We start from the raw sequence: 57671 nt of genomic DNA on the forward strand, positions 1-57671 counted from the left end.
ACTGCAATTCCCAACATTCCTTGATGGACTGCTTCTAATTGCATCATTTTTTTCTCAGCATCAGAAGACACAAAATATTTATCAAAATTAAAATACAGATAGAAATCTGCAAATCCTTTTATATTCGTTTTTCTGGGAAATCATCATGAGGATACAAAACAATCAAACAGGTATGAATCTGTTTTGATTCAAATTTAGGCAGAGATTTAGCATATAGCGTTGGAATGGCGTAGGCTTGTCTACTAAAATCCGCAAATATTGGATTTATATTATATTCACTTTGTAAGTCTATAACTTTAATCATAAATTTCTCCTAATCAACTATAGGTCGTTTTTGCCTTGGAGGCTGGGAGCCATATTTTAGTTTATGTAATCGTACCTGTGCCTCTTTCCACGCTAAAGCTGCTTCTCTATTTGGTAGTCCATAAATCATTACCAAGTCTGCATAATTAGGATTGCTTCCATACTTAACCCTCAATTTACTTCGAATCTTCGGCGAATTATTTTCTGTTTTAAAATAATCTGCCTTTGTTCTAGTTGCTCCGCTGATACCATATTCCATTATTTGCCCCGTTCTTTTATCGTAAATTTTATATCCGTGCTGAGGCTTTTTTGAACTTTTACAGTTTCCATGACAAGTGCCTGCCTTTACCTGTGCTTTAGCCTGACTTTTCTCTTTTGAAGTATCACCATTTAGACTTCAAACTGCTCCAATGCCAATTGCTGTTAGTGCAGCCCCCTTTACGGTCGGGAAGTTATAAATAAAGTTGAATAGTACTTGTTATTTTTTTTTGTGTTTCGACACTAATTTCCTGGTTAAAATTTTGGATTAATTTTAAAAAATCAATAATTAAGTTGATTTGAGTAGTGTTAAATATCGTACTTTCGTTTCTTAGGGCAATATATAAAAAGTCAACAACGTAACCATATAAATGAAATTTAGACAAATTAGAAAAAATATATTTTAAACAGCAAGGAGTAAAATATAATAAAGCCTTATTAGTAAAAGCTTGCCACTCTAGTGATTCAAGTATTGAGAGAAAATCATCGTATGTTATCTCAATCCAAGTTTTAGTAGATAGTTGCATTATAGAAAATATATAAGAGTTATCACTATCATCAAAACTTATGATGTTATTTTTATCAACTTTGAAAACTGGAAAAGTAGGCCTAATTTTTTCCTCTAGATAATTTCGTTGTTGTATATATTTTACCTCCATAAGAAATTTTTCAAATTCACAACATAGTCCTAAGTCTTTGATAAACTTGGAAATATATTCTAAAAAATCATGAATTATATTGATTTCATTTTTGGGTAAAGATTGTAGTAAATTAAATAGTTCACTTACTTCTCCTTGGGATATGTTGGAATAATAGCTAAATAATTCTATGAAACAATCATTATCTATACTAGGATTTTCTATCGAGCTTAGTAAAAGTGTATTTAAATGTAAAGCAATTTCATTTTGTTGTTTATCTGACATTTGATTTTTAATTAATAAAATTAGATCGTTTTTTTTCATGTCTTACTTTCTACATTTTAAGGTATAGCACCATTTGATTGATTTATAATCTATTTTTTATTTACGTTTTCTAAAATTATTTAATAGTTTTACTATCTTCTCTTTATTTTCGCTGGATGAGTTAATTGCAATTCTAACGGCATTTTCTCCAAATTCATTTTGTATATTTTTATCAGATCCATTATCAAGGAGTAATTTCACCATTTCTATATTTCCAAACATGCATGCATAATGTAGGGGAGTATATCCTAAGTCCCCTTTAAGATCGATCAATGCCCCATTTTGGAGAAATACAAGAGCATCATTTAAAGAATTATTTCTGGCTGCAATATGTAAAACTGTATCATCCATACATCCTACTTGATTTATATCTTTAATAGTGTCACCCAAAAAATCAGGATGTGTCTCATATTTTTTTAAAATACATAATAATTCTTTTTCCATTAATTATTGTCCTTGACCAAGAATTTCTTCTCCAATTATTGAATCTAGCTCTATCCATGCATCTTCAAGTTGACTAACAATAGAAGATTTATTTTTATTTGGATCGTCTTTTAGATTGAGATACCAAATATGTGTTAATTTTGGTATTTCATATAAATAAGACGCTAGTCTTTTTTCAATTAGATTATGATTATGAGTATAATGCTTTATTTCATTCAAAATTTTTAATAATTCTTGGTAGTCCTTTACATCGAATTCAAGATCTATTCTGACCTTATCAATAAAACTATTATTTTCAAGTTTTTCTAATAATTCTTTCATGGTAACCACCTTTAAGTTATACAAAGCAAAGGATTGCTTCTGCTGGAATAGTTTATTTATTTTTAAAGTTAAGCGTTCAGTCCAATAGAAATAGATAACACATCTTCCTCATTGTCGAGTAGAGATATATCGATAACTTTATCTATTTTATGATTAAATAATTTTAAACAATAAAAATTAGGTTTGTTTATTAATTCTAGCCAATTGTTAATATTTTTTATTTTGATCATAAACAAGGGGAATAATTCTATTGGTGTTATAGCCGAATCATTTATTCCTCCATAAAAGTATACATAAGCAATGTCATTTTCCTCTGGTGCAAGAAAATTTAATATTTCATTTTTTATCGATAAACTAAAATTCTCTTTTGATAATTCTATATTTCTATAGGGGGTAAAAGTACGATTTATTATTTCACATGAGAGTGGATATGGAATGATTTTTTCAGAATCTGAAATTAAATTATTTAAAAAATGAATTTCTTTCATTTTTTTCATTAAATTATTCTGTTTTAAAGTAAAGATCTTATCTTCTAAAGTTTTCATGATACTATTTCCCATGTTGTTCGGTTACATTATCTTTGTATTTCTTCCAAGAAAATGTACCATTCCTATTATTTCTTTTTTGACTAAGATTTCCATCCATTTTGGAAGTAGCTACATGCCAGTGTGGACAAGGATGTTTTGAAATCGGAAGGGCTGGTGCGCATTCTTGTAAAGCCGATCATCTTTTTTTAGACGACCCCAAGCGGTGTATTCGCCGTACCACAACAGATTGCCGAGTATATCGGTCTTCTCGCGCGGTATCGGTGTGGATATAGGTATACCTGCCGTCCGGTTGGACTTCTTGCAAGAGGTGGCTACCGTACCAAACGAATCCGGTTTCTTCTTCGAGGCCGTCTGAGAAGAAGCCGCGTGCGTGCGTACCGAGCACTCTTTACGTCGGGATTGGAGGTTTCATACGGGCTACGGCTGCTCAAACATCTTAAGCATTATAATTTAGATAATCTTTAATAAAATATTCAAAGTTATTCCAATGTTTGCTAAATTGTTTATTTTCTATAAACTTTTGAATAGTGGGAGCCTCTACATAAAAAACCTCATCGGTATTTTTATCATACAGGACATAATCATCCAACTCATTATTCAACAGGGAAAAATAATTATCAGGTAAGCCAATATTTTTTCTCAAAATTTTTGTTTGGCTACTTGAAAAATCCTCTAAGTCCATTGCTAAATCAACCAAATATCCAATTTTCCCATAAATTTCATCACTATATGTTGACCAAAATTCAACAAAGTCATGATTTATCATTCCAAACCCTAATCTTTTGAATAATTCACGATATTTATTTTGATTTTCTGGAAATATTCTACCAAATTCATCATCAAGATATTCTTTAAAATCAGTATCTAACATAACACACCTCTTTGATATAAATATAAGTAAATCGACCTTAACATTTCCCGGCTTTTCTTCTGCGTCTTTTTTCTGCTTTTGCTCTATCCTTCCAATATTGTCTTCTATCTTTACCAAATGCTTTTCTATCTACTGGGAAGTATGGAAAATATGGATGCTTACTGCTTCCATCAACTTTCGTTAATTCATAGCTAGTTTTAGATGAGATTGTTAAAGAACAAATGGTTCAGACGACCTCAAAGAAGATAGTGAGGCCGTCTGAAAAACAGAAACCCCGTGCGTACGTACCTCACATATCCTACGTCAGGATTGGAGTTTTTGTGTAGGCTGCAGCTTACTTTAATTATTAAACTGGAATCATTCTGCTAAAGCAATCATATAGATTTTTACCAATTAAATAGATATTTTTGAATTTTTTTCTTCAGGCATTTGTACGCCAAATTCATCAAAATAATCTTCTTCATCCCATTCATTTTCATGATCCCAATAGAAAATTTGCCCAATTTTTTCTCCTTGAGTACATAGACAAATCAAGTCACCAAATTCATTACTTGATATTGGTAGAAAATTATCTGGTATTCTATTTTTGTATTTTTCAAGCCTTTCACTAATCTGGGAGTTTTTTTGGTAGTTTATATTTTCACCATAAAAAAACCTAAATCTCCACCACTCCATTCGATATTACCACCTACAGGAATATCGTCATCAGGGTAACAATATTCAGGCAAATCACTGTATGGGGTTAACTTAAATTCTTTTATAAACCCCGTCTCTCCACCAAATAATTCAAGGTAATCCAAATAATCTGAAAACTCTTCTTTAGTAATATCTAAAAATTTGGACATTGATTTTCTAGATGTAGGAATCAGTGGTTCAAATGTAAACCTTTGAACTCCACCCATTTTCTCAACTAAACTCTTAATTTTCATTTTCATTACTCCTTCTAGTTATAATTTTGTCAAATAATCAACATTTCTTCTTAGGTTGTTTATTACGCATAGTACATGTATGTATTCCACATATACGTTACATGAAAACTGAAAATTTCATGTAGACTTAGAATTGCTTAAATCAGGGAGGATAATAGGTTTGTAACTAAGTACTTTATCAGCTATTTCCTCGGAGCTCATGTTTGTCCAATATATATAATCTGATATATTTGGATCTGTGACCAAATTTTCTAATTTTTCAAGAAATAGATCTTCATCCTCTTCTGAACCTTCAAAATTTCTTAACTGATCAATCAGTTTGATTAAATATAATCTATCCAACATAATGCTATCCTCCTCCAAAAGGGTATTTCGGGTCTAGTATCTCTTTATGGAATTTTGGTGTAACAATCAGCATATTATCCATATCATAAACACCTCCATTATTAACATTTAGTATAAATATAACAATTAAACTTCTTATAAAACTCTCTACATTTATGTTTTGGAACTTTTGCTGCATCAAACATAATTTCCTATAACTCTAGCATTTGTCTTGCAGTCATAGCTTTCCAGTTGCCACGAACTTTTCCAAAAGTTTTCTTCATCCATGCTCGTTTTGCTCTATGAGCAGACTCGTGCAAACATTTTGTCAACAGAATTGTTGATTGATTACTACGTCTACTTATATACCCAGGAATATTGTGTTTCGCCCAAGCATCCATAATATTATGATGATTGAACAAGCCAGCTGATTTTGATCCATAATCAACAATATCATATAAACCCAATCCTAATGGATCAAACCACCTTTGAGTATTTCCGACAAACTGATAAAAATTTTCCCCACCCATCAACCCAATCGGGTCCTGATTCACAAACTGACCCGCATCAGGCTCGTAATACCTGAAGAAGTTGTAATGCAGCCCCGTTTCACGGTCGGCATACTGGTTCTGTAGGCGGAAGGGTTGATATGCGCTATCCGTTACCTTAGTTTCCTCTTTAAGACGACCCCAGCCGGTGTAGTTGCCGAACCACAAGAGGTTGCCGAACTAAACGAATTCAGTTTCCTCTTCGAGGCCACCTGAAACTTCCTAACTGATTTTCAGACTACTTCAAAGAGGTATCGAGACCGTCTGAAATGGTTTGAATTTAAATAGTTTGCTAAATTTGTTTTTTAAGAATTTTCTCTAAATAATCTGAAAAATTAGCTGCTAAAGTTAGCAATTCATCAGTGTCTTGATTGTAAATTATTACCGTTTTAGATGGGGAAATATAAATGGGATTTCCCCAGCCATCGGTGCCAATTATTAAATTATTTTTGCCATCTTTAAGATAATCGGAAAATTCTTTGTTCAAATCAATAATAGTATCTTCCCCAAGAAATTCGGAATTATGTATTCCATATATTTGAGCATCCCTAACGACACACCCACCAAATCTCATTGTAAATTCTTTAAAATCCTCATCTAACTTAACATTAAGTGATTTCTCTACATTGAGGACCTCATCATCAGTTGCTGGCTTTCCTTTAGCGACTGGATTTTTTTGAAAGAAAGCAATTAACTACTCTAAAACAAATTTGTTTAACATAAATACTCCTTATTAAACTAATAAGACTTACCTGCTTTTAGGTCTCTACGTCTTAACTCTTTTCTGGCTCTATATTTCCAATATTCTCTACGCAATATCAAAAATCATGTCTGACACTGTCATTTCCTACACTTTACCTTTTTGATTACCATTATGTTAGATAACTTTTACATTTATAGTGATTCTTCCATGCGGTGTATTCGCCGAACCACAAGAGGTTGCCGTCCTTATCGGTCATCTCACGCGGGATGCCGATTTGGTCGTTGTGGAAATAGGCAATGTATTGCCCTTCGTCTTGGTCGGTGTAGATATAGGTGTAGCTGCCTTTGTAGGTGTACTCCTGCAATAGGCGGCTGCCGTCCCAGACGAATCCGGTTTCCTCTTCGATGCCGTTCCCGCTTAAATCATGCGGGAATGACGTTTCTGAAACTTCTTTGTCTTTCAGACGGCCTTGCAGGTGTATTGTGTCTTAACCCAACCTACGGCTACTACATGATTCAATTTTATCTTGCTAGTCGATTGTATTAGTAATTTTGGTGTTTTAATTTACCTCAATTCCATCAACATATTTAGAATCCTCAATATATACAGTTGAGAAGCTTTGTATAAAGTCGGGAGTTTTTTGGTCATCTCTTTTGGGTTTGAAGAATCCTTTCATAATTGTCCAATCGTATATAGATATATCAATAGGGTACTTTGATAACATTCCACTAATTTTATATTTTTCTATCCATTGAACAGCTTTTTCTTTAGTCGAAAAGATAGCCGATGGGAAGCTTGCTCTGCTTCCTTGAACAACCCACATGTAAAATTCATTCATAGTCATGTCCTTTTTAGTTTTGTTTAAGTCGTCTGTACGAAGAATAATCCAACAGATAGATCTCGATCTATAAAAATATATCCTATGTTCTCAGTTAGATAAAAAATTTCATTTACTTTTTCAGGTAGATCCATTCCTAAGATTTGACCTATGAAAATATATTTTTCTAGAAAATCATCACTCTCTTGTTGTAAATATTCAGGTTGTCCTCCTAAAAAACTCATTTCATCTAAATTCTCAATAGGATTAATTGGATAAAAATTATCTATGTTAAACTTGAACTGATGTTTATCTCCGATGATAACTTTCGTGTATCCTTGAATAGCATCGTCAATTTCAGTAATGTAGTCAAGAAAATAATCTTCTTTATCATAATAAGAAAAAACGTAAATTGCTTTATCTTTATATTCCATATTCTGAAAATCTGTTTTAAATTGAGGTGCAATAGTTAGTAGATTTTCAATTGGTATAAAAGCAACCAATGCTAACTCATGACCATCTGGCGCTATCACTTTATTTGAGTAGTCTAAATCTAGTCCAACTAATATACTATTTATATTGGGTTTACTATCTAAAAAGTTAAAATTAACGTATCCATTTTTTTTCATTTAAATTCTCCTAAAAATTTAAGGGCATTTCTTACCTGCTTTTTTCAATTTTCTAAGAAATTTCTTGGTTTCTTTTCTTAATTGTTTTCTTAGAGCTTTAGTTTCTTAATCCTCCTTGAGCAATATCAATCTCTCGATGTATATCAGTGAGTAGGTTAGTAATAGACATCCCATTTTTTTGAGCAAGTAGAGCCCATTTTTCCGCTTCGTTTAATTTGTTTTTGTCTTTACTGTCTTGGTAATGATCAAAGAATATATAGGCCAAATCATATTGTGCTTGAGTATTACCTAATTCGGCTGATCGAATTAACCAAAATATAAATTTATCATTGTTAAATTCATAAAAAGCAAAATAATTAGCTAATTTTGATGCTGCTTGACTATTGCCAGAGGAAGCATCAATTTTTAACTTTTCCAGATCAGTTTTAGAAATATACATACTGTCATTTATTGAAATGTTGGCATTAGATTTCATGTCTCTATCCTTACTGTATGAGTTATTATAAGACGTTAGAAAAATACTTTAAAAAAATAAATTTAAGGATTTTATGGCTTAAATGTAATATATTTACCTCCATTTAAAACCTCTCCTGTAACTGCACTAACATTTTCTGTTGCACCACGTTTAGGTGCTTTTAATTCATTAGCCAATTTTTGAGCAAATGAATTGTCCCCTTTTCCTGTTTGACAAGCAACTAATGTTACTGGTTTCCTTTGCACAAGGTTTATGTCTACTCCAGTTTTTGAACAATTATCACATTTGTTCATTAGTCCTAATGGATCATTCCATTTCGTTGTATTAGGTGCAAACCAATACAAATTCTCCCCACCCAACAACCCAATAGGATCCTGATTCACAAACAGATCCGCATCAGGCTCGTAATACCTGAAGAAGTTTCATACTGGATACGGATTACTTGGTTGTACCCAACCTGTGTTTTTGGGGTGCGCGAGCTAGAACTAGTTTTCTAAATAATTAAACAATCCTTTTTTTACTAATAGAAAGTCTTCTAAAGAAGATGATATTTTTTCTAAGGAGTCTTCACTCATTACTCCCATGCCGACAGCAAAAATATTTTGATTTTTATTATCCATCAGAATGGCAACCCCTCCACCATTATCTCCAATCATAAGAAAATTCGGCAAATATTCTTTTACTTCATAGTCAATATTCCTTTGTTGGATATCCTCGGCCTCCAAAAGGGTTATCTCATCTCCAAATAATCCATTGCTTAGTTCTAAAAATTGAAGATATGAAGGATATAAACTATGCCACTCTGGAGGTAACATTTTTATAGCTTGGCTAGTAGCAGGATCATTTAGAGTATATAAGGCTTCTAATTCATGTTTATTCATTTTAAAGTGCTCCTTGTTCTTTGAAATACTTGTAACTTTGACTTAGTGCTTGTTTAATTTGCTTGGGGCTCAATCTGCCATGGGAATCCACGTCATAGGTTATATAACCTCCAGGTCTTCTTGCTGAGGGATGTTTTTTATTTAAGCATAGTTTAATTTAAAAACGACAAGCTTCCCCTCAGGATATTTACCTTCCCATCCACAAGGCCAAAATCCTTTAAAATAAGCATCTTCTATCATATTCCAAAAAGGATGATTTTTCTTATATTTGTTATTTAAATAACAATTAAATAAATCGGCATCTATATCACTAAATAAACTATCTTTTAATCCCTCCTCTAAGTTCAAGGAATTTAATTTTTTTTCAATTGCAGGAACAGCATATTCATCCCAAAAATTGTCATCTTCATCTGTAGATAGCTTTAAAATTAGTGAGTTCGATTCACGCGAATCCGCCCAAACAGTCTCTAAATCATACTGCTGATATGCATATCTTTGTGCTACTGAAATATCTTGAATAATTTTCCATCGACTGTTTTGAAAATTACCTGATACTTCTAATAAGTTATTTTTTATAAATCCTAATATTATATTCATAATGTTACTCCTTATTATGTTAAATAATTAATCCAATCTTGTTTTGTTGTCAGTTTATATAAAGACATACTTCCTGACTTAAGTGCCTTATGAATTTTGGATTGTAATAATTGAATTTTTCTAGCCTTTCTCTATCACATTTAGAATTTTTATCAATATTATCTACTATTTCCATAATTGCTTGGTTATATCCTCTATGATGTAAGCGTAGCGGTGGTTAAACGCAACTTAGCAAAGGTCGTCTGAACAACAGAAACCACGTACCTGTTCTACACACAAATCTACGTCAGGAATAGGAGTTTCATACAAACTAGGACTTGCTTCTGCTCACTTACATAAAAGTACAAGAGCAAACATAGCTATATTTAGAGATTACAGTAAATTTATTATAGATAATTCAAGAATATCTTTCGTTGTTAACTCTCCAATTTTCTTTTCAATAAGAGACAACTTCCTATTTTTCACTAATTTGTCATCATGGAACGCATATTCGTATATTTTTCTATTCGTTTTATTATAAACATATCCATAATAATCATTCTGATCATTCTCATCTTCAACAAAATTCATGAAAAATAATTCATCGTCTTTTTTTAATCTTTCCATTACTGCACTGTATAAATTTGGTATCTCATTTACTACAAAATTTGTACATTCTAAAACACTTTCCAGTAAAATTTCAGATGTTAATTCTTTAGGCTCCATTGATTCAACTCCTATCTTTTTAAAGAAGTAATTACTCTACGCAAAATTCCCATCTTTCTAGCTCCTTTCTGACACCTTCAGACATTGCCCCCATGACTCTTGTAATTCTATTCAATAGATCCGGATCAAAATGCAGCTCAAGCCAAACCAGATTGCCATGAATGTCGGTCATCTCCCTCGGTATGTCGATTTGGTCGTTGTGGAAATAGCTAAGGTAGTGTGCTTCGTCTTGGTTGTTGTGAAAGACTTGATCCAGCGGTTCGTAGCTGTCTTGGTCGGTGTAGATATAGGTGTAGCTGCCTTTGTAGGTATACTCCTGAAGTAATCGCGTTCCGTCCCAGACGAAGTGGGTGCGTTTGAGCGGTAGTCCGTCCACTGCGAGTTCGTAGGCGGTTTTGGCACCGAGTCCGTCGATGTGGGCGGTCAGTTGGTTGAGGCAGTCGTTTTGCCCTCTCCCACGAGAGAGTGAGTAGATGTTGGGATGGAAAAAAGTTCATCCAACACTTTTTTGATTTATATTAATCCTAAAAAAAGTCTGAATTATTTAATTCCTTCCAGTCTTCCAAAGAATAAAGAAAAGGCAAAGAAAAGTTTTCCAATATTTTTTCTTTTAAATTTTCTGACACCATGAATGCTCCTGAATAATTATAATTGGTAGACAATAAAATATCCTTATCTGAATTAGTAAATGCCTCCAGTGAAAAATTATCTTCATCTAATGCTAAATCTGGGTAAACAATTTCATCCTGAATCTCCCAATCAACTATTCTTACTAAATAATAGACTTCGTTCGTCAATAACTCCCCTTTTGTATTGACAATAATTATCTGGCTCATACCAAAATCGTGATCAAACCCGTATTTTTTAATAAATTCCAAAAAACGCGCTGACATGATTAAGAAATCATTATATGGAAGAAAATCAAAAGTAACACCTCGGGCTTTTTTCAAGCATACATACACCTGTTCAGGCATTGGAGGAATTTCTTGTCCCTTTACGAACCAACTCCATGGAAAGTCAAAATCAGGATGCGTTTTTTTAGGGTTAAACTTCTCTGATATGCCTAGAACACCACTGCCTACACGTGGTAACCCCATTTTTCCCGCTTTATCCATGCTTTGTAGGGCATATCCCCATACTAGTAATTTTTTCATAAAATCCTCCTAATCTAATCGTTTTGGTGAGTTAGTAGATGAATATCCTCCAACAGATATGGAATTACTCAAACGTTTTTTTAACCTTTCTTGTAAATTTCGTACACGCCGTCGCGCTTGTGCCTGTAATCGACCATGATATGGTTGCGGTAGGCGAAACCGCTAGTTTTTTGCCTTCACGTCCATAAATGGCGGTTAAATCGCTGTTTGCCAGAATCGACTTTGGCAAACAGCAGCCGTTCGCCGCTGTCGGGGGTGGCAATTTGGTAGAGGTCGTCTGAAAATTGAAAAACCGCGTGCGTGCATACCCCCCTACGTCAGGACTGGAGGTTTTGTACAAGCTAAGGCTTGCTAGAAGTTTCATGCAGGCTACAGCCTGCTACGGTTTTCCCATTTATAGAGACTGTATTATTTCTATGTATCTGTCTAATTTTTTATCCCAAAAAATGTATAGATAAGTAGTATCATGCTTCAACTTTGTTATATCTAACTGCCCTAGAAACATTGCAGGAATATTGTCGACGATAGGCCAATCAGGCTCCTGTAACCATTTGGGATATTTATCCATACAAATGAAATGTTCCTTAATAATCTTTTTTAAAGTGGTCGCTGTCTTAGGTTTGTACTTATCATACAAGAAATTTAAATAACCCATATCAGCAGGTATCCAGTTAGGAATAGCCTCCAAAATTAAATCGAATTTTTTTTCTGTCGTTGAATTCGAAGAGTACGGGATATGCTTGTAATCTAAAATTTCCCTGAAAATATCCATCAAATTCAACTTTGAATCAAGAGATGTCAAATCCTGACTAATTAAATATTCATAAGTGGAATTACTATTCATATAAGGTTTGGCTTTAGTACTTTCCAACAGGGAAATTAATTCTTGATTGGAAGACAACGCCATTTCCAATTCTTCAGTTGATAATTTTTCTTCCACAAAATTCTTTAAAATTTCTATTGCTTTCATAGCTAATCTCCTAGATTCCTATAAGGGTCAAGCGCTGCATGTCGTTCTATAGTTACTTTTCTCAAATTAAAAGGACTATGCCTATCTGCACGACATAAGCGTTGTGGCACATGATGATGCAACTCCATGGGATTTCCATTTGCATTTAAAGGAGCACATCCTCTTTTTATTCTACTCATATTTGCAGGAGAAAATTCTCCTGTACTTTTCGAGGCTAAATACCTATTTTTCCAGTATCTTGACCTAATAACATCCCAAGATGGCATATCACCGTTAGGTAATGGTTAATCAATACGCTCGCCTCTTTTCCAACGTTTGAATAAATTCTTTAACAGCGGTTTAGGTTTATTTGGTTTTTTTTGTTGGTCGGGCACATTCCCCAAACATCAAGCCATTCCTGCGCATTCGGAGCAAACTGATACAGATTCTCTCCACCTAACAACCCAATCGGGTCCTGATTCACAAACCGTCCGGCCTCTGGCTCGTAATAACGCATCAGATTGTAATGCAGCCCCGTCTCACGGTCGGCATACTGGTTTTGTAGGCGGAAAGGCTGGTATGCGCTATCCGTTACCTTGGTTTCTTCTTTCAGACGGCCTTGTGATATGCTACAAGAATAGGCTCTAGCTTATGTTGTCAAGTAAATAATCAAAAAGCTGATTTGCAATAAGTTCAGAGTGAGTATTTATAACAGGAAATTCAAAGTAATAATATTGTGATTCATATCGTTCTGTTATATAGTCAGGGATTAAAAAAAATTTATTATAACAAGAGGATATTTCTCTTATGGAGTTAGAAACTTCTTCTAATTTATTGCTTATATTAGTTATATCAAAAAATATTTCATTAAAATTCCTATCAATATTATTAACTGTAATAAAAGGATATTTATTTTGATTGCATAATTCCCAGTGACTGGTAATATCAGAAGCATTTTTGTAAATGAATTTATTCATAAAAACCTCTTTTTAAATTTATAATCAGTAACATATGTCATTTTTCCAGCTTTATCAAATTTTGCCATATAGTGAATAGTAACCCCATCTATTTTTTCTTCTGTTTTATTCCAACTTTTCCCTGTATAACATCGATCGCCAATTTGGTCCGCCCTAATTATCACATTTCCTTTTTCAGATCGCTTTTTGACTTGAACCATAATTTTTCTTTCAAGAGCATTCCGAGGATTAATTCTACCTGTTGATTTAGTAGATACAAATTTAGGGTTTAGAGAAGAGGCTTTCTTTTTAAGCCCAAGAGGATCAATCTACTCCGTGATATTCGATGCAAACTGATACAGATTCTCTCCACCAAACACCCCAATCGGATCCTGATTCACAAACCGACCTGCTTCAGGATCGTAATAACGCATCAGGTTATAGTGCAGCCCGGTCTCTTCATCATAATACTGCTTTTACCGTCTTTGGCGTCGTCAAAGATTTGAGCTAAAGGTTCGTAGCTGTCGGAATCGATGTATATATAGGTATATCTGCCGTACGGGTGGATATCCTGACTAATATTTCACTATCACTAGCGATATTTTTTTCTTGGGTCTTTAAAAGTTCCTATAAACTTCAGATCATTGTAAAGTTTATCTAGATTTTCCTCATAAAATGTTGCATTAGAATAGTAATATAAAGAATTACCTTCATTTATTCCTTTCTCTTTTGCTACTTTCACAATATCTTTTATAACTTTATTGGAGTGTGCCCCAACTTCTTCTGCTAACACTTCAACTGGTACAATTTCTCCATTATCTGTCTGGAATGCCACAAAATAATCAGAATCAATAAATGAAACTCCAAAATCTGCAAAAGCTGGACAATGAGAATCTGAGTCCTCCATTCCATCTGTATATTCATTAAACTCATCAGGTGTTTTAAAAGATGTCCCCATCCACACAGAAATCATATCTTTAGTTGTTTCAATCATATAATACCTCATAATTCAAAATGTTATATATTTTATTAATCCCAAAAACTGTCTAAATTGTTCAATTCCTTCCACTCTTCCAAAGAATAAAGAAAAGGCAAAGAAAAGTTTTCCAATATTTTTTCTTTTAAATTTTCTGACACCATTAATGCTTCCATATACTTATACTTGGAAGACAGCAAAATATCCTTATCCGAATTAGTATATGCCTCCAGCGAAAAACCTTTTTCATCTCTTCCTAAATCCGGGTAAACAATTTCATCCTCAATTTCCCAGCTAACTATTCTTACCAAATAATAGACTTCATTTGTCAATAGCTCGCCTTTTGTATTGACAATAATCGCTTCGCTCATACCAAAATTATAATTAAAGCCATATTTTTTAATAAATTCCAAAAAACGTGCTGACATGATAAAGAAGTTGTAGCCATAAGGTAGAAAATCAAAAGTAACACTCCTTGCTTTCTTTAAGCAGACATAAACCTTTTCAGGCATTGGAGGAATTTCTTGCCCCTTTACGAACCAACTCCATGGAAAGTCAAAATCAGGATGCGTTTTTTTAGGGTTGAATTCCTCTGATATTCCTACTTCCCCTAAGGAAACCTTAGGCACTTTTCTTTTCGCTAACTCATCTAAACTTTGTGCGCTATATCCCCACACCATCAATTTCTTCATAATATCCTCCTAATCTAATCGTTTGGGCGAGTTGGTAGATGAACATCCTCCAACAGATATGGACTTACTCAAACGTTTTTTTAACCTTTCTTGTAAATTTCGTAAACGCCGTCGCGCTTGTGCCTGTAATCGACCATGATATGGTTTCTCCAAAGTTATGCAGTACCGTAGATAGAAAGATGCGTCCATTACTACGATAATAAGCGTCATAACTAATTGTTAAATACCATATTTCTCTTAGAAATTTTTTTACATTATCAGGTAACTCCTCTAAATGGTGGGGTAGAGAATCTAAAATAATTTCTCTATTCTCATACCAGCCTGAAGCAATCATTTTCTTAAAAAAATCTGAGTGTATTTCGTATGGTTTTTTCATAAATACTTCTTATTATTTTACTGTAGTATTTTAGAATGAAATATTCCGCCTTATTGACGCCTGTTTGGAGTCATAGATGAACAAAAGGGAATTCCATGCCAATTCAGGGCCTTTAAATTCGAGTACTGGAGCACTTTTTAGTACACAATATGATTTTAAAGGAGGATATAAATTAAGAAAATTTTGAATAATTTTTGATTCTAAGATGTTTTTAGTTAAATAAAAATAGTCATTAAATAAGATATCAATTTCCTTTTTGTATATGTCGATAAATATTTTTCCTTCTTCTCCAAGGTAATAAATATTTTCTTGAAATAAATAAATACCTTCTTGTATATTTTTAAAATTTATTAATTTAGTTTTTTCTTTAATGTCTTTAATATCATTAAAGTTTAAGGAGAGATTATTGATGACAATGTTTTTTTGTTGTATAAATAATTTAATTTGATTCATATGTAATTTTACCTCCTGAAAGATCGAAGGTTGCCAGTACTTGTTAATTTCGGTTTATCCATATCTCGAATATAATATTGGGTTGCTCCCCCATCGCCATATTTTTTATTTGCTTTTGCTTTTGATTTTCCTACGCAAATATCTTCTTCTACTACAAATATATGTAATTGTTTTCTCATGTCACGTGCGGCAGTAGCATTTCCACTATGTCTCACCTGTACAGAATCGTTAAATGCTCTGGCATTTCCTCTTGCAGAACGTACAGCGTATCCTCGAACAAAATAATTCCCAGGGGCAGAAGCCATACCTGCCGGCCCATGTGGATACAGTGTAAACAATATTGTCCCTTTTTCTAGGACAACATTTTTCCAATTATCCACACCTGGATAGTCCCTACTTCCTAATCAACTATAAGTCGTTTTTGCCTTGGAGGCTGGGAGCCATATTTTAGTTTATGTAATCTTACCTGTGCCTTTTCCCACGCTAAAGCTGCTTCTCTATTTGGCAGTCATCAATTATCACTGAGCCTGTATAATAATTCATCGTAAGTGTAGTAATGGCAGGGCGCAGTACAACAAAGGTCGTCTGAAAAGCAGAAACCGCGTGCGTTCGTTCCGCACACACCCTACGTCAGGACTGAAGGTTTTGTGCGGGCTACGGCTTGCTACACACGCCACGTCAAAATTGGAAGTTTCACACAGGCTAAAACCAGCAAGTTGCTAGGACTGCACCATTCGAAATATCAACTTCCCAAGTATCTGAAATCAACCCTTTGTAATTGGACTCAACAATAAAATGTTCGTCGTCTATCCAATGAAAATTCAACCGATAGCCCATAGCCAAGAAAGAAGGTTCTTCTGAAAATAGAGATCCTTCGTGAAGGATTGCCCCTTTCTTATCAGATACTACCCAATTAATTTTAAAATGATAGAGATCACAATATGCAAATATGGACAAATACTGTTTTCTATTCGGACTCATTTTGCGTTTTTTAATTTGAGTACTTAAGATGAGATTAGCATCTAAGCATGCTTGATATGCTATTTCAAATGGTTCTGTATTCCACCCCTGTTCGACTGCAATTCCCAACATTCCTTGATGGACTGCTTCTAATTGCATCATTTTTTTCTCAGCATCAGAAGACACAAAATATTTATCAAAATTAAAATACAGATAGAAATCTGCAAATCCTTTTATATTCGGTTTTTCTGGGAAATCATCATGAGGATACAAAACAATCAAACAGGTATGAATCTGTTTTGATTCAAATTTAGGCAGAGATTTAGCATATAGCGTTGGAATGGCGTAGGCTTGTCTACTAAAATCCGCAAATATTGGATTTATATTATATTCACTTTGTAAGTCTATAACTTTAATCATAAATTTCTCCTAATCAACTATAGGTCGTTTTTGCCTTGGAGGCTGGGAGCCATATTTTAGTTTATGTAATCGTACTTGTGCCTCTTTCCACGCTAAAGCTGCTTCTCTATTTGGCAGTCCATCAATCATTACCGAGCCTGCATAATTAGGATCGCCACCATACTTAACCCTCAATTTACTTCGAGTCCTCGGCGAATTATTTTCTGTTTTAAAGTAATCTGCCTTTGTTCTAGTTGCTCCGCTGATACCATATTCCATTATTTGCCCCGTTCTTTTATCGAAAATTTTATATCCGTGCAGAGGCTTTTTTGAACTTTTACAGTTTCCATGACAAGCGCCTGCCTTTACCTGTGCTTTAGCCTGACTTTTCTCTTTTGAAGTATCACCACTTAGACTTAAAACTGCTCCAATGCCAATTGCTGTTAGTGCAGCTTGCCCTGCAGCAGTTAAAACAACACCTATTTCTGGCAAGAAAAATAATGCCACAGCTATAAAACCAGAGGAATCAGTCCATCCTTATGCATTAGGTGCAAACCGATAAAGGTTACTACCCCCCAGCAACCCAATTGGGTCCTGATTCACAAACCTACCGGCCTCAGGTTCATAATAGCGCATCAAGTTGTAATGCAGTCCGGTCTCTTCATCATAATACTGGTTTTGCAGTCTGAACGGCTGGTGCGCGTTCCGATAAACGCGTTCATCCTTTTTCAGACGACCCCAAGCGGTGTATTCGCCGTACCACAAGAGGTTGCCGTTGAAATCACAGTGGTAGCGGATGGTTTCTGAACGGGCAGGTACAGCATATCGTACTGCACATCGCGCCAGTCGGTTTCAGACAAATCGTTTCGGGCGTTCTCTTCTTTAGACGGCACTTTCCATTGGTGCTGGCCGTTTTCCTTTTAGACGAAGCAGGTAAGGGTAAGCGTATAGAGCAAGGTCGACTGAAAATTATTTTAGACGAGCTTATGAGTTTGTTAAACCTTGATACAATTTACATTTACTCGAAATCTATAATTTTTCCATATTCAAGAATTTCATCGAAATTGTCTGCTATTTTCCCGATGCTTCCATCATCTAGCCAATACTCCCATATTGAGAAATCATCTTCCAAATCAAAATACACGCACGCTCCATCAGCTAAAGAGCCAAACAGCAAACCTCTTTTTACTCGTTCTGAGTCAATATATCCATTTGAGTCATGCCTTTCTACAATATTAGGCATCTGTTGTTTCTCTTTATTTATCTCTACTAGGTATTTTAAATAGCACCATTGAGGAAAGCCATTTAAGTTATCAAACAACGATTCTTCATTAAACAGATTAATTTGATAGTTGTTGAATTCAATCTCCATAAACAAATTGAATTTATCAAGGGTATTTTTATATGACTGAGGAAACAAGATGTTTAAATTTTTTTCTATGCTTGATATTTCTTTCATGATTAGTATTAGTCCTTTCAATATGAGTTTTTTTACAACTTCCAATATAATCCCGTGCACTTTTTTTCAATAGACCTCACGAAATTTATCGTGCGTCTCAGCTTGTGCTTTATCTCTATGAAATCTTTCTGTAATAAAGAGTTGTGTACCTGTGCCACCAATACCTGCTCCCAATGCTCCAGCTAACACTTCTGGGATTGGACTCTCTCTTATTGTACGTGTTTTATCATTAAGAGATGCCGCAGCCTCTCATTAATTACGTTTACAACTTGTTGTAGTGATTCTACACTTTGAAATACTAGTTCTTTACTCATAAAAAATCCTCTTTATTTTATTATTTTAATTATACCATGTATAAATTGAAAAACTGCAACATAAAAGTTACAGACTAACAATATTTATCCAAAAACAGTGTAATGAATTATACCCTATCCTTTATCATTCACGAGAAATACTCACACATCAACGTGTGCTTACATCTAGCTTTTCCTTCTATAAATTTACTAAAGTTAAATTTGGGGTATTAGAGGATTAGAAATATTCTCTTTCTAATCCTATAGATATGCCTATTCTGTTCGAGTTTCAACTAAATATATTCCCCATTCAGCTAATTCTTCGGGCAAATCATAAACAGCTTTTCCATTACTTTCATAGATTTCAGAGATTCCTGGTGAGGTCTCAGAAAAAGTATCCCAAGCTGTCACTAGTTCTTCTACAAATTGAATATTATGAGGTTCAAAAAAGTCATTAAATTTCGATAGTTCTTTACTATAAATTGTCACAACATTATAGCTATCAAGCATGATTTCATCGTGACTTTTATGTCCACCAAATCCAAACTTACTTAATCCATCATTTACAAGTAAATCACCGTATCTAATCAACAGTGCTAGACATTCTTCTCTTGAACAACCATCAATATAATAAACATCCTTACGGGATTCCTTGATAATATTCTTTGCTATTACTTTTTCTCTATCAATACTGACAGACAATTCCAAAATAAAAAACAAGGGCTCGTCATGAATCGCAATAAAGTGTTGAAAAACCTCTAATATTTTTTCTGCGTGTACATTCGCCATCAAATGATGTTCAGTTAACTTTGTAAATGATTCAAACAGGTTTTCTACCAAGCTAACTTGGTGACCTTTTACTAAATTCAACATTACACTTCCTCCAGAAAATTAAAACAATATCCACGTTTATAATCTCATTATATCATTAAAACCCAAAAAAAGACTGGAACTTCCCGGTCACAGTCTCTTATAAATCCACTTCAGTTCCTTCAAGGAAAGTTAATACAATTTGTCCAGTTTCTGAAATAGATTGATAGCATGTCAGACTATAGTATCCAGAAGCCATACTTGAACTATTACTCTGATTCTTACCCTCTATTCGGTTAGAGAAGCTACCTTCACGCTTTTCATTCTCCCTTTCGTTACAAGGTTTCTAAACTTTTACAAGTAGTGATACCGCCTCAACGTGGGTTTTAGAGGACTAAATGGAGTCTGAATTGCCTGATAGAGATGTAGTATTGATTAAGCAATCAACAAATAATGTACAAAACAAAAATAAAGTACACTGCTTAATAAGTGTACTTTATCCTTCTAATTCAGTTTTATCAATGGTTTAGCTCTAGTTTAGTCAATTGTACATAAATTTTTAGTTTTAAAAGTATATAATTAATCGTAAATTTATTTAAAGAAGGTTTAAAGATGAGCATATTATCTGATAAACTAAAAGCCAAGAGAAAAGAAAAAGGATTCTCACAAAAAACACTTTCCGAAGAAATTTGTGAGCAAAGCCAAATCAGCAAAATAGAACGTGGTAACTATATGCCTGCTGCTGATTTACTCTATAAACTTGCAAATCGGCTTCAAGTTCCCTTAGATTATTTTTTCGATGAACAGATTGAAATGACTTCCAATATAGCACCGTTTAAGAAATTAGCAGAAAAATTACTTGAAGATCGTAATTACGAGGATTTAAAATACCTCTTAAACTTAGAAAAAGAAAAGTATCAGTATCTGTCTACTGAGGATGAATTTTATCTTCTATGGATTCAAGCGATTATCCTTTTCTACTTACATAGTTCCAAAGATGAAGCTATCGCCAGTCTAGAAAACACTTTGCCAAAGCTTTCGGTCAGCTCATCTGTGTATCTTAAACTCCTCAATACTTTATCTAATTTTTATTTTTCTGTAGGGCGTGATGCAGAATACGAAGAAAATAACTCACTTCTTATCAGTTTGTATCAGGAAAAAGATTTAAACCACCAAGAGTATTTATTTGGTTATATTCGAGTTAAACATAATTTCGCCTATTATTTACACTCTAAAGGTAAGGAATTAGAAGCCGTCCAAGAAGCCTTAGAAACCATTGACTTTTGTAAACAAAAAGAGACCAGCTATCAGCTGGCGCCTCTTTTAACTATCGTTGCAAATGCCGGAAAAGATTTTTTAAAGCACGATGAAATTCTTGACTATTATTTACAGGCTCGTGATATCTGTAAAATATACGAGCACAAGCTCATGATGGCTAAGATTGATCATTTTTTAAAAGATAAGGATAGGTGACTTCAATCGTAATAAGTTATAATTACCAATTAGCTAGAAACGTAAAAGTGGAGAGGAACTAATATAGTTTTCTCCACTTTTGTTAATATCCCCTCTTCCATTTGTATCCCGCCAAACTTACTAATACAAGTAAAACTAAATTAAAGATGATAAAGAAAATCGTAAAACTAAATAATCCATTCTGTGCCAAATCTTCCGTGTAAAGTTCAGTCTCTGTAAAGAACAGATAAATTCCATATCCCTCCACGAAAATAAGAAAACTGACAAAACCAATAAGGAAAAGTCCACTGGCAATAAGAAAGAGTCTCCATAAAAGAATGAGAATTCCTCCTACTGATAAAAAAATTACTGGGATAAGGAGTAAATCATTCATGACTTTCTCCTTTCTAGTCAATCAATTGACAATAATGGGTGGCAAGAGAGGAATCAAATACCTCTAGCTTTTGAACTAAGTCCAAATACTCCTCTTTCTCATGTTCTTCAAAGTCCACACCTCGATGATTCTGAAGAGCGATTTCCAATTGACTAGTGAGCTCTCGTTTAGAAAAACTGTAATCCCCCGTCACTTCCTCAAAATGTTCCTTTAGTTCCTTGTAGGCATGGTATTCTTCAGGTGTTTGAAATCCCTGTACCAAAGCCTCTTCTAATTGATAATAGGTATCTTCCATCATAATTGTTACCTCGTTTCTTTCTATCTTTATTCTACCGCGCTTTTCTTTTCTTGTCCGCTATTTGTATCTATTTTTTACTCCAATTCAAAAGAAAGTTGTTCTTGCTTTTCTTTTCCTTTTTCATGGAATTGTCTTAAGGCCTGATCAATAATATCTAAATCCGTTTCCGTTTCAATCAATGGCGCGAGTACATCGTATTCGGCCTTTTTAGTTTGATAATCCTCTTCCTTTGGAAAGTTTTTCTCAATTTCTACCTTAGCAGTATTCCATTTATCCTTTAATTCATCCAATAAGTTCTGAGTTTTCACTTGGTCCTCTTTAATGTGATCAATCGTATGCTGAAGCCTTTGAATTGTCCCCAAAGGAGAGTACAAATCTAAACTGACAGAATATTGATTTTCTCCTACAATCTTAACAGAGAAGGTTTCAGGGAGAGGTTGATTTGTTGGAAGACTAAGCATTTTAATGTCAAATCCTCGATAACTTGCTAGGGTACGAAATTCTTTGCTGTCAGATTGATTATGACGGATAAGACGGTGTAGGGATTCACCTGCTTCAGCTCGTTGCTCAAAAGCTTGCTTACCTACTGTCATAGAAAATGATTGGTCTTTCGACATTTCAGACTGTTGAATGTCGCCTTCATACTTGCTTAATCGTTTCTCAAGAATGGGAATATTTTCTTCACAGTAAGAGATTGTATGACGATAGTGATCCTTGCTGCGTTGAAAGGCGCGTCTTTGATTTTCTAATAGAGTTAGATCATTCTCTAGTTCCATCTTATATTTGAGATATGGATTACCTGTTGCTAGTGCTTTAAAATCAGAAGCTGTCATGGTCTGTTCATCAATGTCTTCCGCAGCACGAATCGGCTCCTTAGAAGTCATAATCTGCTTAATATAACGAAGTTTGTTCTCCTGAGTTGCCCATAGATAATTATCAAATGAACCTTTGGTAATGTAGTGGTAAATATCCACTTCCTTGTTTTCATTTCCCTGTCGGATAATCCGTCCATTGCGTTGCTGAATGTCACTTGGTCTCCACGGTACATCCAGGTGATGAACTGCTTTCATCTTGCTCTGAACATTTAAACCTGTTCCTCCTTTTTCAGTTGAGGCAAGTAAGATCCGCACCTCTCCTGCATTGACCTTTCGAGACAAACTATTCTTCTTTTCATCACTATTGGCATCATGTACAAAGGCAATTTCCTTACTAGGGACTCCTCTATCAACTAATAAAGCCTTAATCTCAGAATAAACATCAAAGCCATTGTCCTTTTTCTTAGGTGTTCCAATATCTGAAAAAATCATCTGAGTAGCCTTATTTTCCATTCCTTCACGATAAATTCTTTCAACATTATCCACTACCTGAAGCAGTTTATGATTGTCTGCTAGACTATAACTAGAGTCTAATAAACGCATATCAATAGCTAGTTTCCGTGCCTCACCTGTTATCTTTAACATGTTATCCTGGCTTGGATCAACTGTTCCACATTTAACCGCATCTGACCTCATAACTAATTCTTCTAAATAGAGTTTCTGGTTTTCAGTTAACTCACTCTCAATAGGTATAATACGAGCTTCTGGAACAGGTAAATCCAACATATCTTGTGTTTGAATGTCGGCTGTTTCTTTATAGATTTTCATCAACTCAGGTAGATTGACAAACTTTTTAAATCGTTTCTTAGGTTGGTACTTATCCCCTGTAGGAGCTAATTCCATAGAGTTTTGAATTTCTCCAAAAGCACCTACCCAAGAGTCAAAATAATCAACTTGATAGCGTTTTAAGATATCCGGTTGAATGTAGTTCATCATAGTATACAACTCACTAATAGAATTGGAAACAGGTGTTCCTGTCGCAAAGACAATATTTTTAAAATCATGTTCTTCCTGAATCTGTCGAACCTTCATTTCCATATCCACGTTCTTCTTAGAGGTTGTATTGGTAATCCCTGCTACATTTCCAAGTCCAGTAATTGGACGAATATTTTTAAAGTGATGTGCTTCATCCACAAAGAGAAAATCAATTCCTAAGTTCTCAAAATCAATAAAACTATCACGATTGAAACGTTGGAGTTCTTCCAATTGTTTCTCTAGACCACTTATTGATTGTTCTGCTTCTTTAACGGTATACTTATTTTCAGAATGTGTTTTAATCTCTCGTAGTTCATTGAGTTTATCCTCGATATAATTCATCTGTCTTTCTTTACTGACAGGGATTTTTTCAAATTGAGAATCCCCAATGACAATGGCATCGTAATCTCCTGTAATAATACGTGACACAAATTGTTTTCTTCTCGCCTTCACAAAATCTTTCTTAGTGGTCACAAAGACTTTTTTAGTAGGGAAAAATTTCATGATTTCTTGGCCAAATTGAGCAGACAAACTAGAGGGCACCACATACAAGGGCTTATGAACCATCCCCAACTCTTTTAATTTAAACCCAGCACCAAGCATGGTCAAGGTCTTTCCTGAACCTACCTCATGAGCTAATAAAGCTCTTTTTTCTTCTACGATTCTTTGAATGGCATTCTCTTGATGAGGGCGAAGACTGATGTTTTGTGCCAAGCCATCAATGACTAGATGGCTACCATCATACTCTCGACTAACCGTTCGATTATAAAGACGATTGTAACTTTCTTCAATGACTTGTTGGACTTCTGGATACCGTGAGACAAATTCTTGAAAGAGCTCTTGTAAATGCTGCTCTTTTGCTCTTAGAACAGAGGTTTTTTCCAAATCTGTGATGGTCTTTTTCTTTTCCCCTTCCGTAACAGTCATAGTAATAGTCGGTTGGTTCGAATTAAGTAAATTCTCAAAAATCTTTCTTCCTGTATCATAACGTGAGCCACTGACTCCAAGACTACTATCTTTGGCACTTGGATAGCGATAAGCAAATGATGTCCTTAAATGAACCTGCCCATCGACAGGATTCACTTCAATGACTTGTTCAACATCAGGCGAAGACAATTCAAATTCACGGTTGGTAAAACATTCAAAGGCAAATTTACCATAAACGGATTGAGGAATCCAACGTGACCCTATTTTAAACTCAATATCTGCCAGATGAATCCTTGGAGGGCGAACAGATTCTAACAAATCTAAAGCATGAGACCAGTCACATTCTTGATTGTTTTCCTCTACTAATAGTTGAACTACTTCTATCTTGTTGAGAATATCTCCTGACAAAAACTGGTTCTTAGAAAGATATTTTCTTTCCCCTCTTAAATAGCTTTCTGGATCCATTAAGATCTGGTCACCCAACTCATCTAAAATAGCTGCTTGGCTATGTTCGGGATAAATTGATACCATATAGTCTAAATCAACCCCTCTACCATCCGATAAACTAGAGTTTAAGGCATCTAGAGCAGTTGAAACTCTTGCAATCACTCTCTCTGGCCTAACCAATGCTTTCTCAAAGGCTAAAGATTTTTTATATTTTACTTTCTGATCTTTAGAATCAATGTATTCATCTTCTAAACTTGCTAGTAAAGAATACTTATCGTCACTATCAAATAAGTTCCGATTAACGGAGGCATTCAAGTATCCAAATTGACTTACAAAGCGGTCATAGTCACGATTGAGTTTACTAAGTAATACCTGAAAATCTGTCCGACTATAATCTTGATGACGTTGAATTTCAATTAAGGATTGATAGGTCTCTCTCAAATCAACCATGCCCTTAATGCGACCAATATCCTTATCCGATAAGGGACTTTCATAAAAGACAGTTTTTTTGAACAGTCCCTTATATTTCCCTCTTTTACTCGCTTCTTCTGACTTGTAAACATCTAGTGCTTCCTCATCTGTCAAATGAAGTTGCACAAATCGATCTATTTTATGTTCAGACAAAGAACTGTCCCAAGCTTTAAAATCTCCATTCTCATCTACATAATAACTAATTTCGTCTACTTTTGAACTGTTCCGAATGCCATGCGTATCTCGGTAATAAATTTGATTTCCCTCGTATCCAAAAGAATAGAGCGCTAAGTCCTCACGTATACGACTTGGGATAGAATTATCCACTTCTTCTTGGATAAAAACAGGTGCTTTCAAAGAATTGTCAATTTGTTTAAGTGCTTCCACATTCTCTAATGCTTTCATTATGTCAGTAGCTAATGTTTCTGATACCCCCTTAACATTGAGAGTACCTCCATTAAAATTACGTACCTCATATTCACCCAAAACTTGTGTATTGTATTTCCCATCAAAATATGGATTGATCCAGACACGCTTATCCTCCTCAAAGGGAATAGAACCATTAAAAACAAGTTCCTCTTCATTAAGATTCTTTGCTTGGTCCTTTTGAAAGAAGAGGAGATCTGTAGTCACTCGGGTACCTGCAATCTTTTTAAAAGCCGTATCTGGCAACCGAACTCCCCCTAAAAAATGAGTGTTGGATTTAATCTCTTGTAAGACATTATCTGTCCGCTTATCCATTGTGCCAATAGATGAGATAATCGACACTTGTCCTCCGTCTCTTACTAAATCAAGTGAGTGTTTGACAAAGTAGTCGTGAATCATATAAGGTTTATCATAGTTTTTATCGGCAATGCGAAAATTTCCAAAAGGAACATTCGTTAAGACTAAATCAAAACTATTATTTTGATAGGGAACTTCTTCAAATCCTCGCACTTCAATATGGGTATTGGGGTGGAGTTGTTTTGCGATTGCGCCTGTCACACTGTCTAATTCAACCCCATAGAGTTCTGATTTATCTCGTATACTTCTAGGCATAGCCGCAAAGAAGTTCCCAGTTCCCATAGAAGGATCTAATATCCTTCCTCCCTCAAAACCATCATCCAGTAACTTTTGCCAAATCTGGCGAATAATCATTGGGTCTGTATAATAGGCTGTGAGAGAACTTTGTTTCATAGTGGAGTATTCTGATTTACTTACTAAACTCTTAAGAGTTAAACGTTCTGTTTCATACTTTGGATTGAGTTCATCAAAAAATTCATTGGCAAGGCCACCCCATCCGACATACTTGGCTAGTAGTTCTTGTTCTTCTGGATTTGCTTGTCGTCTCTCTTTTTCTAATCTTTTAACAAGTTCAATTGCGGCGATATTCGTTTCAATTTTTTCTCGATTTGTCTTAGGATAAAAGTCCTCTAAATCATCTGGAAAAACAAAATCTTGAACAGGAATATCCAACTCTTCTACACTTGAAATAAGTGGTGTTGATTCTGTTTCCTTATCTTTTTCCTTTTCTTCTTCCAGGTAGGAAAACAAATCTATTTCCTGATTTTCACTTGATGAATCAATCTCTGAATCTTCTTTTTCAAGTTCTACGATAGACAATACTTGTTCAATCTCTTCTAAACTGTTCAAGTATAAGATAGGACTTTCTTCAAATAACTGGTTGGAATCATTGAATAGCTCTAGGCGAACTAAGTTATTTAACTGTGCATTTTCAATCGAAACCAACTGAAATACTTGTCCTTTATAACTTACTTGTGAACCGATTGGATATTCCCTCAAAGCTTCTTCTACAATTTTATCGACATTAGAAAAAGAGTTCGTTTCTTCCGTTTCCTGTTCAACATCACTTGAAGGAGACAAAGATTCCTCTACTTGATTAGACTTTTTTCTTATAGCCTTTACTTCATCAAAATGAGTAATAATCTTCAGCTTTTGTGTCAGTGGGAGTTGTGTGTAGTTTTCTTCATGATGGACAAGATCCGTCACGGTATCTAAAGTAGCCATCAATTCTGAACCCAAATAAGCTAGAACATCTCCCTCTTTTTCTTCAAAATGAATCTCAATAACTTCTTTTTTAAGCTCTTTTGAGTCAACCATTAGAAGAAATTCCTCTATATCTCTACTAATACGGTCAGATAGATTATTCGCAACCCGATAGACATTGACTAAATTGACATCCTGATTTTGATGAAATACAAGCTCACTTAATGGTTCTAACTTCTCTTTTCCAGATTGGATGTGAAATCGAGTGGAAAGGTTATAGGTTGCGACTTCTAGCACCAAGTTTTTCTCCCAATTGCTTAATTGAGATAATTTATCTAGACCTGCTTGTCCAAAATTTCTTGTGTAACTTTCTAGATCTTGGTCATTATTTTCAGAACTGGCCTCTAGGAAAGAAATAATATCTTGATGAAATGAATAGACATGAGGTATCTCTTTTATCTTGCCCTCTTCAGCCAAAAAACTCTCTACCAAGTCTTGCCATTTCTCATCAAAATGTTGCGCTTGATAACGAAGAAATAGGCCCATTTTCTCCCTATCTTTTGGAATTGTTCCACGAAACATAGCCAATAATTGCATTACTTCCATACTCGCTCCTTTCATCTATACGAAAATAGGAGAATCACATGATTCCCCTACAACTCTATCTCCATTTCAACCTCTTGAGGACTGGTTTCTAAATCACTAGACAAAAGAGAAACGGCATCTGTTCTCATGTAGTAAGTATATAAGTCTTCTAGGTCTTGTTGGTTTTCAATCCCTGTTTCAATACTAATCAGAGCCTGTATAAATTCCTTGTAGTGACTCTCCATCATATCTGAAATCTTTTGTTTCATTTCCATAAATACTGAAGACGGTTCAGTTATACTTGTTTGGCCCATGTCTTGTAAATCCTTTTCTAAGGGATTGGTTCCTTCTTCTACTTCTACTAAATCTGAACGACCATCACCATCAGAATCTGCGCTAAGAGGATTGGTTCCTAGCGTCAATTCTTGAGCATCAGTTAGTCCATCTTGATCCGAATCACGTTGATAAATGGCTTCCATATACTTCCTTCTTTCCTAGTTAATCTTTTTTCACTCCAATCCTATCAAATATTCCTTGAAAGAAGTATCACAACAAAAAAAGAGAACGAGCCAAAACTGCGTTCTCCTTAAAATGTAAAACATTACTATTAAAGTAAAAAAGACGACTTACAGAACCTGTAAGCCACCTAGTCAGTCGGTTTATTCTGGTGTCTACCACCGCTTGGCCCTTGAGATTTCAAAAACTCATAAATATGTTTTGCTCATTCAAACTCATCCCCACCAAACTGACTAATTGCTGGTAAAATAGTAGTCTGAAGTTGAATGACTTTTGGGAAATAAAATTGAAGATTGACATACACCAATTTTTCTTTCTTGTTCTTATACTTTTGATAAGAAACTTTCAAACCTGTATTATCTGGTGTTTCACCGATAACATCACCCGTTAGAACTCTTGTCCCCTCAATCGCACGGCCATTATGAATGGAATATAAGGTTAAACGACTCCCATTCTCTCCTTTTCCGTTAGTGATAAAAAAAAAGGAGGACTTCTACACTTTGGCGTAAAAAGTCCTCTTTTAGAAATGTATTCTTTTTCTATTATATTATTTAATAACGCATAAAAATTTTCCTAAACAAAATATCTTACTTTCACACGATAAAAGAAATTCACATACACTTATATTTTCTATTATCATGTCATGATATTTCATATTTTTATCTCCTTACATCTTTAAATCTCCTTTATTTTGATTTTTCAAATATGAGTATCACTATGGATATTTACAAATATATAACATTGTCAGCTATCGAATTTAAAAATTCTTGGTCATGTGAAACAATGAATATTATTTTCTTATCGCTTTTACATTCGTTGATCAGATGGGATATGTTCATCATATTGCAATAATCCATTCCACTAGTAGGCTCATCAAAAAACATAAGTTTAGATTTTTTACATAGTACAGATGCAATTGCTACCCTTTGCTTTTGTCCACCTGACAAGCTCATTGGATGACGATCTTTTGATTCATATAAATCAAGTTTTTTCAGAATATTTTCAACATAACTACTTTCAATATTTTTTATTCCAAGACCTACTTCACTTGCAATAGAATCGGTAAAAAGCTGATGATTAACATCCTGCATTACAAGGGATGATATTTTTAGCCTATCTGATTTTGAAAGTCTTTTGCCGTCCAAATAGATTTCATCCTTCGATTTTCTTTCTAAGCCTATAAGGCATCTGAGCAAAGTGGATTTACCAAGTCCGTTTGTTCCTACTATGCCGTAAATTTTTCCCATTTCAAAAGAGAGGTCTTTTAAATGCAATTTTTTATCTATGCCATTAAACTTAAATTCAATGTTTTTTACTTCTAAATTTCCCTTATTTTCATTTTCGGGTACTGTAAGTTTTACTCTATTCTTATTTCTTAAACCTAACTTCTTTAGCTTTTCAGACGGTATTTTCATAAAATCTATTTGAGTATATTCCTTTTGTATTTCCCCATCTTTAATCAAAAAAACTCTATCTACAATATCCATTAGATAAAATATTCTATGTTCTGAGATTATAAGAGTTTTCCCCTTATCTTTAAGTTTTATAAGCATTTCTTTTATGATTAAAATGTTTTCTTCATCAAGATTTGATGAAGGCTCATCTAAAACAATGATTTCCGTTCCAGATATATAACTTGCAGCAATACATAAAATCTGCTTTTCTCCACCCGAAAGCTTAAAAATATCTCTATTTAAAAGATGTTCTATCGGAAACAAATCCAACATATCATTTAGTCTTTCATCCATTTGTTTTTTTGAAAGTCCTATATTCTCCAAATAGAGAAGTAATTCAAGAGTAGTATTTATATTGAAAAAGTGTGTCTTTGGATTTTGAAATACATTTGATACTAAGAGCGATATTTCGTATAATTCGAGGTTTTTAATATCTTTATTATCAATCCTGATGGTTCCACCCATAGAAGCTCCATCATATCGTACAGCTAACCCATTGATAGAATTTATAATTGAAGATTTTCCGCTACCACTTTTCCCAGTAAATAATACACATTCGCCTTTTTTTACATCTAAAGAAATGTTTTTTAACACTTTAGGAGAATTTCCATAAGATAGAGATAAATTTTCAATTTCTACCATAAAGCTCCTCCTATAACCATAATCAGTATTGAAAGCACATAAACAAAATCAACTGTTTTCGTTTTGACGGATATGTACCTAGTTTTTTTAACAGGATTTTCAATACATTTTGTTTCTGCTGCCTTTGCAATATCATCAGAAATATTAGAAGACATAACAAGTAAAGGCACAATTACATACTCGATGTATGAAATTGGATTTTTAAATGTAATACCCCTTATTTTCATAGCAAGTTTTATATTGTGACTTTCTTCCCTAAATGAAGGAAAAAACCTAAACATTACAGCAATTGGTATAGAAACAGTACGAGGTAAATTCATTTTATCCATTGAGGATATTACACTTCCTACATCCGATGTTTTTAAAAAAAAACTTCCCGCACTAAATGGAAGATAAAACATCTTACATACAGCAAATAGCATAAAAAACATCATTAAAATCGCATTCATATTTCTAATTACATCAAGATTAGGTATCAAAGAAAGAACCCCAAAAAATGATATGTTTTTTAAGGCTTCTTTCTTAAATCCATTCATTAAAAAAAGAAATGAAATAAGAAGCACAATTCCCCATTCAAAATAGGTATTTACTTTATAAAATACAGCAAATCCAAGTGAAAAACTTACTAAAATTTTACTAATTGGATTGGGATTATATGGATTGTCTAAAGAAACGAGCATTATACAATACCAGCTTTTTCGAAATGCTTTTTCAAAAAGACTTTACCGATATATGCGCCGAGTATCCCGCCGACAACAGCACCGATATATACTAATACCATACTTCGATAATTCAAAAGTGCTATGAGCTTCATTATATAATCGTGACCCATACCGCCTGTTTCCGCCAGTTTAATAACCTTGTCTTTAGCCAACAAAACTTGCATAAGGAAACCACAAATCCAAGTGTTGAATACGACAAATGAGAGCATATTAAATTTAAATGATTTATATTCTCCTTTTTTTCTTAAAAGTTCCGCAATTGCCATACTGATTACAGCATGTATCAATATTACATATGTATTTCCCATTGCAATTGCTAAAAGACTACAAATCAACCCAAGTATAAATAATCCCCATGATTTTTGAACTTTTGCCATAAAGAGCATTATAACTATTCCTGTTATAATGCCTGCCAGTGTAGGGTATGCCAAGTATAAAATCGGTACAATACCAATCATTCCCGAAGCAAACATAAGTACAAAATATATTACTGTAAATACACCTATCGTAACTAAATCTTTAATTCTTAATTTTTCCATTTTTATATTTTCCTTCTAAATAAGTTTTCACTGAATATTTGATTTTCTAAGCATTGCTTTATAAAATTCCGAGCTTTTACAAAGTTCTTCATCTGTCCCTATCGCTTCTATTTTTCCGGCATTTAATAAAACGATTTTGTTTGCATTTCTTATTGTTCTTAATCTATGAGCAATAACAATTGCCGTTTTTTCTTTTATAAGTTCGGATAAAGCCTCTTGAATTAGACTTTCATTTTCAACATCCAGAGATGCTGTAGCCTCATCAAGCAATATGATTGGTGCGTCTTTTAGTATTGCCCTTGCTATTGAGATTCTTTGTCTTTCTCCGCCTGAAAGTCTTTGTCCGTTTTCACCTATTACTGTATCTATTCCATCCGGCATTTTGTCTATAAATTCATAACATCTTGCTATTTTAGCCGCTCTTATAATCTCTTCATCTGTAGCATCTTTTTTACCGATTTTTATATTATCTTTTATGCTTGAATTAAAAAGAGTAACATCTTGGAAAACGATAGAGAAATTTTTAAGGAGTGTTTCCGGATCAATTTTACCGATGTCCTCTCCCCCTATCAAAATCTTTCCTTTATCTATATCCCAAAATCTTGCAGCAAGCTTGGTGAGAGTTGTTTTTCCGCTTCCGCTTGAACCGATTAGCGCAGTGATTTCACCCTGCTTTGCAGTAAAGCTCACACAATTTATTACAGAATAATCATCATATCCGAAATAAACATCCTTGAACTCAATATCGTAATTTTTAATGTCAATATCTTTTTTGCCTTTTTGAACAGGCATGGTCTTTATTTCCTTTATTCTCCCTACAACCGCATCAAGCATAACTATCATTGACATAAAGGTGATTATTCCTTCTATAGGAAGATAAATACTTGCTGTAAGCATTAAAAATGCGATATAAACCAGCGCACTTACCTCCCCTGCCATAAGCATGTTGACGCCGATAACGGCAACACTTATAATTCCAAGCTTTAAAATTGCGGCAGCTATTCCTGTAAGTGTTCCGGCTACAACTTCACCTTTCGTCTTCTGTTTTGTGGATGCATTTAATTTTTCAAAAAAATCATTTAACATCCTATCTTCTAAGTTGTAAGATTTTATTTGCTCTATCTGCTCTATATTTTCCTGTAGATTATCAAAAACCTTACGATTATCATCTATCCAGCCTTGTACTATTTTTTTCTGACTTTTCTTTGATAAAAATATAATCAAAATAGAAATGGGAATTACCCAAAGGGCTGCAAGTGCAAGTTTCCAATTATAGAAGATAAGCATTAAAGCAATAATACTTGTGGATATAGCCGTTGAATATATATGAGGTACAGCATGAGAAAAAATTGTTTCATATAAGTTCATGTCATTCATCATGGTTTCCGCAAGGTCTGCCAAATCTCTTTTACCAAAATAAGAAAGAGGTAATTTCTTTAACTTTTCCGCTAACTCAATTCTTGAATTTGCACTCTCGTTGTACACATTGGTGTAAAGTCTTACATAATCCCACCTCGCTATTAAGAACATCACAATCATCATTACTACAATTAGTGCAATATAATGAACAGAAGTAAAATTGTAACTCTCAATACTTTTTAAAATGCCTATATACTGAAACAGAAACATAAAACCGATCATTGGTGCGAACAATTTAGTTAAATTAACAAGCGTGTGTGAAAATATGGCTTTTTTTAAGTTAAGAGCGCCTTTTTCTGACATCGCATATTTTTTCATAAAATAAGAAACCATATGTTTAACCTCCTATCTTCCAATTTACGGATTTTTGATATTCTTCCCAAAGTTTTTTGTAAGGCCCACTCATACCGATTAAATCTGAATGCTTGCCTTCTTCTACAATTTTCCCCTTATCAATAACAAGAATTTTATCCGCATCTACTACTGTAGATAATCTATGAGCAATCATCAATGTTGTCTTGTTTTTTGATAGCTTCTTAAAAGACTCTTGAATCAAATGTTCATTTTCAGGATCTGCAAAGGCTGTAGCTTCATCTAAAATGATAATATCTGCATCTTTCAAAAAAGCTCTCGCTATAGAAATCCTTTGAGCCTCTCCTCCTGAAAAATATGTGCCTTTAGTTCCGTAAACAGTATCAAGTCCTTTATCTAAATTTTTAATAATATCTTTAGCCCCTGAATTGATTAAGGCATTGTCAATTTCTTCATTAGTTGCATCAGGCTTTCCGATTAAAAGATTATCTCTTAAACTCATTTTAAATAGTTTAGAGTTTTGAAAAACAAAAGCAATTTTTCTCATTAAAGCCTCTTTTTCAAAATCTTTTATATTAATTCCTCCAATATAAATTTCACCTGTTTTAATATCGTAAAATCGTGCAGCAAGCCTTGCTATAGTAGTTTTACCACTGCCTGATGATCCGACTAAAGCAACTCGTTCTCCTTTATTCACCTTAAATGAAATATCGTCTAATACATTTTCATCTTCATAAGAAAAGCTTACATTTTTAAACTCTATCCCAACATCAGAACTTGTTTTATTTCCATAAACAAAATCATCAAACTCAAGTATATTTTCAATTTTATCTAAAGCAAGTTCTGCAAAATAACTGTATTGTGTAATCGTCGCAGTTCTCATAATAAAAGTAGCAAATGCCGGTCCTATTAGGAAGTAAATAACAGAATCTGCAACTACATTAGATAAGTTTCCATTAAATTTTATTAAGAGTAATGCCACAGGTACCAAGAAAAATGCCGTCGATGTAGAAACGGTTTCAAACCACGACATTTTATTCGTATAACTCATAGTAAGCTTAAGTACATTGTCTTTTGTTTTTATGATTAACGAATATAACTTATCAAAGCTCTCAACACTTTGTGCAAATGTTTTAACAACAGGAATTCCTCGAACATATTCCACAGTCTGAGAAGATAAATCGGAAAGTCCTGCATAATACTCATCCTTCATTTTTTTTGTTTCGGTTGTCATCATAGATGACATCAATGTCATACCGATAATCATCGGTATCATACTGGCAAGTCCTAACTTCCAGTTAAACACGAAGAAAAATACAAGCAGGACGATTGGCGATATAATGGTCATCGCCATATCAGGAAGTTGATGCGCTATAAAAGAATGGGTTTCAGACGCTCCGGACACAATTACATTTCTTATCCTTCCGCTTTCTTTGTCATCGAAATACCCAAGCGGTTTGTTTATTAGTTTTGTTACGGAAGTCTTAATAATGTTATCTTCCACTTCAAATGCAAAAATATGGGATAAAATTAAACCTATTAGGTATATAAAAAGCCCCAGAACGGCAAAGACTGCTGCATAAATTGAATTTTCCTTTACATAATCAAAATTCACCATCCCATTTAAAATTAAGTTATTTACAATTCTATGAATATATACCATAGGCATCAAAACCATGACACCTGATACAGCAGACATAACCATAGCAATATAGAGTAAAAAACTTTTTTCACCACCGTAAGCCATTAGTCTTTTCAGTATTGATTTCTTCTTATCCTTCACTGAACAACTCCTCCTTTTTTTAAAATTAGCAAACCCTATAAATAGCCTTTTTAGACTGATTTTAGAGGCTTGTTTTCAAACTCTTTTGCAATACGCATAGTTTTTCTTGTTTTTATCTATCATTTATTATATAATAAATGAGGATTTCAATCAATTAGATATGGCTAAATAAGTCTATTCGGGATAATGTCTATTCGGGATAAAATATAAAGCACGGAGGTATAATATGAGTGATTTTTATAACTTTGTTAAAAACTTTTTTTCTACAGATGAATCTATCGATAATACAAAATACTCCACTGTAGGACATGAATTCCGTTTTAGCACGGATAATGCAGAAGGCATATATTGGTTTTACGAGGGCGATAATTTCACTATTGATATTTATGATGTTTTCATAAAAAAAGAAATTATCCATACAAGTTTTTCTGGTTTGAATAATTTCTATTCCCTTTATTTATCTTATTTAGTTACAGCAAACGGTGAATGTTTTAATCCTTATCAAAATCTTTCTTCAAATTCACTTTATACTATAAATACAAAAAATTCTAAAGACTTTAGGTTTTTACTTCACAAAAACTCTCCTTATTTAGGAATCGGTATAAATTTCAATCAGTCCATGATAGAGCAATGCCTGTCCTCTTATAAGAATAAAGTCTGTAACTATGAAGATTTATTTTTTAATACCAGCATTATAATAAACAAGCCTTTAGAAAGAATCGCAAAAGATATCCTTAATTGCAAGATGGCATCTCCTGCTGCTGAAATCTTTTTTGAGTCAAAGGCAAAGGAATGGTTAAGTATTACAATAGACTCTTTTTTAAATAAGTACAGCAATCCACTATCTATTGCCGATGATGAGGCTTTGAAAAATGTCACCAATTATATAGACGATCATTATGCAACATCTATCTCACAGGATACTTTAGAAAAAATATCCACTATGAGCGGCACAAAACTAAAAAAGTTATTTAAGCAAAAATATCAATGCACAATTACAGAATATACTCAAAGACGGAGAATGAATATGGCGGAATTACTCCTACTGAACTCTACCCTTAAAATTCAAGATATAGCAGAGGCTGTAGGATATTCCTCTCACAGTAAATTTAGTACATGCTTCAAAAAATATAAGGGATTTTATCCCAAAGACATAAAAAAATATGCGAAAAATAATCTTTCTGATTAAATACATAAGGATTTAACTTTGGGGACGGTTGAGTTAGACCTTATTGGAAAATGTTAAAGTCATAATTGGTAAACCTAAATAAATTATACGTTTAGGTCTTGTTATTATCTTGTAAAATCAGTAAAGTAGCTAATTCTACTATTTTTAGGGAGTTAGTCACAAAGAAAATCAAACAGTTAGACTGACTGTTTAAGTATGAAAAAAGCAGATAAAAAATCCCTTGAGTAAATAACTTAGGGGATTTTAAAGGTTGGGATAGGGTATTGAAAAGCTCGTACAAAGTATAATAAAAATCCCCACCAAATTTTGAAAATCTATTGAAATGTATTGAAGTTTATTAGCAGAATACATAAGTGGAAAGCTTGATTTTAATACATTTAGAAGATTAATGAAAAAGAAATATCACACTTTCATTCTTATTAAAATCCTTATAACTGTATTTTGAATGATTTTCCCCAATCAAGCATCCCTCTCTCTTATAAAATATATACATTCAGTTGTATGAAATGTAATATTGTTCTTATCAGACTTGAAACTTTTACTAATCCAACTATTTATCTTACACATTTATTTTAAACCTACAGTATCCTATTTTCTTAATATTCTACAGTGTAACACTGCATTTATATTATAACGCTAATATGTTCAGAAAAGAAATACTTTGTAAGTCAATGTCTGTTATAACGGAAATTGTTAGAGATGTCTATCATGACAGAAATTGAGATAATGTCCATAACTTCCCTGAAGATAAATTATGTAATCACAAACTATTTCATATCCAATCTAGTGTAGGTTGTTTGGAGCATATCATCAACAAAAAAAGAACGAGCCAAAACTGCGTTCTCCTTATAATGATGAAAATATGTTTTATACCACAAAAGATATGTAAACTAATCTTTTAAATAATAAAAAAGTTCCGACGTTTGTAAATGTTTTGAGTAAATTGAAATTACTTTTTGACCTTCTGGAAATACTGTCTTTCTCTTCAAATCTAATAAAGATTGAGGAACAATTTTCTTTGATGTCTCTTTCAATGTTAATGCTAGTATCTGTTTTCTTGTACGTAGAGCATAATCAAACTCCAAATACAAATAACGTCCTGAACCAGTTAGATGAACATGCTTTCCCAATAACTCCTCAATAGATCCTAAAACTTGTAACTTTTGCATCGTGGTTCCATCATTTTTTATTTTCAACTCATCAATTATGACATGACTATTTAAACAATCGTCAAAGAAACTGCCTGCACCTTTTCGGTAATCAACACCACATAGGTGCATGAAATTAGTAGGTGAAAAATGAAGTTCAACACTTTCTATTTCCGTTTCATAATACATGATTTTGCCAACAAAGTGTTCTTTAAAAAAAGAAGCCGCAATTTGTAACTGAGTAAAAAAACGCTGAAGTTTTATTTTTTCGGTGTAATTTGGATTACGATAATCTCTAGAATTTTCCATATTTTCCTCACAAAAAAGGTGGTTTACAGAGTCTGTAAGCCACCTAGTCAGTCGGTTTATTCTGGTGTCTGCCACCGCTTGGCCCTTACGTCCAAGATTGCTATCGGATTTCGTTCTGGTGTCCGCCACCGCTTGGCCCTTATGTCCAAGATTACTATCAGATTGACCATGAGCCGACCACTCATCTACACTATTTATTCTACCTGAAAATTGTTAAAATTTCAAGTATCAACTTCTTTATTTCACCGTATAGGCAAAACTGATGGCACTATCTGCTTGAGAGATTTTTCTAAAGGTATAGTTAGGGTTGCCACCATAGTTTGTTTCAGACACGAGGAAAGAACCATCATCATAGATCTTCTCGACAAAAGCCACATGACCATACTCTGCTGGTGTACCATGTGTACCTCCCACAAAAGAAACAATAGCACCTGCTCTTGGTGTAGAACCCGTTTCCCCTCCAAGACTTGACGCTGTCGCAACCCAGTCCTGACCATTTCCCATGGTATTAATGATCGAAATCTTTTCTCCATTTCTACCTTTTAATTTTAAGCCTAACTGATTCATACGAGCCGCAACACCCCATGTACATTGTCCATAGGCATAGGCCATACCATCCCCACCACCAGGAACAGAATGCTCATACAAGTCTCCACGAACACCTTCAAGGGATTGCGGGTCACTTTTTGCCTGTCCTCCATTTGTTTGACTAAAGCCTTTTTCAATTTGGTAATACCATTCCGTGGCTCTAGTTTGTCTTTCCAGTAGTTTGTCTCCAGAATTTCCCTCCCAATAGGTGAGGAAGAGTTGGGCGAGATTGGCTGCACTGCCCGTATTTTTAAAGAAATCCTTTAACCAACTTTGATAGTAAGGACTATCCCCATGAAGCATAAAATCAAGTTGGAGGTCTAAATCATACCATTTCTTATTTTGGGTGCGTGCATAATTCAACAAGGCTGTATGCCGTGTTGACCCATCTGCGGTATCTGTCCATTGCCCTAACCCCAAACCTCTATGAAGAATATTAGGATAAGCACCTCCATAAATGGCTGGACCTCCAATTGCTAACCATGCTTCATCATCCCATGAGGAATCGGTAGCGCCAACTGGAGGAGATAAATAATCTCCTTCAGCTCGTTTTGGATTAATAGAAGACTCTACCGACCAATTTCCTAAAATAGCCGCAATGGCTTGGGGACTTGCCCCTTGAGATTTCAAAAACTCATAAATATGTTTTGCACGTTCAAACTCATCCCCACCAAACTGACCAATGGCAGGTAAGATAGTTGTCTGAAGTTGAATGACCTTTGGAAAATAAAATTGCGGATTGACATACACCAATTTTTCTTTCTTGTTCTTATACTTTTGATAGGAAACTTTCAAACCTGTATCATCTGGTGTCTCACCAATAATATCACCAGTTAAGACCCTTGTCCCCTCAATCGCACGGCCATTATGGATGGAATATAATGTTAAACGACTCTCATTCTCTCCTTTTCCGTTAGTGAGAATAACATTGTCACCGTCTAGAGATACAACACCATCCATTGGTGCGACAATCCTTTGGTGAGCCTTCGCTTCTAGTAGTATGTACTCCTGAAGGGTAGGTTTGCCGTCTAAATCATAGTATCCATAACGATAAGTCATGGTTAGACTATCTTCGTTGCTTTGTCCCTCAAACGGATTGTCTAATTCCTGCATGGAAGCATAGACACCTTCTTCTTTTAGTTCCTTCATTTCCTCTTGATCGTCTTTAGATAGTTTATACTTAGGAGTTTCATAAAGGTCTTGCATGGATTTCAAATCTTCCCCATCGTTTAAATCATGCCACAAAGTAGACAGATAATCCTTGTAAGTTTCTGAACTAAATAAGTGAACTGGTTTGTGTAACTCATAGTCATGGAATTTAAAGTTCATATACCCCATCACATCATCAACTTTTGTGTAATAGGTAATGCCTTTGTCATTTGTACGAGTATGTTCTGCGTCTTCCCAAGTTAGGTGGGTATAAGCTTTTGTTAATTCAAATTCATCTTGTTGAATCAAACTAGCAGATGAAAAACCTAAAAAGAAGCTCATCATAAGTAAAAGAAGAAAGACTATTCCTCCAACTATCCAGGTTGCAGGATTCCCAGCCGCAAATGTAAAGAAGGAAAAGGCTGCTTTTAGTTTTTGATAGATATTTCGGACACTTGTAAGACCTTGTTTCTTTAATTTTCGATACCGATTTTTAAAGGAACTTGGATTATCTTTCGCTAGTTTCCATCCTTTTCCATCCTTAAAATGATGGTATCGCTCTTTTGTGTTGGTCAGCCTTTTCTTGGTAAAACGACCTGTTGCTTGTCCTGTTTTGACACTAGCTTTTCCAAGATTATAAGAAAGCCGACTGTAGCGTTTCCCTTTTCTAATGGTCTCTTGAAGTGTGCGATAGCCTTCTAAATCTTCATTTTCTGAAGCTAACTCTCCACCTTCTCGTCCAAGGACATAAAGAAAAGTTTTGACTTTCCTGCTGACTTTTTGGGACTTATAGGCTTGTTTAGTAGATTTTAAATTCTCTTTTGCGTCCTTGACTTCTTTCTTAGCTTTTAATTCTTCTAAACTCTTCCCTTGAAAGAAAAAATTAGATTTTGCTTTCGATTCCTGACCGTAGAGAAATTTTTGATTGGTTTTTCTTTCTTTATGACTCTCTTTTCTTTCTTCTTTTGCTTCTACCTTGGCTTCTCTAAATTGCTTCTTGGCTATTTTCAATCGTTTCCTAGCATGAGGTAATCGTCTATCTCTTAATTCTTTGCGATTCAAAAGAGATGGAGGACTATTTTGAAGAATATGATTGTAGTCTTCATTTGCTTGTTTTACTCTAGCCTTTGAAACTTCTCTCATCTCCTCTAGCTTTTCTTTTATCTCTTTTTTCCATGCTTTTTCATCCAGTACAGCGGAATCTTTTTTCTGTTTCTTCACCTCCTTCTTTCCTTTTTTCAAGAATTTTTTCTCATCTTTTAGGCTTCTTCTAAATGCCTTTCGGGCACGTATGATTTCTCTTTTATCCTTCATTTACCTTCCCCTTAATTAGAAGCCATTTTATCAGGATCCGTACTCATGATATCAAACAATTGAGTACCTTGAGGAATCTTATTTTTAAAGGGAACAACAACTGAACCAGCTTTTATTAGTCCTGCCCCTTTTTCTGGATTGACTAGGTATTTTTCGAGTTCTTTTGACAAGCCTAAGAGTTGAACCAGTTCTTCTCGGTCATTTTTTGCCTGCTTGAGGAGAATCATAAATTCACTATTTGCAATAATCCGTCTACCATTTGGATCTAACAATAAGGTTTCGACGTTTTGAGTTATCCCAGTCGGACTGGCTCCATATTTTCTGACACGACTCCATAATTTAAAGAAGAAATCACTGGCATATTTATCTAATAAGAGAAGCTGCATTTCATCAAAATAAATCCAGGTTTTCTTCCCTAATTTTTGGTTCCGAACAACACGATTCCATATCTGATCAAACACTACCATAAGAGCGATTTGTTTCAGCTCATCTCCTAACTTCTTAACGTTATAAATCAAGAAATTAGATCCTGTCTGAATATTGGTCTTATGAGAAAAAATATCAAGAGAACCTTCGACATATAGTTCCATATCAAGTGCCAAATTCTGCGCTTCTTCTTCTGGCTGTTGACTCAAGACAAAAACCCATTCTTCCAAAGAAGGCTCTTTAAATGACTGATAGGTCAGTCTGGTGACTCGGTCGATAATCGATTTTTCTCTTCCATCCATTTTTCTATCCAATAACTTGCCGATAAAGGATAAAAGAAATTCTGATTTTACCTTTACAGGGTCTTCATCCATATTTTCCTCAGACAAGTCAAGGACATTGAGATAAGTTTGGGAATCAGGCGCAATATCAATCATTTCTCCCCCAAAAGCTCGTCCAATGACACTGTACTCTTCTTCTGGATCCACAATGATAATTTCAGTATTTTCACCAGATTCCTTGATTTTGGTCGTGATAATTTCATGCTTGGTTGCCATCCCTTTCCCAGCTCCAGATGTTCCTAAAATCAGACCAGACGGTGTATTTAATAGGCTTCGATCAATGGTAATAATATTGCTTGAGATTTGATTGATACCGTAATATTTCCCACTTCGGTCTTGTATGTCTACTGAAGTCCATGGAGAATTCACTGCTACATTGGACGTTAATAAACTCCGTGATACGCCCTCTAAAAAATCACAACCAAATGGCAGCAAACTATTAAAGGCTGCTTCTTGCATATATGGAAGTTTATCAATCATTAGGTCATTTGAGCCGGCCACTTGTTGGATAGTGTCTAGGGCTTGTTTGAGTTCTTCTTCATCCTGACCAAAGACCCCAATCAAGAAGACCGTTTGAAATAGTTTATCTCCTGTCTCGGTCATGGTTTTTAAGAGTTCCTCAGCTTCATCGATATTGCTTTCTAATACATGACCTACTTTTTCCAAATAGATACCTGTACGAGCTAGTTTTTGTTGTTCCCCAATCTTTTGAGATTCCATTAAGGTTTTCTTTGTTCGTAGTTTCTTCATGGCATCTGCCTTGGTCGAACTTTGAGCATGAAGGCTTACAATCAATTCCAGATCTCCTTGCATGAGGTCTCGGATAAACTGATCCCCTAATTCCATACCGTAGTCTCTCACATAGACAATCTGTAATAAGCGGTCATTGATTTGTAGGTAATTCTTGTTTTTAAAATCCAAGAGATTAGGTGCTATGAAGTGACGAGTTGTCTGGCCAGATCTCGTTAAATCACGATAAGAAAAAGGAAGATGGTGTTCTCCTCTAAGCATATCTGCCAACAAGTTCACCCGTTCTTCTCCAGTCAAGGATCCAAATCGAGCATCAATTTCTGAGAAACCACTCTTGAAATATTCGCCTATTTGAGACAAGGAACGATAAGCTTGTTTGGGATTAGAATCCTTTCTACCAAAACTAATCAGTTTCACAGCCGAAAAGTTATTTTCACCACTATCTAAATTTTGATTCATCATCCGATTCAATTCTTTACGATAGCTATCGTACCCATCTTCTTTTTCCTCATACAAAACACTGTGTCTGAATTTTTCTAAATTCAATCTTTTATTAAAAATGGTCAATTGGAAGTTGGTTTGGTCATCTAAAGAGTTAATCAAATCAGAATACTTCTCAATGATTGCTCCCTTATCTTCTAAACCAACAGTCTGGTAATTGACATCACCAAGTAAATAGCTTTGTGAAAAATAATCTTCTTTTACCTGCATCAGACCATTTTGATACAAGGCTTGATAGGAAAGAGTATTAGCCGTTGATGGTAACACTTCCTCTTTTTTCCCTTTAACTACTTCTTTCTGATTAGTCATTGAAGTTTTCTGTTTCTTTAATGTATTTGATTTTCTTATCATATTCAGGTCCTTTCTTTCCTGTAATTGTGCGTAGGGGAACCGTTAGTTCAAAATGAAGACGGTATTTCAAATAATGTTCAAAATATAAATCATTGGGTTTATAGACTCCAAAAAGCATGAGGGGGATGGTAAAGGCAAACACAAAACCGTAAACAAACCAATCCCCAAATTGCCAGAAAAAGAGATTCAAGCCCAAAACAATAATTGTGACAATAAAGGCTGGTAAAACAAAGATGATTTGTCTTGTAGTGAAGCCTAACCAAGCCCTGTGTTGGTATTTTGAGATGTCTTTAAAGACACGTGTATTCATGACTTTCCTTTCTAAAAAGGCTAAGAAGCAATCACTTCCTAGCCTTTATCTAATTACATACCTAAGATTGAGCGAGCCGTACGTTGAGAACCAACGAGGGCAATAATCAGTAAGATAGCTTGTACCAAACTACCAAACATAATCGCAAGTGATTGCAAGACTCCTGCACCATTTGAAACAGCTATTTTCCCAGCAGATTCAAACAAAGGAACAAGAGAAACAATCAGAAAAATAAGAACCCCTTGTACCGCATAGACCATAATATTTTTTAAATAGCCAATACCAATAGACTTCCATTCATCACTTAAAAATGTTGGAATCGTAAGAGGGGCAAATGGAATCATAAGGTAGAGTTGAATAAATCGAATAGATACCAAAAGATTAACCATGGCAGCACTTACTATCCGAACAAGCCAAATGAGGAGGGCGAAAAAGCCCACAATCATCCGGCCAATAAATCCTGACCCTTTTAATCCAGAGAGTGTATCATACTTTGCCCCACCGTGAGCCACAATCGAGGCCACTTGTTCAATGGCATGACTCGCAATCCCGATGATGGCTTCTACAATGACGGTAGTGTTGGTAATTACAACTGCGACCATAATATAACTAATCAGCATTGGCGCTATGGCTTCAAAGGTCATCGCTCCACCAGAGTTAGCAATTTTCTTTGCCATCTTCGAAAACTCTAAGATGAGAACAACTGATAAAATCGCAACTCCAAGAGGCTGCATGACACTTTTAGTAATACTTGACATATAAGTCCAAACGGTTGGATTATAGCTAGATAGAGATTTAATCAGATCTACCGTAGATTGTAAATCCACATTAAATCCTTCAAATAAATTTTCAGCTGATATTTTTTCAGATGCAAGGTAAACAAAGGGTGAGACTAAACTAAGATTCATGTCATTGTTCATCCTCCTAAATTGAAATCTGGGTTACAAAGGCTCCAGCAGCCCCTACCATAACACCACCGACAATTTCAAGAATGGCATTCCGAACACCTGGTCCACCATCTTTAATATTGGTTGCAAGGTTGACAATCCCTACAACAACGAGAAAGGCACCAACCGCAATCAATCCCTTCTGTAACAAAGACATAGCTTGTGCAAACATAGCACTTGCGTCTACTCCATAAACAAAACCTTTAAAATGCGTAATCATCTATTTCCTCTTTTCTATTTTTATTTTAAACTAGATTCAAAAGTTAGATCACGAATTCTAAGGCCGTCAAGATGATTTTCTTGTCTTTGATTCAAAGGATTGATCTGATAGTTCCACCACCGTTCATCGGTTTCTTGATTGGCTAGGTATTTCCAGTTTGGATGCTTAGTGGAATTGTACTTTTTGCTTTTAAAGACAGGCATATTGGCAATTCGAACCAGGCATTCATGTCGTTTCATATTTCCGACTTCATCAGGTGTCATTAAATCACGAGCAATCTTTTGATGAGAAAGGGATCCTGAACCTGTCTGGCCAAAGGAACGACTAGTATTTCGAACATCAATGGTTTGTTTACCGAGTAAGCCACTCATAAATTTAAAGGTATCTTCATCATTCCCACCTAAGTATACTAAGCTATCACAGTTCCCAAGAATGGTTTTCCAAGCTTCTTTTTCTTTATAGAGTCCTTGAAGTTGGGCAATATTTTGAAGAATGGGAACGAGACTCATATTACGAGAACGAACTGTTGAGGTTTGTTCAGCAAAATCTGGGATTTCTCCGATATTTGCGAATTCATCTAAGTAGACTCTCACATGAAGAGGTAATTGCCCCTTAAAATCAATATCTGCTTGTCTTGTTAGGGTTTGAAATACGGTTGAAAAAAAGAGGGCTGAAAGAAAGCGAAAGGTACTATCGTTATCTGGGATAACTAAGTAAACCATTGATTTTTCCTGGCCCCATGTCTTCATATCAAGAGTATCTCTTTTGGTCAAATCCATGACACTTTGAATATTGAAGAGGGCAAATTTAGCAGTGGTTACAGCTATAACAGAATCCAGAGTCTTATCCTTATAATTTTGAAAATCTGCCCAATTTCGCATGGTAAAATTTTCAGTTCCATACTTTTTAGCATAATTTTCAAATAGAATTTCTAAGACACTTTTTTCTTGATTTTCACCCTTGGATAAGTGTTTAATGAGTTTTGAGATTTCAGCAAAACTTGGATAACGCCCTCGTTTTTTTCGCTCTTCCACTTCTTTTTTTTGACGTTTCAACAAGTTTTGGTATTCCTTTTGACTCAAACGACTCTCTTCAATGAGCTGTTCTCTTGTTTTAGGTGGGTTATAGAAATCGACCAAGTAGGAGGCTAAAGCTCGTACCAAAGTCATAGAAGCTTCATCCCAAAATGGATCACTACGGGAGCCAGAGCCTTTGGTGTTATTGAAATAAACCGTCAGCATGCGATTCAAATCATTTTCTGTCTCTATATAGCGGAAAGGATTGAAGCCATCTGAGTTCTTCATATTGACTAAATCTAGCACCTTTACTTGGTAGCCATGTTCTAAAAAGAGTTTGCCTGTTTTTTCGGCCAAGTGATCTTTAGGATCCACTACAATATTAGAACTATTCATTTGAATCAGATTGGGTTTCACAAAGCGAAATGTCTTCCCACTTCCTGAACCTCCGATCACCGCAATATTCTTATTTCTATCATATTGAGGTGGTTTTTTATCTAATAATGTCAAACGAACATCTTGTGCTAAAATCGTATCATGAGAAAATTCCTTACCGTAAAAGAGCTTCTTTTCTTTTAGAGTTCCAAAACGGGCGCTCCCGTATTCTACCCCTTCTCGGTATTGTTTTTTACCAGTCTCTAGATAGAGATAAACTAGTAACATCATCACAAAGCCTAGTAGAAAAAAAGCACTTGATTTTCCAGTAAAGGAAACATTCCATGGCGACTGAAGAACTTCATCTTGACCTTCCATCAGAAGATGAGTCCATTTATCTAAGGTATTTCCAGTATAGGAATCATACAAAAGCGTCAAACGATGAAAAAGATAGCCTAGTAAGATACCTAACAGTGAGAATAGTAGGAATTTCTTTCCACTGTACATCATCTCACCATCTCTTTCTGTTTGACGGCCCCTTCTTGTCTAAAGGTAATTTGAGATTTAGCCTCATCAATTGCTTGGTCTAAAGACTTATCCATGGTAAAATCAGCTAATTTCTCCGGATCATTAACCATTTTTTCTAACAGATGGTCTAAATGATTGTCTAGAATTGAACGGTCTTTCGTGTAGAAATGCAGAGAATCCCCTTGCCAAGCGATGGCCAAAGGAATCTCTTCTTTTTCTAAAAAAGCTTTAAATTTCTCTATATCAATTGGTTTGTCTAAAAAATCTTTCTTCAGATTAATCGTATCAATCGAATAAGGAGATTGTAGCAATTCTTCTAATTTCTGCACTCCTACCTTATAGGCGGAATCCTGTGCTAAAGCCTGACGTCTAGACCATTCTAGAATCTTTAAGAGACTTTTTACAGTAAATAAAAGACTACGCTCAGCATATTGAACTGCCATTCGTTCCTGTTGTTCAGAGGACATCTGATGCCTCCTCCTTAACAAATAGCAGCTTTCCTTCTTTATAACGATAAGCTATCAATTTCTGACGTTGCTTAATCGACTTGACAACCTGCAGTAGATCTCTAGAATAAGATTCTCGAAGAGTAACTTCTACTGCTTTCCCATCAACGATACCAACACGTTTAAATTCAATGTAGTCTTTTTTGAGATGTCCTAAGCCCATACCAAAAGGAAAGTGATGAATCAATTGGATGGTACAACCACCTTTATTTCCCATTTGTTTCAAATCATACAAGTTTACTACCTTCATGATTAACTCCTTTATCTAGTTTGTCGCATCGTTTAAGTCTGGTAACGATAAACTCCGTGTCTGTTAGAAAATTCTCACACACGTCTTGTGCCAGTTGCCCTTCACAGGGAAATACTCTCAGTCCCTACTTACACAGGCACGCTAATCAAGACGGAGTGGATTCAATTTTCAAAGAACAGGTAGCTTTATTATAGATAAGAGTAGTTGAAATTTTTATCACATTTTTGGGGTTGTTGGAATAAAAAAAGCAACTCACTGCTTTACGAATGAGTTGCTTTTGTACTAAAATATTTGTTGCATAATTTCCCTAATGACCTGAACAGAGTTATCAAATGAGATATCTTTAGCATACTTAAATTGGCGTTGATAACGAATCCATAGCTCTTTCTGATAATCAGAAATTTCAATTCCTCTCACTTGTTCTTCCCAATTATAAATAGTATCTTTACTTTTACGTTTTTCTGCCGTATTCTCAAGTGCATTTTTTAATACTTCTAGATTAATCTCTTCTTTTCTAAGTTTATACAAGGTGAAAAGATCATATCGATCACGTGGGCGTGTCGAAGCTAATCCCCTACTGATGATTGTTTCTAACTTTTCAGCAAGTACAGTCTCTAGATTATATGTCCATATCTTGATACTTTCATTAGTAAAGATAGAAGTCATTGAATAAGTAATTTCTCTTGGTGTAATCTTATCACCAGTAGTAATATCAATAAAAACAACCTCCTTTAATGTATCAAAAGTTGCATTTAATTTTAATGAAAATCCTCCATATTCATCATCTTGGCGAATAGGTTCTAGCTTATCTACTGAAAATGAAAATCCATCAGTTTTAGAACAAAGAATCTCTTCAAAGATATGAATCAAATTTTCTCTGCTCATTTCGGTTCCCTTCAGAGTGACATCTAAATCCATTGTGGTTCGCTTATCTAGTCCAATCATTTGACCTATTAGATACCCTCCTTTTACAATGAAGGAATCTCTATAAGAACTAGTAGAAATCAGCTTTAATACTTGCTCAATTAAATAATGTTGTTGTACTTGTTGAGCTGGAATTCCCTTATCTTTTGAAATGTTTTTGATTTTTGCTTTAAAGCTATTCGCATTTGAAAACATTAAGATAGTACCTCCGTATAAGATTGTAACTTATCAGTTACTTTAAATAGCTGGGCATAATAAAATAATTTGTGTAAATGAATTTTATTTTGTTGAAAATATTTTTTAAACGCTGGTGCAATAATTTGAAGATCCACCTGATGAACTGGTCTTAGACATTCAACCAAAACTCGTTCAACTTCATAAACTTTAATAAATTGACCAGGAAGGCGCTCTATTTCAATAATTCCTTCACTATAGTGAGAGCGTAAAATAATAGGACATATATCTGCTTCCTTAATGTTTTTGGTATTCGTACCATAAGGAAAACTCATCGTCATATTAAAAGGGATAGTCAAAGATAAACCATGTAACCAAAGTGCTGTCTCCAAAGAAAAGATTCCCTTTGGAAATCGATACTGAAGGACAAACCACTCATCTAAATAAATATCAGGTAAGCGATATAACCCTTTTTCTTCAGCATCGATTTTTCCTTCTGCAACCATTTTTAATAAGGTTTTGTAGTGTAAATTTTCATCTATTACTTGTTTAAAAGTTAAAAAACCATACTGATTGAAAGAGTTCATCAGTTTCTCTCTTTTATCAACCATATCATTCTCCTTTCTTAGAAATAAAATGCTAACACCTACTATATATGTTAGCATTTTATTTCTTTAAAATCAATTCATTTAGTTTTTTTATTTCAAAATTGATCCATGCTTAAGACAGACCAGCTATTATTAAAGAAAAAATAAGACATAGACTGATAGGTTCCACACCAAATGTAGCCCCATACTGCCCCATAAGTCCGATTTGTAGCGCACAAGCCCTAAAAACATCCCAAGTGAAACATACAAACACCAAGCTAAAATGGTTCCTGGATGATGAGCTAAGGCAAATAAAATACTTGTCAAAGCAACTCGAATATCTAATTTTCTAACCAAGTTCCATAAAATTTCTCGATACAGAAATTCTTCAACCATACTCGCATTGATTAATAACAATAAAAATGAAAACCAAGGGACTTGATGTTGAAGGCCAATTAAGTTTGCTTGATTCGTAGTTCCTTGAGCATGGATTAGGCTAAAACATAGATTTATAATCAGTAGGCTAACGAATACAATACCAAGCCATTTCATCCTAGTTTTCATATTGACCTTGACAACTTGTTTTCGTTGACCATACATCCATAAAAAAGAAATGAGCGACGCACAATAGAGAATCTGTAGTATGGTTAACTCACTAATACAAAGCAATTTCAGTAAGTATAGGGATACCAATAAGACATTTACTTGTTGGAATATATAAACTGGAATTATTCTTTTCATAGTTACCTCCGAAATAAATCTTCATAATCTAAATCTAATACCTGCACAATCCTTTCTACCCATGGACTTTGAGGCATTCGTTGTTCCATCTTGTAGTGGCGTATCTTTTGATACAAACGATTCAATTCACTTGGATAGTGAAACTCTCCCGCAAACATTTTTCTGGTTAACTCAATCCAGCTGATATTCCTTTCAGCCAAAATAATGGACAAGTTCTCCCAAAATCGTTCAGCCATATTTCTTCTCCTTTAACTAGATAAATAATGTGTTTGTTCCATGTAAATCAATTGTTTCGTATCTCTTGGCAATAAAGCTCTAGCCTCCTCTAGATTCAGATTTGGATAAACTCTCTTATTTGAAACCGCAAGAGGAAGTCTGATAGTTAGTTCAGGATTTTTTAATATCATTTCAATGAAATCCGTTAATCTTAGATTGTCACGGTTCTTAAATCGTAATAAATTAGGAGATAAAAACTCAAAACAATCTGAAGAATAGCTCATCATCTCAATTAATTTGTCCTTTGTCATTTCAGAAATCGAATGACAAGATACCTCTATTCCGTAGTTTTGAAAGAAATCTAAAAGAAGTTGATTTCTATGGTTATTTTTACTTAGATAGAGATCAATCATGGGAGACCTCCCAAAGATTCGGTTGCATTTGATATTCTGAGACGATTAAGGAATCTAATAGGTCTGAGAAGTTAATTGATTTCTTGTCTTCATCATAGGCTTTTACAGTTACTTGGGTTGTAAGTATTCCCTCTTTTCCCTCGGCTCGATAGCCTTGTCCATATAAAATAAAAACGAGATTTTGATGATCATCTACAAAGGCATCAACCCCATTCTTTATGTCTTGACTTTCAAGGAATTCCATAACGTTTTGAAGATAGGACTCGTAAAATAGTGGGTAGTTGTGTTTTTTATGGTAATCATCTAAAAATGTTACTTCAAACTCACATGGATAATTGGGTATCAAAAATAATTGTTCATCCAGCTGTTTGATTTCTGCATCATGTAATTCTGTTTCTAATTCATCACAATCTAGTATTGATTCTTTATTTAATGCTTTCATCTTTTTCCTCTATTTCTTTTAATTTCTTTGCGATTGCGGCAATCACAGGAACGGTTACACTATTACCAGCTTGTTTATAGAGCTGACTATTACTAGAGACTTTTCTAGCAGCTTCAAAAGCCCAATCAGGAAAGCCCTGCAGGCGAAAACACTCTTTAGGAGTGATTCGTCGTATTCTCAAACGGTAAAATTGTCCATCTATTAATACACCGGCTACATGATAAACTTGTTTATCTTCTCCTTCATAACTAGCAACTACTACTCCCATTTGACCACTAGTTGTTAACGTATTCGCTATACCTTTTCCAACTCTACCACGACGATACTGAGAACTTGGTCTTTCCAAATTGATTGAATCTCCTATTTCTGCTTGAGCGTATCCTTTTTTCGTTGCTTCCCGGACTTTTAGAAATTGGATTGGTTCTGGAATCAGTATTTTGGGGATTTTATCTCCACCTTGCATCGTAGTCAGTGTTGGAGATAAGCCCTCACTTCCATAGACGCGACCAGTTTCCTTAAAGCTAGTTGGTAAATCTCCAACAACGACAATACCATGGCGATCCTGAGTATTTAAAGTAAACATTGGCTCTTGATTATCCTTGAAACGTCTACCATTTTGTCTTTTTTCCAATCTGTCTGGTGTCATACAAGGAATCGCAACTTTAAATCCTTCTCCTTTTCCACGAACTAAGGTTGGCGCAAGACCTTCTGAATAATAGACTTTACCACTCATTCCACTTCTTGATGGATTCAAATTTCCTAGTGCTTTCAAAGTCTCAGAGTTAGTTGCTTGACCTTCTCGTCTGAAAGGAAATAAGAGTCTGGTACCTTTCTTTCTAGAATGTCCGATAATAAACACCCTCTCTCTGTTTTGGGGAACGCCAAAATCCTTACTGTTAAGCACCTGCCACTCAACATCAAACCCCAACTCATCAAGTGTGGTAAGGATTGTGGTGAACGTCCGTCCCTTATCGTGATTGAGTAGGCCTTTAACATTTTCAAGAAAAAGAAAACGTGGTTGGATTTGTTTGGCCGCCCGAGCAATTTCAAAGAACAAAGTTCCTCTAGTATCTTCAAATCCCAATCGTCTTCCTGCGATTGAAAATGCTTGACAAGGGAATCCCCCACAGATGACATCGACTTTCCCTCTAAGTTTTTTAAATTCGTCATCTGAAACATCTCGTATGTCATGAAATTCAATTTCTCCTTCCGTTTGAAAAATGGACTTATAAGATTCTCTAGCAAATTTATCAATCTCACAAAATCCAATACACTCGTGTCCGACACTTTCCATTCCTAGTCGAAAACCACCGATACCTGAAAATAAATCAATAAATTTCATTTCTTTATCACCCCTTTCTGATCGACTATCAATGTCCAAAGAGTCACACCACTTGAAATGAAAATGAGCATAACTAATATCCACTCGATTGGTGACATTTAACCACCTCCTTTTCTAACACGGTTATTCCAAACGGAATATAGGCCATTAAACACAAATTCAGCAAGTACTTCCGCTCTTCTAACAAAGCGAACATTGTCAAGAGCATACTGATAGATTCTCTCAAAATCAGTCATAGCAATTTCACTGGCTGTTTCAGAAAAACCTTCTCGTCTAAATTGATCTTGTACCAATCCCCAAATATAATCTTGATCATATTTTGTGACCTTTTCTACTTTTCTTTTCAAGATAGGATGAGTATTCCTATCCTCCTCATCCTCAGTAAATAAAGAATCAGTCTCACTATATTTAGTCTCACTAACTTCAGTCTCACTAGGGGCTGAATATGAGACGGGGGCCGTTTCATTTTCAACCTGCCCTAGTCTTTTATTAACACTAGGCCTGTTTGAATTATCTACTGGGGTAGAAGATAATTCTCCTAAATAAATCTTATTAGCTAGTCTTCCTTTCTCACTTGAAGACTGTTGAACTTCATCAATTAAGTCATATTCTTTAAGAGTTTTTTTGATGGACAGTAATTTTGACTTCGAACAACCTAACAGCCTCATCAGTTTAGAATTAGAAAATACTAAAAAAACCGCGCCTTCTTCATCTATCCAACCACGATTGAGAGATAATTCTAAACGATCTTTTAAAATAGAATAAGCCACCTTTACTTCTAGTTTCATATCCATATATTTCTCATCCTCAAAAAGAATTTTAGGTAATTTATAATACCGTTCTGAAGTTTGGTATTGATTTGCGGTAATTCGTTTCATAGCGCTCCTCCAAGTTCTTTGAGTATTAAATCTCCACTTGATTCCAATCGAATCAAGCCACTTTTTTCTAATTCAGCCATAAGAGATATGGCTTCAACAATGTCAATTCCCATTTCACGTACTAAAAATGAAATGACAATATAGCGTGATGATTGTAATTCTTTTGTCATTTTCCCTCCAGAAAATAAAAAAAGGAGAACAATATTCAACTGTTCTCCAAAATAATTTTATTAAAAAGAAAAACCCTGCCAAATTAATTTTTGGTAGGGTTTTTGGCAGGAAACTAAATTAATTTATCAGTTTCTAAAATGTGTTCACGATTCTAAAAGGCTGATACTATAGTATTCCGAATTCTAATTGGTATATGCCTCTTATTTAAGAGTAACTGAAGCTCCAGCTTCTTCCAATTTAGCTTTGATTTCTTCAGCTTCAGCTGTAGCAACACCTTCTTTAACAAGTGCAGGTGCTCCATCAACAAGTTCTTTAGCTTCTTTAAGACCAAGACCAGTGATTTCACGCACAACTTTGATAACGCCGACTTTCTTGTCGCCTGCAGATGTCAATTCAACGTCGAATGAATCTTTAGCAGCACCAGCGTCAGCAGCACCAGCTGCAGCAACAGCTACAGGAGCAGCTGCAGTTACACCAAATTCTTCTTCGATAGCTTTTACAAGGTCGTTCAATTCAAGGATTGAAGCTTCTTTAATTTCAGCAATAATGTTTTCAATGTTCAATGCCATTGTTAGTTCCTCCAAATAAGTTTTAAATTTTTTATTTATATTCTTTTGTAGCTAGGCTACGCTGCGTAGCTTAAGATTAAGCTGCGTCTTCTTTGTTGTCTGCAACCGCTTTGACTGCAAGAGCAACGTTGCGCACTGGCGCTTGAAGTACAGAAAGGAGCATAGAAAGAAGTCCTTCGCGGTTTGGAAGAGTTGCAAGAGCAAGGATCTCTTCTTTAGATGCGACAGCGCCTTCAATTGCACCACCCTTGATTTCAAGTGCGTCAGCGTTTTTAGCAAAGTCGTTCAAGATTTTCGCTGGTGCGATAACATCTTCGTTAGAAAATGCTACTGCAGATGGTCCAACAAATACTGATGCCAATTCTTCAAGACCAGCTTTTTCAGCTGCACGACGTAAGATTGAGTTTTTAATAACTTTATACTCAACTTCGCTTCCACGAAGCTCACGACGAAGAACTGTATCTTGGTCAACTGTCAAACCACGAGCGTCAACAACGACGATTGATGCAGCAGCTTTCATTTTCTCAGCTACTACGTCAACTAGTTCCGCTTTCTTAGCAATAATTGCTTCACTCATTAGTGTGTTCACCTCCGTAATTATTTTGCTTGGGAAATTTTTCCAAAAAGAAAAACGCGCCCAAACCTAGACACGAAAGTACAATACGCTTCTTTTTACATGATACGTTTTGTCCTCGGTAGGATATTTATGAGTCTAGCTCCCCTACTGTCTTAGGCAGTTTTTTCAAACCGTTATTTAGTGTATCACATAAAAAAAAAGAATGCAAGTATTTTTGCAAACTTTTTTTAAAAAATATTTAATCTTTATAAATAGTCTTGGTACGATTGAGCCATGCATAGGCCAAGCCCATGAGCACTCCTCCTCCTACCCAGTTACCTACAAAAGTAACAGCGTAATGACGAAGAATATTGAAGAACTCCAAGTGAGGCAAATCTTTAGAAATAGAATTAAAGGTAGCCAGTGAGAAAGAAGCAAAGTTTGCCGCAATGTGTTCATTTGTAAGAAAGACAAACATATAAATAGCTGACAAAGCCATCAGAACTTTCGCTGTTTCATCTTTAAAGAAAAGGTAGGATAAGATCGCTATGTTAACGAAGATGTTGGCAATAACTCCTTCGAAAAAGACCAATTGATTCGAACGTTGGAGCTTCATCTCAACAACCGAGCCAAGGAAGCCTTTTGGATTAAGATTTGAAAATGCACTAGTCTGTGAAAAGAGGAAAGCCAGGAACAAAGCACCGACTAGGTTAAAGAATGTACAATAGAGTAAAATTTCTAAAGCTTTCTTCCAATTAATCTTCTTTAAATAAACACCAGCTGTAAGGTACATCATATTGGAAGTCGTTAGCTCACTATTTAAGAATAGTAAATAAACCAATCCCCACGCAAAAATAAATGGGAATAAGAAACGCCCAGAACCTGGCAAGAAGGTGTTAAGAAGGTCTGCCCCCACAACCCCTACTGCAGTACTCATTGTCAAAAACGCACCTGCAAACATAGAGCGAACGGCATAACGAGCTTTAGAAGCCGTATATAATTCTTCCTTCTTCTGACATGCTGCTTCTACCTTAAGAACAAAATTTGATTCTCCCATCTGAATCTCCTTATATATTGAATTTGTGAACTTCTTCATTATATCATAGAATGGAATTCCTGAAAAGGCTTTCAGAAAAATTTAAATAAAAATACTGGGTTCCACAACAAATATAAATAAAACGATTTAAAACGATGAAATAAAAAAACAGACTATGATAGTCTGTTTATAATTCAATTTAATTCATATATTATAAGAAACGATTCGCCCAAGCGATATCCAAGTTCAAGATTTCTTGGGTCGTATATTGTTGGCGATAAGGGTTGTAAACTGTCCCTTCATATCCACCATAAACACTTGGTGAATCATATTGAGTAAGATTGTAAGCTTCAATAATGTGGTTCAATTTTGCATAGTAACTAGTGTCAGTAGCATAAACACCCGTTAAAGCAGCTGTTGCATCCTGATAGCTTGTTGTATTGCTCTTCCAAGCTCCTGCAAAATGACCTTGTTTCAAAACTGCAACGTAGTCTTGTAATGATTCATAGTAGCTAGGGTATGAACGGAAAGCATCATTGATTGTATAGGCATTTCCATTACCATCATCTTCCCAAGTCTGCATCACTGCTGATTGACCTGCATAGCTCCCCTTAATACCAAAAAGGTTATAGTGTGGATACGATGACAAACCAGATTGACCTGATCCACTTTCTAAGATGGCTTGAGCAATCATAACAGATGCATAAAGATCATTTTCTTGACCAAGTTGACGAGCAGATTCACCGATTTGTGAGATGAAAGCTTCTGTTGGATCTGCGTATTGAGAATAAGCCTCGTCGTTAGCCCCAACATTCCCTACATGCTCACTCATGGCTGCCGCTACTGTTCCTACAGCAACCAGAGCCACTAATGATCCAATCAATTTCGATTTATTTAGTATTTTTTTCAATGTGATAATCTCCTAATGTTTTAATGAATAGTCTTTAAGATGATTATAGCACAGAAAAACCCTAAAATGTTGAGTTAAATATTACATTTTAATTACAATATCGAGATAAATCAAACAAATTAATAACAGTCAAGTAATAATACGATTTATTACGAAAAACTAAAATCAAAAATTGATTCCCAAGCTTCTTCTACTCCAGTTTTATTAACCGATGAAAAGATGATAAAGGTATCTGATTTATCAAAATCCAACTTCTTCTTAATCATGGATTCGTGCTTGTTCCATTTCCCTCTTGGAATTTTATCAGCTTTGGTCGCAACTAAGATAACAGGAATCTCGTAATATTTTAAAAACTCGTACATCTGGACATCATCTGCTGAGGGTTCATGACGAAGATCTACCAAGCTGACAACCGCTCTTAAATTTTCTCTCGTTGTCAGATATTCTTCAATCATCTTGCCCCATTTCTCGCGTTCTTTTTTGGAGACACGGGCATACCCATAGCCGGGTACATCGACAAAACGAAGTTTGTCATCGATATTGAAAAAGTTTAACAACTGTGTTTTTCCTGGTTTTCCAGATGTACGGGCCAAGTTCTTGCGATTTAGCATGGTATTTATAAAAGAAGACTTGCCGACATTTGATCGACCGGCAAGTGCAACTTCTGGGATATCATCTTGAGGATAATGGCTTTTATTAGCAGCACTCAAGAGGATATCCGCATTATGAGTATTTACTTTCATAGAATTTCTTTCTAGGCAGTTTCTAAAATTGGTTTTTCAGTTCCGTTAACTGCTTCTTTGGTGATCCGAACCATTTTGACGTCTTCTTGACTTGGAACTTCAAACATCACATCCAACATAGTTTCTTCGATGATGGAGCGTAGTCCGCGAGCACCAGTCTTG

At 34.8% G+C, this 57671-nt stretch carries 70 protein-coding genes, 4 pseudogenes and 1 other annotated feature (1 of these 75 running past the window's edge); of the genes and pseudogenes, 4 read left to right on the forward strand and 70 right to left on the reverse strand.

The features are described 5' to 3' along the window. Positions 1–118: 118 nt before the first annotated feature. The 20 genes and pseudogenes from QM873_RS07125 to QM873_RS07220 all read right to left on the reverse strand — a co-directional run bounded on the left by QM873_RS07125 (position 119) and on the right by QM873_RS07220 (position 10315). Complete coding sequence (locus QM873_RS07125) at positions 119–304, reverse strand: hypothetical protein (RefSeq protein ID WP_414279070.1); 186 nt, start codon at positions 302–304, stop codon at positions 119–121. 9 nt (positions 305–313) lie between these two features. Then, positions 314–607, reverse strand: a pseudogene (locus tag QM873_RS07130) (hypothetical protein); the annotation flags it as partial. 148 nt (positions 608–755) lie between these two features. Further along, complete coding sequence (locus QM873_RS07135; RefSeq protein ID WP_414279071.1) at positions 756–1523, reverse strand: hypothetical protein; 768 nt, start codon at positions 1521–1523, stop codon at positions 756–758. A 57-nt stretch (positions 1524–1580) separates the two neighbouring features. Next, positions 1581–1967, reverse strand: a complete 387-nt coding sequence (locus QM873_RS07140) for an ankyrin repeat domain-containing protein (protein ID WP_414279072.1) — start codon at positions 1965–1967, stop codon at positions 1581–1583. A gap of 3 nt (positions 1968–1970) precedes the next feature. Continuing rightward, positions 1971–2288, reverse strand: a complete 318-nt coding sequence (locus QM873_RS07145) for a hypothetical protein (RefSeq protein WP_156719829.1) — start codon at positions 2286–2288, stop codon at positions 1971–1973. A gap of 68 nt (positions 2289–2356) precedes the next feature. Next, positions 2357–2833: a hypothetical protein gene (locus tag QM873_RS07150; protein ID WP_414279073.1), complete on the reverse strand. Its 477-nt coding sequence runs from the start codon at positions 2831–2833 to the stop codon at positions 2357–2359. A 439-nt stretch (positions 2834–3272) separates the two neighbouring features. Beyond that, positions 3273–3824 (reverse strand): hypothetical protein, encoded by a 552-nt coding sequence (locus QM873_RS07155; protein WP_414279074.1) that lies wholly within the window; start codon positions 3822–3824, stop codon positions 3273–3275. Positions 3825–4100: 276 nt separating this feature from the next. After that, positions 4101–4382: an SMI1/KNR4 family protein gene (locus QM873_RS07160; protein WP_414279075.1), complete on the reverse strand. Its 282-nt coding sequence runs from the start codon at positions 4380–4382 to the stop codon at positions 4101–4103. Next, positions 4340–4636, reverse strand: coding sequence for a hypothetical protein (locus tag QM873_RS07165; protein WP_366961095.1), 297 nt, complete (start codon positions 4634–4636; stop codon positions 4340–4342). Before QM873_RS07165 ends, QM873_RS07160 begins: the two co-directional genes overlap by 43 nt. Positions 4637–4753: 117 nt before the next feature. After that, positions 4754–4981 (reverse strand): hypothetical protein, encoded by a 228-nt coding sequence (locus QM873_RS07170; protein ID WP_061863343.1) that lies wholly within the window; start codon positions 4979–4981, stop codon positions 4754–4756. A gap of 191 nt (positions 4982–5172) precedes the next feature. Then, a complete protein-coding gene (locus QM873_RS07175) occupies positions 5173–5676 on the reverse strand; it encodes an RHS repeat-associated core domain-containing protein (protein ID WP_414279076.1) in 504 nt (167 codons plus the stop codon). A gap of 124 nt (positions 5677–5800) precedes the next feature. Beyond that, positions 5801–6199, reverse strand: coding sequence for an SMI1/KNR4 family protein (locus QM873_RS07180; protein WP_414279117.1), 399 nt, complete (start codon positions 6197–6199; stop codon positions 5801–5803). Between the two features lie 181 nt (positions 6200–6380). Continuing rightward, the gene (locus QM873_RS07185; RefSeq protein WP_414279077.1) at positions 6381–6575 is read right to left on the reverse strand and encodes an RHS domain-containing protein; all 195 of its coding nucleotides are present in this window, start codon (positions 6573–6575) and stop codon (positions 6381–6383) included. A gap of 195 nt (positions 6576–6770) precedes the next feature. Further along, positions 6771–7049, reverse strand: a complete 279-nt coding sequence (locus tag QM873_RS07190; RefSeq protein WP_414279078.1) for a DUF7710 domain-containing protein — start codon at positions 7047–7049, stop codon at positions 6771–6773. A gap of 23 nt (positions 7050–7072) precedes the next feature. Next, positions 7073–7657: a hypothetical protein gene (locus tag QM873_RS07195; protein WP_414279079.1), complete on the reverse strand. Its 585-nt coding sequence runs from the start codon at positions 7655–7657 to the stop codon at positions 7073–7075. A gap of 97 nt (positions 7658–7754) precedes the next feature. Next, complete coding sequence (locus QM873_RS07200; RefSeq protein ID WP_070678945.1) at positions 7755–8132, reverse strand: SEL1-like repeat protein; 378 nt, start codon at positions 8130–8132, stop codon at positions 7755–7757. 71 nt (positions 8133–8203) lie between these two features. Beyond that, positions 8204–8536, reverse strand: a pseudogene (locus QM873_RS07205) (RHS repeat-associated core domain-containing protein); the annotation flags it as partial. Between the two features lie 81 nt (positions 8537–8617). Further along, positions 8618–9013 carry an SMI1/KNR4 family protein gene (locus tag QM873_RS07210; protein WP_049512628.1) on the reverse strand — a complete coding sequence of 132 codons (396 nt, stop codon included), beginning with the start codon at positions 9011–9013 and terminating at the stop codon, positions 8618–8620. 141 nt (positions 9014–9154) lie between these two features. After that, the gene (locus tag QM873_RS07215) at positions 9155–9610 is read right to left on the reverse strand and encodes a hypothetical protein (protein WP_414265445.1); all 456 of its coding nucleotides are present in this window, start codon (positions 9608–9610) and stop codon (positions 9155–9157) included. A gap of 372 nt (positions 9611–9982) precedes the next feature. Then, positions 9983–10315, reverse strand: coding sequence for a hypothetical protein (locus QM873_RS07220; RefSeq protein WP_414279080.1), 333 nt, complete (start codon positions 10313–10315; stop codon positions 9983–9985). Between the two features lie 130 nt (positions 10316–10445). On the opposite strand from QM873_RS07220, the gene QM873_RS07225 reads away from it, so the two are divergent. Then, positions 10446–10640 carry a hypothetical protein gene (locus QM873_RS07225; protein ID WP_049512624.1) on the forward strand — a complete coding sequence of 65 codons (195 nt, stop codon included), beginning with the start codon at positions 10446–10448 and terminating at the stop codon, positions 10638–10640. Between the two features lie 199 nt (positions 10641–10839). On the opposite strand, the gene QM873_RS07230 is transcribed toward QM873_RS07225, so the two are convergent. The 16 genes and pseudogenes from QM873_RS07230 to QM873_RS07305 form a co-directional block, all read right to left on the reverse strand. Then, positions 10840–11469: an Imm43 family immunity protein gene (locus QM873_RS07230; protein ID WP_414279081.1), complete on the reverse strand. Its 630-nt coding sequence runs from the start codon at positions 11467–11469 to the stop codon at positions 10840–10842. 394 nt (positions 11470–11863) lie between these two features. Then, the gene (locus tag QM873_RS07235) at positions 11864–12439 is read right to left on the reverse strand and encodes a hypothetical protein (protein WP_049512711.1); all 576 of its coding nucleotides are present in this window, start codon (positions 12437–12439) and stop codon (positions 11864–11866) included. A 328-nt stretch (positions 12440–12767) separates the two neighbouring features. Beyond that, on the reverse strand, positions 12768–13046 hold the full coding sequence (locus QM873_RS07240) for an RHS repeat-associated core domain-containing protein (RefSeq protein WP_083312349.1): 279 nt from the start codon (positions 13044–13046) through the stop codon (positions 12768–12770). Positions 13047–13062: 16 nt separating this feature from the next. Beyond that, positions 13063–13395 (reverse strand): hypothetical protein, encoded by a 333-nt coding sequence (locus QM873_RS07245; RefSeq protein WP_049512709.1) that lies wholly within the window; start codon positions 13393–13395, stop codon positions 13063–13065. After that, complete coding sequence (locus tag QM873_RS07250; RefSeq protein ID WP_049512706.1) at positions 13392–13595, reverse strand: hypothetical protein; 204 nt, start codon at positions 13593–13595, stop codon at positions 13392–13394. The genes QM873_RS07245 and QM873_RS07250 overlap by 4 nt, the downstream gene beginning before the upstream one ends. Positions 13596–13703: 108 nt before the next feature. After that, positions 13704–13835: pseudogene (locus QM873_RS07255) on the reverse strand (RHS repeat-associated core domain-containing protein); the annotation flags it as partial. 131 nt (positions 13836–13966) lie between these two features. Beyond that, positions 13967–14368 carry an immunity 22 family protein gene (locus tag QM873_RS07260; protein ID WP_049512704.1) on the reverse strand — a complete coding sequence of 134 codons (402 nt, stop codon included), beginning with the start codon at positions 14366–14368 and terminating at the stop codon, positions 13967–13969. A gap of 35 nt (positions 14369–14403) precedes the next feature. Then, positions 14404–15042, reverse strand: coding sequence for an Imm43 family immunity protein (locus QM873_RS07265; RefSeq protein WP_074324749.1), 639 nt, complete (start codon positions 15040–15042; stop codon positions 14404–14406). A gap of 64 nt (positions 15043–15106) precedes the next feature. Next, a complete protein-coding gene (locus tag QM873_RS07270; RefSeq protein ID WP_049514528.1) occupies positions 15107–15418 on the reverse strand; it encodes a hypothetical protein in 312 nt (103 codons plus the stop codon). Positions 15419–15448: 30 nt separating this feature from the next. Next, positions 15449–15871 (reverse strand): hypothetical protein, encoded by a 423-nt coding sequence (locus QM873_RS07275; protein WP_414266637.1) that lies wholly within the window; start codon positions 15869–15871, stop codon positions 15449–15451. An 8-nt stretch (positions 15872–15879) separates the two neighbouring features. Next, positions 15880–16251, reverse strand: coding sequence for a hypothetical protein (locus QM873_RS07280; RefSeq protein WP_316059153.1), 372 nt, complete (start codon positions 16249–16251; stop codon positions 15880–15882). 322 nt (positions 16252–16573) lie between these two features. Beyond that, positions 16574–17251 carry a hypothetical protein gene (locus QM873_RS07285; RefSeq protein WP_074324750.1) on the reverse strand — a complete coding sequence of 226 codons (678 nt, stop codon included), beginning with the start codon at positions 17249–17251 and terminating at the stop codon, positions 16574–16576. Between the two features lie 9 nt (positions 17252–17260). Continuing rightward, positions 17261–17737 carry a hypothetical protein gene (locus tag QM873_RS07290; protein WP_080984175.1) on the reverse strand — a complete coding sequence of 159 codons (477 nt, stop codon included), beginning with the start codon at positions 17735–17737 and terminating at the stop codon, positions 17261–17263. Positions 17738–17767: 30 nt separating this feature from the next. After that, positions 17768–17995: an RHS repeat-associated core domain-containing protein gene (locus QM873_RS07295; protein ID WP_414279082.1), complete on the reverse strand. Its 228-nt coding sequence runs from the start codon at positions 17993–17995 to the stop codon at positions 17768–17770. Positions 17996–18248: 253 nt separating this feature from the next. Continuing rightward, positions 18249–18689, reverse strand: coding sequence for an SMI1/KNR4 family protein (locus QM873_RS07300; protein ID WP_285338215.1), 441 nt, complete (start codon positions 18687–18689; stop codon positions 18249–18251). Positions 18690–19255: 566 nt separating this feature from the next. Further along, positions 19256–19855 (reverse strand): hypothetical protein, encoded by a 600-nt coding sequence (locus tag QM873_RS07305; protein ID WP_414279083.1) that lies wholly within the window; start codon positions 19853–19855, stop codon positions 19256–19258. A 549-nt stretch (positions 19856–20404) separates the two neighbouring features. On the opposite strand from QM873_RS07305, the gene QM873_RS07310 reads away from it, so the two are divergent. Next, the gene (locus QM873_RS07310; RefSeq protein ID WP_125394041.1) at positions 20405–21265 is read left to right on the forward strand and encodes a helix-turn-helix domain-containing protein; all 861 of its coding nucleotides are present in this window, start codon (positions 20405–20407) and stop codon (positions 21263–21265) included. Positions 21266–21347: 82 nt separating this feature from the next. Here the strand turns inward: QM873_RS07310 and QM873_RS07315 are convergent, their stop codons facing one another. The 10 genes and pseudogenes from QM873_RS07315 to QM873_RS07360 all read right to left on the reverse strand — a co-directional run bounded on the left by QM873_RS07315 (position 21348) and on the right by QM873_RS07360 (position 35589). Beyond that, positions 21348–21638 (reverse strand): DUF5966 family protein, encoded by a 291-nt coding sequence (locus tag QM873_RS07315; protein WP_037606819.1) that lies wholly within the window; start codon positions 21636–21638, stop codon positions 21348–21350. Between the two features lie 13 nt (positions 21639–21651). Continuing rightward, positions 21652–21936: a DUF5962 family protein gene (locus QM873_RS07320; protein WP_037606821.1), complete on the reverse strand. Its 285-nt coding sequence runs from the start codon at positions 21934–21936 to the stop codon at positions 21652–21654. Between the two features lie 74 nt (positions 21937–22010). Continuing rightward, positions 22011–28223, reverse strand: a complete 6213-nt coding sequence (locus tag QM873_RS07325; RefSeq protein WP_414279084.1) for a DEAD/DEAH box helicase family protein — start codon at positions 28221–28223, stop codon at positions 22011–22013. Between the two features lie 47 nt (positions 28224–28270). Continuing rightward, on the reverse strand, positions 28271–28681 hold the full coding sequence (locus QM873_RS07330) for a thrombospondin type 3 repeat-containing protein (RefSeq protein WP_000387515.1): 411 nt from the start codon (positions 28679–28681) through the stop codon (positions 28271–28273). Positions 28682–28926: 245 nt separating this feature from the next. Then, positions 28927–29193, reverse strand: a pseudogene (locus QM873_RS07335) (phage tail tip lysozyme); the annotation flags it as partial. Between the two features lie 250 nt (positions 29194–29443). Then, positions 29444–30814 carry an ABC transporter ATP-binding protein gene (locus tag QM873_RS07340; RefSeq protein WP_048773348.1) on the reverse strand — a complete coding sequence of 457 codons (1371 nt, stop codon included), beginning with the start codon at positions 30812–30814 and terminating at the stop codon, positions 29444–29446. After that, the gene (locus QM873_RS07345) at positions 30808–31497 is read right to left on the reverse strand and encodes an energy-coupling factor transporter transmembrane component T (protein WP_162837406.1); all 690 of its coding nucleotides are present in this window, start codon (positions 31495–31497) and stop codon (positions 30808–30810) included. Before QM873_RS07345 ends, QM873_RS07340 begins: the two co-directional genes overlap by 7 nt. Next, positions 31494–32081, reverse strand: a complete 588-nt coding sequence (locus tag QM873_RS07350) for an MptD family putative ECF transporter S component (RefSeq protein ID WP_042768183.1) — start codon at positions 32079–32081, stop codon at positions 31494–31496. The genes QM873_RS07345 and QM873_RS07350 overlap by 4 nt, the downstream gene beginning before the upstream one ends. Before the next feature lie 21 nt (positions 32082–32102). After that, complete coding sequence (locus tag QM873_RS07355; protein WP_084888027.1) at positions 32103–33827, reverse strand: ABC transporter ATP-binding protein; 1725 nt, start codon at positions 33825–33827, stop codon at positions 32103–32105. 4 nt (positions 33828–33831) lie between these two features. Further along, a complete protein-coding gene (locus tag QM873_RS07360) occupies positions 33832–35589 on the reverse strand; it encodes an ABC transporter ATP-binding protein (RefSeq protein WP_000653339.1) in 1758 nt (585 codons plus the stop codon). A gap of 226 nt (positions 35590–35815) precedes the next feature. Between QM873_RS07360 and QM873_RS07365 the strand changes: the two genes are divergently transcribed. After that, entirely contained in the window at positions 35816–36778 is a 963-nt protein-coding gene (locus QM873_RS07365; protein ID WP_048773342.1) for a helix-turn-helix domain-containing protein, read from the forward strand. Between the two features lie 890 nt (positions 36779–37668). On the opposite strand, the gene QM873_RS07370 is transcribed toward QM873_RS07365, so the two are convergent. Then, a complete protein-coding gene (locus tag QM873_RS07370; protein ID WP_000431812.1) occupies positions 37669–38235 on the reverse strand; it encodes a PBECR4 domain-containing protein in 567 nt (188 codons plus the stop codon). Between the two features lie 18 nt (positions 38236–38253). Between QM873_RS07370 and QM873_RS07375 the strand changes: the two genes are divergently transcribed. Then, positions 38254–38442 carry a hypothetical protein gene (locus QM873_RS07375; RefSeq protein WP_075202690.1) on the forward strand — a complete coding sequence of 63 codons (189 nt, stop codon included), beginning with the start codon at positions 38254–38256 and terminating at the stop codon, positions 38440–38442. Between the two features lie 30 nt (positions 38443–38472). Here the strand turns inward: QM873_RS07375 and QM873_RS07380 are convergent, their stop codons facing one another. The 23 genes from QM873_RS07380 to clpX all read right to left on the reverse strand — a co-directional run. After that, positions 38473–41286, reverse strand: a complete 2814-nt coding sequence (locus tag QM873_RS07380; RefSeq protein WP_048773339.1) for a phage tail tip lysozyme — start codon at positions 41284–41286, stop codon at positions 38473–38475. An 11-nt stretch (positions 41287–41297) separates the two neighbouring features. Continuing rightward, positions 41298–43655 carry a VirB4-like conjugal transfer ATPase, CD1110 family gene (locus QM873_RS07385; protein WP_414279085.1) on the reverse strand — a complete coding sequence of 786 codons (2358 nt, stop codon included), beginning with the start codon at positions 43653–43655 and terminating at the stop codon, positions 41298–41300. Further along, on the reverse strand, positions 43606–43965 hold the full coding sequence (locus QM873_RS07390) for a PrgI family protein (protein WP_001097590.1): 360 nt from the start codon (positions 43963–43965) through the stop codon (positions 43606–43608). The genes QM873_RS07385 and QM873_RS07390 overlap by 50 nt, the downstream gene beginning before the upstream one ends. 53 nt (positions 43966–44018) lie before the next feature. Beyond that, positions 44019–44873: a hypothetical protein gene (locus tag QM873_RS07395; protein WP_049512298.1), complete on the reverse strand. Its 855-nt coding sequence runs from the start codon at positions 44871–44873 to the stop codon at positions 44019–44021. 16 nt (positions 44874–44889) lie between these two features. Further along, positions 44890–45132, reverse strand: coding sequence for a hypothetical protein (locus QM873_RS07400; protein WP_000627865.1), 243 nt, complete (start codon positions 45130–45132; stop codon positions 44890–44892). A 20-nt stretch (positions 45133–45152) separates the two neighbouring features. Further along, entirely contained in the window at positions 45153–47030 is a 1878-nt protein-coding gene (locus tag QM873_RS07405) for a VirD4-like conjugal transfer protein, CD1115 family (RefSeq protein ID WP_414279118.1), read from the reverse strand. Further along, the gene (locus tag QM873_RS07410) at positions 47030–47518 is read right to left on the reverse strand and encodes a hypothetical protein (RefSeq protein WP_049474493.1); all 489 of its coding nucleotides are present in this window, start codon (positions 47516–47518) and stop codon (positions 47030–47032) included. The genes QM873_RS07405 and QM873_RS07410 overlap by 1 nt, the downstream gene beginning before the upstream one ends. After that, positions 47508–47807: a hypothetical protein gene (locus QM873_RS07415; RefSeq protein ID WP_049474495.1), complete on the reverse strand. Its 300-nt coding sequence runs from the start codon at positions 47805–47807 to the stop codon at positions 47508–47510. The genes QM873_RS07410 and QM873_RS07415 overlap by 11 nt, the downstream gene beginning before the upstream one ends. A gap of 282 nt (positions 47808–48089) precedes the next feature. Next, a complete protein-coding gene (locus QM873_RS07420; RefSeq protein ID WP_000492399.1) occupies positions 48090–48926 on the reverse strand; it encodes a nucleotidyl transferase AbiEii/AbiGii toxin family protein in 837 nt (278 codons plus the stop codon). Beyond that, positions 48926–49516 (reverse strand): type IV toxin-antitoxin system AbiEi family antitoxin domain-containing protein, encoded by a 591-nt coding sequence (locus tag QM873_RS07425; RefSeq protein WP_000227919.1) that lies wholly within the window; start codon positions 49514–49516, stop codon positions 48926–48928. Before QM873_RS07425 ends, QM873_RS07420 begins: the two co-directional genes overlap by 1 nt. Positions 49517–49645: 129 nt before the next feature. Next, entirely contained in the window at positions 49646–50233 is a 588-nt protein-coding gene (locus QM873_RS07430; RefSeq protein WP_049512264.1) for a CPBP family intramembrane glutamic endopeptidase, read from the reverse strand. A 2-nt stretch (positions 50234–50235) separates the two neighbouring features. Then, complete coding sequence (locus tag QM873_RS07435) at positions 50236–50469, reverse strand: hypothetical protein (protein WP_000840776.1); 234 nt, start codon at positions 50467–50469, stop codon at positions 50236–50238. Between the two features lie 12 nt (positions 50470–50481). Continuing rightward, positions 50482–50862 (reverse strand): thioredoxin domain-containing protein, encoded by a 381-nt coding sequence (locus tag QM873_RS07440; protein WP_022524954.1) that lies wholly within the window; start codon positions 50860–50862, stop codon positions 50482–50484. Beyond that, entirely contained in the window at positions 50855–51304 is a 450-nt protein-coding gene (locus QM873_RS07445; protein WP_049512260.1) for a hypothetical protein, read from the reverse strand. The genes QM873_RS07440 and QM873_RS07445 overlap by 8 nt, the downstream gene beginning before the upstream one ends. After that, the gene (dcm, locus tag QM873_RS07450; protein ID WP_414279086.1) at positions 51288–52646 is read right to left on the reverse strand and encodes a DNA (cytosine-5-)-methyltransferase; all 1359 of its coding nucleotides are present in this window, start codon (positions 52644–52646) and stop codon (positions 51288–51290) included. The genes QM873_RS07445 and dcm overlap by 17 nt, the downstream gene beginning before the upstream one ends. A gap of 98 nt (positions 52647–52744) precedes the next feature. Then, on the reverse strand, positions 52745–53524 hold the full coding sequence (locus tag QM873_RS07455; protein ID WP_414279087.1) for a replication initiator protein A: 780 nt from the start codon (positions 53522–53524) through the stop codon (positions 52745–52747). After that, entirely contained in the window at positions 53521–53694 is a 174-nt protein-coding gene (locus tag QM873_RS07460) for a hypothetical protein (RefSeq protein ID WP_261813734.1), read from the reverse strand. The genes QM873_RS07455 and QM873_RS07460 overlap by 4 nt, the downstream gene beginning before the upstream one ends. Before the next feature lie 201 nt (positions 53695–53895). Beyond that, positions 53896–54264, reverse strand: a complete 369-nt coding sequence (gene rplL, locus QM873_RS07465; protein WP_001196965.1) for a 50S ribosomal protein L7/L12 — start codon at positions 54262–54264, stop codon at positions 53896–53898. A gap of 76 nt (positions 54265–54340) precedes the next feature. After that, positions 54341–54841, reverse strand: coding sequence for a 50S ribosomal protein L10 (gene rplJ, locus QM873_RS07470; protein ID WP_414279088.1), 501 nt, complete (start codon positions 54839–54841; stop codon positions 54341–54343). Between the two features lie 39 nt (positions 54842–54880). Continuing rightward, positions 54881–55016: a sequence feature (ribosomal protein L10 leader region), on the reverse strand. A 63-nt stretch (positions 55017–55079) separates the two neighbouring features. Continuing rightward, positions 55080–55877: a formate/nitrite transporter family protein gene (locus QM873_RS07475; protein WP_313965710.1), complete on the reverse strand. Its 798-nt coding sequence runs from the start codon at positions 55875–55877 to the stop codon at positions 55080–55082. A gap of 190 nt (positions 55878–56067) precedes the next feature. Further along, entirely contained in the window at positions 56068–56766 is a 699-nt protein-coding gene (locus tag QM873_RS07480) for a glucosaminidase domain-containing protein (protein ID WP_117744283.1), read from the reverse strand. A gap of 149 nt (positions 56767–56915) precedes the next feature. Continuing rightward, positions 56916–57509: a ribosome biogenesis GTP-binding protein YihA/YsxC gene (yihA, locus tag QM873_RS07485; protein ID WP_414279089.1), complete on the reverse strand. Its 594-nt coding sequence runs from the start codon at positions 57507–57509 to the stop codon at positions 56916–56918. 11 nt (positions 57510–57520) lie between these two features. Continuing rightward, positions 57521–57671, reverse strand: the end of a protein-coding gene (clpX, locus tag QM873_RS07490; RefSeq protein ID WP_023023314.1) for an ATP-dependent Clp protease ATP-binding subunit ClpX. 1082 nt of this gene lie beyond the right edge of the window; 151 of the gene's 1233 nt are visible here — the last part of the coding sequence; its start codon lies off the right edge, out of view — the gene reads right to left on this strand; its stop codon occupies positions 57521–57523.

The organism is Streptococcus australis, from assembly GCF_047463015.1.
GTDB classification, from domain to species: Bacteria; Bacillota; Bacilli; order Lactobacillales; family Streptococcaceae; genus Streptococcus; species Streptococcus australis_F.

Bases quoted from the DNA above. Each gene is read 5' to 3' on its own strand.
- QM873_RS07380 (WP_048773339.1), bottom strand. From the start codon at position 41,286: ATGAAGGATAAAAGAGAAATCATACGTGCCCGAAAGGCATTTAGAAGA.
- rplL (WP_001196965.1), bottom strand. From the start codon at position 54,264: ATGGCATTGAACATTGAAAACATTATTGCTGAAATTAAAGAAGCTTCA.
- QM873_RS07460 (WP_261813734.1), bottom strand. From the start codon at position 53,694: ATGACAAAAGAATTACAATCATCACGCTATATTGTCATTTCATTTTTA.
- QM873_RS07245 (WP_049512709.1), bottom strand. From the start codon at position 13,395: ATGAATAAATTCATTTACAAAAATGCTTCTGATATTACCAGTCACTGG.
- QM873_RS07200 (WP_070678945.1), bottom strand. From the start codon at position 8,132: ATGAAATCTAATGCCAACATTTCAATAAATGACAGTATGTATATTTCT.
- QM873_RS07170 (WP_061863343.1), bottom strand. From the start codon at position 4,981: ATGTTGGATAGATTATATTTAATCAAACTGATTGATCAGTTAAGAAAT.
- QM873_RS07305 (WP_414279083.1), bottom strand. From the start codon at position 19,855: ATGTTGAATTTAGTAAAAGGTCACCAAGTTAGCTTGGTAGAAAACCTG.
- QM873_RS07370 (WP_000431812.1), bottom strand. From the start codon at position 38,235: ATGGAAAATTCTAGAGATTATCGTAATCCAAATTACACCGAAAAAATA.
- QM873_RS07125 (WP_414279070.1), bottom strand. From the start codon at position 304: ATGATTAAAGTTATAGACTTACAAAGTGAATATAATATAAATCCAATA.
- QM873_RS07395 (WP_049512298.1), bottom strand. From the start codon at position 44,873: ATGAATCTTAGTTTAGTCTCACCCTTTGTTTACCTTGCATCTGAAAAA.
- QM873_RS07300 (WP_285338215.1), bottom strand. From the start codon at position 18,689: ATGAAAGAAATATCAAGCATAGAAAAAAATTTAAACATCTTGTTTCCT.
- QM873_RS07140 (WP_414279072.1), bottom strand. From the start codon at position 1,967: ATGGAAAAAGAATTATTATGTATTTTAAAAAAATATGAGACACATCCT.
- QM873_RS07135 (WP_414279071.1), bottom strand. From the start codon at position 1,523: ATGAAAAAAAACGATCTAATTTTATTAATTAAAAATCAAATGTCAGAT.
- QM873_RS07165 (WP_366961095.1), bottom strand. From the start codon at position 4,636: ATGAAAATTAAGAGTTTAGTTGAGAAAATGGGTGGAGTTCAAAGGTTT.
- QM873_RS07270 (WP_049514528.1), bottom strand. From the start codon at position 15,418: ATGAAAAAACCATACGAAATACACTCAGATTTTTTTAAGAAAATGATT.
- QM873_RS07190 (WP_414279078.1), bottom strand. From the start codon at position 7,049: ATGAATGAATTTTACATGTGGGTTGTTCAAGGAAGCAGAGCAAGCTTC.
- QM873_RS07225 (WP_049512624.1), top strand. From the start codon at position 10,446: ATGCAGCTCAAGCCAAACCAGATTGCCATGAATGTCGGTCATCTCCCT.
- QM873_RS07390 (WP_001097590.1), bottom strand. From the start codon at position 43,965: ATGAATACACGTGTCTTTAAAGACATCTCAAAATACCAACACAGGGCT.
- QM873_RS07320 (WP_037606821.1), bottom strand. From the start codon at position 21,936: ATGATGGAAGATACCTATTATCAATTAGAAGAGGCTTTGGTACAGGGA.
- QM873_RS07195 (WP_414279079.1), bottom strand. From the start codon at position 7,657: ATGAAAAAAAATGGATACGTTAATTTTAACTTTTTAGATAGTAAACCC.
- QM873_RS07230 (WP_414279081.1), bottom strand. From the start codon at position 11,469: ATGAAAAAATTACTAGTATGGGGATATGCCCTACAAAGCATGGATAAA.
- QM873_RS07260 (WP_049512704.1), bottom strand. From the start codon at position 14,368: ATGATTGAAACAACTAAAGATATGATTTCTGTGTGGATGGGGACATCT.
- QM873_RS07440 (WP_022524954.1), bottom strand. From the start codon at position 50,862: ATGATTGATCTCTATCTAAGTAAAAATAACCATAGAAATCAACTTCTT.
- QM873_RS07385 (WP_414279085.1), bottom strand. From the start codon at position 43,655: ATGATAAGAAAATCAAATACATTAAAGAAACAGAAAACTTCAATGACT.
- QM873_RS07150 (WP_414279073.1), bottom strand. From the start codon at position 2,833: ATGAAAACTTTAGAAGATAAGATCTTTACTTTAAAACAGAATAATTTA.
- yihA (WP_414279089.1), bottom strand. From the start codon at position 57,509: ATGAAAGTAAATACTCATAATGCGGATATCCTCTTGAGTGCTGCTAAT.
- QM873_RS07250 (WP_049512706.1), bottom strand. From the start codon at position 13,595: ATGGTTCAAGTCAAAAAGCGATCTGAAAAAGGAAATGTGATAATTAGG.
- QM873_RS07400 (WP_000627865.1), bottom strand. From the start codon at position 45,132: ATGATTACGCATTTTAAAGGTTTTGTTTATGGAGTAGACGCAAGTGCT.
- QM873_RS07405 (WP_414279118.1), bottom strand. From the start codon at position 47,030: ATGTACAGTGGAAAGAAATTCCTACTATTCTCACTGTTAGGTATCTTA.
- QM873_RS07210 (WP_049512628.1), bottom strand. From the start codon at position 9,013: ATGAATAAACATGAATTAGAAGCCTTATATACTCTAAATGATCCTGCT.
- QM873_RS07430 (WP_049512264.1), bottom strand. From the start codon at position 50,233: ATGAAAAGAATAATTCCAGTTTATATATTCCAACAAGTAAATGTCTTA.
- QM873_RS07330 (WP_000387515.1), bottom strand. From the start codon at position 28,681: ATGGAAGCCATTTATCAACGTGATTCGGATCAAGATGGACTAACTGAT.
- QM873_RS07410 (WP_049474493.1), bottom strand. From the start codon at position 47,518: ATGTCCTCTGAACAACAGGAACGAATGGCAGTTCAATATGCTGAGCGT.
- QM873_RS07145 (WP_156719829.1), bottom strand. From the start codon at position 2,288: ATGAAAGAATTATTAGAAAAACTTGAAAATAATAGTTTTATTGATAAG.
- rplJ (WP_414279088.1), bottom strand. From the start codon at position 54,841: ATGAGTGAAGCAATTATTGCTAAGAAAGCGGAACTAGTTGACGTAGTA.
- QM873_RS07315 (WP_037606819.1), bottom strand. From the start codon at position 21,638: ATGAATGATTTACTCCTTATCCCAGTAATTTTTTTATCAGTAGGAGGA.
- QM873_RS07445 (WP_049512260.1), bottom strand. From the start codon at position 51,304: ATGAAAGCATTAAATAAAGAATCAATACTAGATTGTGATGAATTAGAA.
- QM873_RS07275 (WP_414266637.1), bottom strand. From the start codon at position 15,871: ATGAATCAAATTAAATTATTTATACAACAAAAAAACATTGTCATCAAT.
- QM873_RS07415 (WP_049474495.1), bottom strand. From the start codon at position 47,807: ATGAAGGTAGTAAACTTGTATGATTTGAAACAAATGGGAAATAAAGGT.
- dcm (WP_414279086.1), bottom strand. From the start codon at position 52,646: ATGAAATTTATTGATTTATTTTCAGGTATCGGTGGTTTTCGACTAGGA.
- QM873_RS07215 (WP_414265445.1), bottom strand. From the start codon at position 9,610: ATGAATATAATATTAGGATTTATAAAAAATAACTTATTAGAAGTATCA.
- QM873_RS07455 (WP_414279087.1), bottom strand. From the start codon at position 53,524: ATGAAACGAATTACCGCAAATCAATACCAAACTTCAGAACGGTATTAT.
- QM873_RS07325 (WP_414279084.1), bottom strand. From the start codon at position 28,223: ATGGAAGTAATGCAATTATTGGCTATGTTTCGTGGAACAATTCCAAAA.
- QM873_RS07285 (WP_074324750.1), bottom strand. From the start codon at position 17,251: ATGATTAAAGTTATAGACTTACAAAGTGAATATAATATAAATCCAATA.
- QM873_RS07425 (WP_000227919.1), bottom strand. From the start codon at position 49,516: ATGGTTGATAAAAGAGAGAAACTGATGAACTCTTTCAATCAGTATGGT.
- QM873_RS07340 (WP_048773348.1), bottom strand. From the start codon at position 30,814: ATGGTAGAAATTGAAAATTTATCTCTATCTTATGGAAATTCTCCTAAA.
- QM873_RS07310 (WP_125394041.1), top strand. From the start codon at position 20,405: ATGAGCATATTATCTGATAAACTAAAAGCCAAGAGAAAAGAAAAAGGA.
- QM873_RS07435 (WP_000840776.1), bottom strand. From the start codon at position 50,469: ATGGCTGAACGATTTTGGGAGAACTTGTCCATTATTTTGGCTGAAAGG.
- QM873_RS07365 (WP_048773342.1), top strand. From the start codon at position 35,816: ATGAGTGATTTTTATAACTTTGTTAAAAACTTTTTTTCTACAGATGAA.
- QM873_RS07265 (WP_074324749.1), bottom strand. From the start codon at position 15,042: ATGAAGAAATTGATGGTGTGGGGATATAGCGCACAAAGTTTAGATGAG.
- QM873_RS07355 (WP_084888027.1), bottom strand. From the start codon at position 33,827: ATGGTTTCTTATTTTATGAAAAAATATGCGATGTCAGAAAAAGGCGCT.
- QM873_RS07160 (WP_414279075.1), bottom strand. From the start codon at position 4,382: ATGGAGTGGTGGAGATTTAGGTTTTTTTATGGTGAAAATATAAACTAC.
- QM873_RS07235 (WP_049512711.1), bottom strand. From the start codon at position 12,439: ATGAAAGCAATAGAAATTTTAAAGAATTTTGTGGAAGAAAAATTATCA.
- QM873_RS07475 (WP_313965710.1), bottom strand. From the start codon at position 55,877: ATGGGAGAATCAAATTTTGTTCTTAAGGTAGAAGCAGCATGTCAGAAG.
- QM873_RS07220 (WP_414279080.1), bottom strand. From the start codon at position 10,315: ATGGAGCCTAAAGAATTAACATCTGAAATTTTACTGGAAAGTGTTTTA.
- QM873_RS07420 (WP_000492399.1), bottom strand. From the start codon at position 48,926: ATGTTTTCAAATGCGAATAGCTTTAAAGCAAAAATCAAAAACATTTCA.